Raw genomic sequence first — 57671 nt, 5'->3', positions numbered from 1 at the left:
CCGAGAAGCGCGCGCACCTGAGCGAGCGGGTGACGGCTGCCGAAGACCGACTCAAGCTGCCGCGCGATGTAGTGTCCGCTCGAATGCGGCAAGACGCCCCGGCTGCGATAGAGCGCGAGCCGCACTGTCGCCTCATAGAGGATTCCCGAACCCTGCGGGCAGTCGAAAGGCAAGGGCGCATCAATGCGGACGGTCGCGCGCTCGATATTGGTCAGCAACCGCGTCGGTGTCTCGTGACGGGGCAGCAGCTCAGCCGGCTCATATGGATAGTTCAGGCTGCGCTCCCAGTAGGTGGGCAGCGAGTCGTCCGGATAGCGGTTCAGGCTAGCGTTGAGGTCGTTGATGATGGGCACGTTAGTTCTCCTTCCAGACGGGCGGGTAGCGAGTAGGGCTCCCGCCCGTTGTCCATGTGCGAGTGTCAGATCGGCAGGCTGGGCCGAATCATCTTCCAGTTCGTCATGAGCGCCGAATACGCACCATACGGATCTCGAACCTTGTCGCCGTGCCACTCGGCCTCGGCTTCCGCAGCTTCGAGAGCAGCGATCGCGCGCTCCGCGTCTCGGCGGAGCTCCTGGTAGCGCGCGGCGATCTCTGGACTCGGGCGTGCGCCGTCCATCAGGGGATATCGGATGTCTTCTGCGAGGGCGTCAGCAATCTCCGATGCGGCGTCAGCGTGCACGGCGCTTGAGTCGAGGAAGTGCTGTGCGGCGGCTACGACCAATCCTTCATAGGTGCGCACCTTGTCGAATACGGCCGAGTCCACGGCGGCGATCGCCTCGCGCTCAGTCTCGGTGTTGGGATAGGTCTGGGTGCGGACGTAGACTCGCGCGTCGTCGGGGTGCATTTCCACGGTCTCGGCTCCTATCGGTTTCGCTTTTGGGCAAGTTCGGCCACGCGGTCGCGGGCAGTCTGGCGTTTATCATGCTCTGCGAATGCCTCAGCCCAGACCTCATCGAGCTTCGCGAGGGTGTCGCGGAGCGCGTCAGCCTTGGCTCGGTATTGGCCGCGCTGTCGGTCGAGGCGCTGAGCCATGATGGGCCCGGCGTGAGCCGGGAACTTTGGGAGCGGGGTGGTAGTCATCGGTTCTCCTTCTTGCGGTTGGTTGCGAGGCCTCGGCCTCCTGTTGGTGTCGGGCGCAGCGCCTCCGCGACTTCAGGGCGAATGACGCCCATTGCGCCGAGATGAGTGGCGAGCGCCTGCCTGACGAGCGTGGCCTTCGAGATACCGGACAGAGTGACGACCTGCGCGAGGGCACGGTCGAGTTCTTCCGGGATCGTGGTCCGGAGTTCTACGGCGGTTTCAGTTCGTCCCATAGAGAAACTTTACGCGGTAAACAATTACCGCCGCTGGATGCACGAATGGACCTCTGACCTTGGGCATTATGGACATCTGTGGCGCGCGTCCTGAATGGTGATCACGGTTGACTTGAGCGCAGGAGGAACCACCATGCCAAAGCGCCCCGAAGACTTTCGACCGTTCGACCCGAACCAACCTGGCGAGTACTCGTCCACCGCGTTCGGCCGCGACCCGATGGGTAACCGAAGACCGCTCACCGGCAAAGAGCAGCTACAGGTCATTCGCTCATCCCGCGTCCGCGATCAATCGCGCGCCGCGGTCGTCCGCGACATGACCCGCCGCCGCCACCCGAACGGCTGACCGACTACACGCCTATGTAAGGCGACGGCGACGCCGGAACCTCGCCGGGCTGCCACCCCGCACATCTCGCCACACAGAGCCCAGCACTAGGCCTTACAGGCTGATTGGCGCGGCCGACCTGAGTGGCGCCCCGGTGTTCGCATACGGCTGCACCCCGTGCAACAGTGCAAAGCCTTTGATCAGTCCACTCTCAATCGCAGCGCTCTCCCCTGCCCCCAAGCCCTTCCAACCGACTATGAGTTCGTCCGTGTTTGCGAGCTGCCAAATGAGTTTCCCGCCATAGTGCTGCGCACCGGACCCGAAGCCGTGGGCGTGATATTCAGCCAGACGGTTCGCCAAGCCCTTGGGTCGTTTCCGAAGTGGCGCCTTCCCGAAGTACAGCACCTGCTCTCCGTACACCCAGCGTGCGGCCGCGTCTTCCGGGGTGCGGACGATAGGTCGAGGTCTGTGATGACGCTCTTCAACAAACGTGGGAAGCTCTGCTGACTCGCGCGCGATGACGTAGACGCCTTCTGAATCGCGACCGTCCGCGTCGAGAACGAGCCGTTTCGTCCACGTCCGAAACGGAACGAATCCGACGAAGCCGTAGCCGCTCAGCTCCGCGATCGAATAGCCCACGCCGCCGAGCGTAGCTCAGCCACCGCGCAATTCTCGGAATGCATGTCACTGGCTCCCGAGAGAATCAGATCGCCGATGCTCATGTCGGTCAAACCCGAGGAGAAGAGCATGGCAATCGAGATCACCCACGTCCGATTCAGCGGTTACGAGAAGAACCACGAGTCGATCGTTCGCTACAAGTGGCGCGATCCGGCCGATGGGAACACTGGAGACAACGACAAGCCCACTCTGGTCGACTGGGTCGACAAGAACGGCGAAGCGTACGTGGGCAGCGGAACCCAGCGCGCGCGCGTCGGCGTTGTTCGCCCGAGCAACACGCAGGCCTATCTCAGAACCTACGCGGACAACACCTGGACGAACAACTTGCTCTCACTGCCGACGTTCTAGCGGCAGAAAACCCCGCGAAATCCCCGCGCCCGCGCCCCACCGCGGGGTTCCGGCGTGCCCCAGTCACGCCCGGAACAGCCCGACCTAGAAGGTCCAACTTCCCCGGAATTACGGGCGAGAGCGGGCGAAGTGAGGTGTACTTCGGGCGATGTCGGTTGACGTCAGGAATGGGCTGCGCTCAGTCGGAGAAACTGTGCAACCATTCCATGCCTTCCGCAGCCTTGCGTCCGCCGGCAAGCTCGACGAATCGGTCTTCGAGGGTCTGACCGGCCCGCACCTCGTCGAGGGTGCCTGCGGCGAGAACTCGCCCGGCGACGATGATGGCGGCCGAGTCGCACACGCGCTCGATGAGGTCCATGCCGTGACTCGAGAGCACGACGGTGCCACCGCCGGCCACGTATCGCTCGAGGATCTCGGTGAGGTTCGCCGCCGAGACCGGATCGACCGATTCGAACGGCTCGTCGAGCACGAGCAGCCGCGGCGAGTGGATCATCGCGCAGGCGAGGGCGATCTTCTTCGTCATGCCGGCCGAGTAGTCGGCGACGAGACGATCGACGGCGTCGTCGAGCCCGAACGCGGTGATGAGGTCGGCGCTGCGCTCGCGAACAGTGCGGCCGTCGAGCCCGCGGAGCACGCCCGAGTAGTAGAGGAGTTGGGCGCCGGTCAGCCGGTCGAACAGCCGGAGCCGGTCGGGCAGCACGCCGGTGGCCCGCTTGGCCGCCCGCGGGTTCGCCCACACATCGATGTCGTGGATGCGCACCGTGCCGGCATCGGGCTTCAGTAGGCCCGTCACCATCGACAGCGTCGTGGTCTTGCCTGCGCCGTTCGGACCGACGAGCCCGAAGAACGAACCCGCGCGCACCTCGAGCGTGATGCCGTCGACGGCGGTGTTCTCACCGAACCGCTTCACGAGACCGTCGATCGCGAGCACCTTCGGCGCGGCGGCACCGGGGCCGATTCGCGCCGGACGCAGCATGCGCTTCTTTCGCGCTGAGGACTTCTTGGGCGCCGCGATGACGGCGACCGCCTGCGCCGCCGACCCGGTTGCCACAATGCCGGTCGTTGCGGCGATGGACGCCGCAGTGCTGGAGCCGGCCGCTGCCGTCGACGCGGGCAGATCTGCATCGGCGGGCCGCACCGGTGCAACCTCGGCCGGCGCTTCCTCTGCAGGCGCAGCCGCGGCAGGCGCCGGCACGGGCGGGGCCTCGGTCTCCGTCACGGGGGCCGGGTTCGGCAGTCGCTCGACCGTCTGCTCATCGATCTCGGATCGCGTCTGCGACGGCTCCGACTCGGCCGTCGCTGCGGGCTCGGGCGTCTTGCGCGCCGGCCGCTCGGCAGCAGTGGTCTCGGTCGTCAGTGCCGCAGCGACTCGCTGCGCCTGCCGCACCGAGGCCGCACTCGCGGCGCGACCGGTCGTGGCGCCCTCGCTCTTCGTCGCCGAGGCACGCGGTGCCCGGGCCGACTTCGCCGCCTCGCCACGGGCAGCGGCAGCCTTCGCGGATGCCGTGCGTGACGCAGCCGTGCGCTTCGAAGCGGCAGGCGTCGCCGCGTCGCCGTCGGCCGGGCTGCCGTCGCCGCCGGCGGGCTTCGCCGACGCACTCGTGGCCGCCGCGGGCTTCACGACGGCGGTCTTCATCGCGGCGCTCTTCGCCGCAGCCGTCTTGGTCGTCGCGCTCTTCGCAGCAGTGGTCTTCGCCGCCGCCGTCTTCGCGGCGGCGGTCTTCGCAGCCGCCGCCTTCGATGGGGTCGTGCGAGTGCTGCGCGCGGCTCGAACCGGCGTCGCCGCCGACGGCTCCGACTGGGATTCCCGCGTCTCGGACGCCCCCACGCCGGTGCCTTCGGCAGTTTCGTCGTCGTGTTCGGAGCGCGAAACAGAAGTCACCCAGACAACCTATCAACCACTGGATGCAATACGAGCCCTTGCGGTACGTCGATCTGTCGTAGCAAGCTGAGGATCACCTGAGCGTCACATCACGATCGGGCTACGACCTCGTACCCCCGATGGCAGGTCACAGCTACCGCCCGATATCCTGAGGTTCGGCATAACGGCGTGTCCAAATGTGAACTTCCGGATGAATTTCGGGCGAACCCTCGGCGACGAGGGCGAGCGCCTGCGGCATCCGACCACCGAAGGAGATGCAGTGAACACCCAGATCGTGATTCTCGCGGCCGGCATGGGGAGCCGGCTCGGGCGATCCCTCCCCAAGCCCCTGACCGAACTCAGCGACGGCCGCACCATCATGCGCCAGCAGTTCGACAACATCGAGCACGCGTTCGGTGCCAACGCCAACGTCACGATCGTCGTCGGGTACAAGCTCGAGCACATCATCGAGGCGTTCCCGCAGGCCTCCTTCGTCTACAACGAGGAGTACGACCAGACCAACACGTCGAAGAGCCTCATGCGTGCGCTCTCGGCTTCGCAGCCCGGCGGCGTGCTCTGGATGAACGGTGACGTGGTCTTCGACCCGAGCATCCTCGACCGCGCGCTGCCGTTCATCGCCCGCGACCAGTCGATGGTCACGGTCAACACCTCGAAGGTCTCCGACGAAGAGGTGAAGTACACCACGAGCGCCGAGGGCTACATCAAGGAACTCTCGAAGACCGTCAAGGGCGGGCTCGGCGAAGCCGTCGGCATCAACTACATCTCGAGCCGCGACAAGGCGACGTTCCTCGCGCACCTGCAGCGCGTGGGCGACCAGGACTACTTCGAACGCGGCCTCGAGCTCGCGATCGAGAAGAACGGCCTCCTCGTCGAGCCGATGGACATCTCCGACCTCTACGCGGTCGAGATCGACTTCGCCGAAGACCTCGAGCGGGCGAACCACTTCGTGTGACCTGCACCACAGCACAGCGCTGAATAGAAGAGCGGATGCCTCGCGGCATCCGCTCTTCTGCGTTCGCGCGTGCGTGCAGGGTCGCTCAGCGCCCCTGCACCTCGTCAGCTGCCGGTGCTGAGGGTGCGCGCGACGCCTGCCCGCGCCAGCGACGCGGCGATGACCCGGCCGAGCCAGGTGAAGACGATCGGGCTGAGCGCGAAGAGCGCGAGGTAGATCGCCCAGAACCACGGCGCGTAGTGCTCGGGTCCGAGGGCGATGAAGGTGCTCACGGCGAGCACCAGGCCGGCCGCACCCGCCGCGACGTACGAGAGCCACGGCGACCAGCTCTTGTAGCGCGTCACGAAGAACGGGAGTTCGAGCAGTGCGCCGACGAGCAAGCCGGTGCCGAGGAATCGGAGGATCCAGTGGGGCGCGAACGCCGCGCCGACGAGGCCCGCGATGAACCCGGTGAGGATGCCGACGCCGGGCCGCTTCAAGAGCGCGAGTGCAACGGCGCTCGGCAGGAAATGCGACCCGATGGTGAGGCCGTAGAGCATCGGTGCGATGCCGGCGACGAGCCCGGCGAAATACCCCGCGCCGGCTGCGAAGAGCCCGCCCGCGACGCCGATCGCGGCGCAGCTCAGAATGACGCGGGTGCTGGTGCGGTGCACGAGGCTCCTTCCGACTGGGCTCGGCACTTGCCACCCGTCTCCGTTCAAATCTACCCCGGCATGGCATCTACGATGAGAGCGTGATGAGCACGGTCTCGAAGGCGTACGGCGACGCGCATCCGCTGCAGCGGACGCCGTGGGCGCGGTACCGCCATTCGCTCTGGCTGCTCACGACACGCGACCTGAAGGTGCGGTACTCGACGTCGGCGCTCGGCTACGTCTGGTCGGTGCTCGATCCGCTCGTCATGGCGGGCATCTACTGGTTCGTCTTCACGCAAGTGTTCCAACGGGTTGCCGGCACCGACCCGTACATCGTCTTCCTGCTGTCGGCGCTGCTGCCGTGGATGTGGTTCAACGGCGCGGTCTCCGACTCGACGCGTGCATTCCTGAAAGACGCGAAGCTCGTTCGGTCGACGATGATCCCGCGCACGATCTGGGTGAACCGCATCGTGCTGTCGAAGGGCATCGAGTTCGTGCTGGCCCTGCCGGTGCTCGCGATCTTCGCAGTCGTGTTCGGTGCGACCATCGGCTGGCAGATCGTGTTCTTCCCGCTCGCGGTCCTGCTGCAGGCGATCCTCACCGCGGGGGTCGCGCTCATCGTCGCGCCGCTCGTGGTGTTCTTCCGCGATCTCGAGCGTGCCGTCAAGCTGATCCTGCGGTTCCTCTTCTACGCGTCGCCGATCATCTACGGAGTCTCGAACCTTCCCGAAGAACTGCACATCTGGGCGGCGTTCAACCCGCTCTCGGGCATCTTCGGGCTCTACCGTTCGGCGTTCTTCCCCGGCGAGCTCGACTGGTTCAACGTGGCGATCGCCGCAGTCATGTCGGTCGCACTGCTGATCGTCGGGCTCCTCGTGTTCCGGTCGTCGGTGCGCCAGGTGCTGAAGGAGATCTGAGATGGATGCCACGACCGCCGTCGAGACGCCGCCGTTCGCGATCCGCACCACCGGGCTCGGCATCCGCTTCCGCCGCAACCGGAGGGGCCGTCGATCCTTCAAGGACCTGCTCGCCGGCCGGCGTCGCCGCACCCGGCCCGGGGAGTTCTGGGCCCTGCGCGACGTCTCGATCGAGGTACGACCCGGTGAGGCGATCGGCGTGGTCGGGCGCAACGGGCAAGGAAAGTCGACGCTGCTGAAGCTCGTGGCCGGGGTCATGATCGCCGATGAGGGCACGGTCGAGGTGACCGGCGGCGTCGCGCCGCTGATCGAGATCACCGGCGGCTTCGTCGACGACCTCACCGTGCGCGACAACGTGTACCTGACCGCGGGCCTGCACGGCATGACGAGCGCGCAGATCGATGCGAAGTTCGACGAGATCATCGAGTTCGCCGACATCGGCGACTTCCTCGACACGCCCTACAAGCACCTCTCGAGCGGCATGAAGGTGCGCATCGCCTTCGCCGTGATCTCGCAGCTCGAAGAACCGATCATGCTCGTCGACGAGGTGCTGGCGGTCGGCGACAAGGCCTTCCGCGAGAAATGTTACCGCCGCATCGACGAATTGCTCGCGGGCGGGCGCACGCTCTTCTTCGTCTCGCACAACGAACGCGACCTGCGCCGCTTCTGCACGCGCGGCCTCTACCTCGACAAGGGCTCGCTCGTGCTCGACGGCCCGATCGACGACGTGCTCGACCGCTACAACGCGGAGCACGGCACCGCGTAGCGCTCCGAGCGCAGTACGCGGCGACGCTCGGTCGACGCAACCCCTACGGCCCACCCAGCCGGCTCACGTATCATCGCGAGCATGCCCGATCGCGTGCACAGAATCACCTCGATGGACTCGGATGCAGCCCACGAGCCACTCGTCGACCCGTCCGTCGACCCGTCGACGAACGCGACGAGCGGCGAGCCCTCCCACACCCCGCGTGCCCACGGCATGGAGCGCGGCATCGACCGGGTGCTCTCGATCCAGCGGCCGATCGTGGTGGCGCATCTCCGCGCCATCCGTCGCCGCTCCCCCGGTGCCACGCCCGAGCAGATCGTGCGCATCCTCGAGCGGCGCTACCTCGCCGCCGTCACGACCGGCGGTGCCGCCGTCGGCGCGACAGCCGTCATCCCGGGCATCGGCACTGGAGTGACGCTCGCACTGTCGGGCGTCGAGACCGCCGGATTCCTCGAGGCGACGGCCCTCTTCGCGCAGTCGGTCGCCGAGGTGCACGGCATCGCCGTGGAGAACCCCGATCGTGGGCGTGCGCTCGTGATGACGCTCATGCTCGGCAACGAAGGCGTCGACCTCGTGCGGCAACTCGCCGGGCAGGCCTCGGGCACGGGCGTCGCCCGCAACGCCTACTGGGGCGAACTCATCACCAACAGCCTGCCCAAGGCCGTCATGGGAACCGTGGTCGAACGCCTGCGGAGCGTCTTCATCAAGCAGTTCGCGGTACGCGGCGGTGCCGGCATCATCGGCAAGGCGATCCCGTTCGGCATCGGCGCCGCGATCGGCGGCGCGGGCAACCACATGCTCGGCAAGCGCGTGCTGAAGCAGTCGCGCCTGGCGTTCGGCCAGCCGCCCGCGGTACTGCCGTTCGAGCTCGAACCGCGCGAAGGCGATTCGATGATCCGTGCGGCAGGCGCTCGGATGTCGCGGGTCGGCGACGCGCTCGGCACGGCTGCGCGCGCGACCGGCCGTGGCATCGGTGAGGCCGGACGCGCCGTCGGTCGCGCCAGGAACCGCAGGCGATCGATCGAGTCGGCGGATGTCGCGGCGCCCGACCGCGCCGAAGGCGACTCCGCCTCGAACGGCACGCGCGAACCCGACGAGGAACGCTGAGCCCGCTTCGACTCGCGTCGCATGACGAGGCACGAGCGAAGCCGACGTGCTACGCCTCGAGCTCGTCTTCGTCGCTCTCGACGCCCCGCAGGTCGGACTCGTCGATCTCCTCTTCGCCCGCGTGGAGCGCGGCGAATCGTTCCCACTCGGCCATGAGGTGTTCGATCGCCGCGTGGAATCGTGCCGTGGTCACGCCGGGCGTCGGGTCGCCGAAGTAGCGTTCGACCCACACGCCGAGCCGCTCGAGGGCGTCGGCGTCGTGCGCGACCCCATCGACCCGGGTGACCATCGATGCGGCGTCCGTCGCGTGGAGCCATTCACAGGCCTGGAGGTAGCCCGAGGTGTCGATCTGGGCCTCGGGATTCGCAGGACGGGTGATGAGCAGGGGCTTGCCGGCCGCGAGCCGGTCGTAGACCATCGCGGAGATGTCGACGATCGCGACGTCGGCCGCGGCGAGTTGCCAGCCGAGCTTCGGCCCGTCGTCGTAGATGTGTCGAGCCGCGGGGTCAGCGGCATTCGCAGCCGCGATCGCCGCGATGATCGCGCGGTTCGCCGCACCGTAGTCGGGGTCGACGACACCCGACCGAGGGTGCGGACGGTAGATGACGCGGTGCCGACCCGTGTCGAGCAGACCTCGCACGAGCGAGACGCCGTGCGAGGCGATCGATCCGTAAGCGGCCGCGCCGCGGTCACCCTCCCAGGTCGGCGCGTACAGCACCACCTCGCGGTCATCGGGCGGGTAGGGCAGCGGCGTTCCGTCGAGGTAGTGATCGGCCTGCGGGCGGCCGATGGGGATCGCCCGCTTGTCGAAGTCGTAGTCCCAGAGCACCTTCTCGAGCCGCGCACGAGCTGCGTCGCCGGCGATCAGTGCGTAGTCGTACGCCTTGAACTGGTTGGTGGTCATGTACATCTTGTCGGACTCGCCGTGATTGATGAACACGTGCCAACGACGCCCGTACCGCATCATCTGGAAGTTCTTGGCGTTCTGGTTCACGTAGAGGATCACGTGCAGGTCTTGTTCATGGATCACGCGCTCGAGGTCCGCCACCCGGCGCACGTAGGCGACCGGCAGCGGTGACTCGTCGAGCAGCGCGAGCGCGGCGCCCGAGGCCCGGCTCAGCACGAGCACGGGATGGCGCTCGGCGAGCTCGGCGAGCGGGGCGTACCACTGACGGAGCTGGTAGAGGTTGACCTTTCCGTCGGCGAAGTACACGCCGATCCGGAAGCGGTGCGGCGGCATGGGCACCTGCTCGGCGAGCTTGACGCCGAGCGAGCGCTGCGCACGCCGGGACCACATGATGTCCTTGGCCAGCTTGACGGCGCGTCGCGCGTCTCTCCTCAATCCCACCGTCCAAGGGTAGCGACGTGGGGCTGAGCGGATGCCTCATGGCTGGTGCCACGACGGCACCGAGAGCCGATCGTTACCGGCGTGGGGCGGCGTCGGGTCTCGATACGCTCGCTTCGCCCACTACTCGACCGGCGGGTCGAGCAGGCGGGCGTCAGACGACGGGCGGGCGTCCGGCGCGGGTCATGCGCCAGATGGTGCGCCAACGCATCGGACGCCGCGGGCCGGGGTACTCGCGCCATCCGGCACGCCAGCCGCCGAACCAGGCGCGCAGCGCAGCGGGCCGGCGCGCCCAGCGCAGCACCTGGATCGCGGTCCAGGAACCGACGTACAGCGGCACGAGCACCGCAGGAAGGTTGCGGCGGGCGAGCCAGACCCGGTTGCGTGCGTTCAGCCGGTAATAGTACGCGTGACGTGCCGGGTCGATGACCGGGTGCGCCGCCTCGAGTTCGCCGGCGTACCAGGCGACGTGGCCCGTATCCCAGACCCGCCAGGCGAGCTCGATGCCCTCGTGCGCGTAGAAGAACGGGTCGGCCCATCCCCCGGTCTGGTCGAACACCGCGCGCGGCATCAGCACGGCCCCCTCCCAGCACGAGAACACGTTGCTGGAGTGCGCGGCATCGCCCTTGCGGATGCGCGGGATCCAGCGGCGCGGCGAGACGCGTCCCGTGGGGTCGACGACCCGCGGCTGCAGCAGGCCGACCTCCGGCCGGGCGCCGAGCACGCGGCATCCGTCGGCCAGGAAGGTGTCGCTCGGCAGGAACGCGTCGTCGTCGAGGAAGAAGAGGACCTCACCGCTCACGAGCGGCACGCCCGCGTTGCGGCCGGCGGGGATACCGAGGTTCTCGGGCAGGTGGAGGGTCTTCACAGCGCCGGGCAGTGCCGGCGTCGCGGTCGCCGGATCCCAGCCGTTGCCGACGCAGGCCACGTCGACGATGACGCCTCGTTGGTCGAGGATGCTGCGGATGCCTCGAGCGAGATCGTCGGGCCGGGTGCCCATGGTGAGCACGACCACGCCGACACGTGGCAGCACGGATTCGATCTCGTCAGGAGCGGACACGACGTGACGCCATGATCGCGACGAAGTGTCCGACCACCGAGAGCAGTGCGAGCGGCAGCAGCACCGCCACGACGATGCGGTCGACGAGCGGCTGCCCGGCGATGAGACCGATCACGGCCGCCGCGAACGCGATGAGCGTGAGCTCGACCGAGTGGTACAGACGGTGGAACGGCAGGAATCGCGCCGCCTTGCGGAGCGTGGCGATGAGTCCGCCGCGCGGCGCCGTCTCGCCGTGCGTATCGGCGAGCTTCGTGAGGCCCGCGTTCGCGCGCGCGACGTGCACCATGTCGTTGAGCGCCTTGTTGAGCACGATCACGAGCGCGAGAAGCGCGGCGATCGTCGTCCAGAGGAAGTCTTCGGGGAACTCGAGCGGGTACGCGGCGGCTCGAATGCCGAACGCGAGCGGAATCAGCGCCTCGGTCGTGTAGTGACCGACCTTGTCGAGGAACACGCCGGCCGGCGACGAGGTGCGCCGCCAGCGCGCGACCTCTCCGTCGCAGCAGTCGACGAGCATCTGGAGCTGACCGAGCACGACCGCGAGGAGCGCACCCCAGATGCCGGGGATGAGCAGTGCCGCGGCCGTCGACCAGCCGACGAGGATCATCAGCCCGGTCACGCCGTTGGCCGAGATCGACGTCTTCAGCAGGAACCACGTGAGGTAGGGCGAGAGGTTGCGCAGGTACAGCGACGCCGTCCAGTGCTCGGCATTGCGACGGCCCCGCACCTCGGGGGGCTGCGTCACCTCGCGGAGCTCGGCGATCGACTTGGGTCTCGTGGTGACCGGACCAGTCTGTGACATCCGCGTCACCTTCCCGTGTGCCTGGCGATGTTGCTCGTCAGCGAGAGGTAGCCGAGCACGAAACCCACACCCCACGCGACGTGTATGCAGGGCAACACTACGAGAAACCAGGCCGTAGTGCTGACGCCGCGCCCGCGGGCGTAGGCGAGCGTGGCCACGCCCACGAAGAGCAGGTACACGATCGGCACCGCGAACCCGATCAGCAGCCACGGCGGGGCACCGAGTGCGGCCTGCACGAGTCCGGCGATGCCGGCGATCAGGCCGAGGGCGACGCCGATGACCATGACGGGCGGCACGAAATAGCGGATGCCGTTCGCCGACGGGAACCGGCGTGCGAGTTCGCCGCGCCAGAGTCCGGTCGAGAACATCTGTCGCGCGAGCCGGTCGAGGGAGGAGCGAGGTCGGTAGGTCACCCCGAGCCGCGGCGTGAACCAGACGACGCCGCCCGTGTCGCGCAGCCGCCGGTTCAGTTCCCAGTCTTGACCGCGCTTGATGGTCTCGTCGAAGAGTCCGACCCGCAGCAGCGCGGTGCGCCGGAATACGCCGAGGTACACCGTCTCTGCCGGGCCGGCCGTGCCGCCGACGTGGAACGCCGAGCCGCCGAGCCCGACCTTAGTGGTGTAGGCGAGTGCGACGGCGCGCTCGAACGGGGTCTCGCCCTGCGCGTCCATGATGCCGCCGACGTTGTCGGCGCCGGTGCGCTCGAGTTCTTCGACCGCGATGCGCGCGTAGTCGGTCGGCAGCATCGAGTGCGAGTCGACGCGCACGACGACGGGGAACTGCGCGGCGCGGATGCCGATGTTCAGCCCGGCCGGCGTCGACCCGACCTCGTTCTCGAGCACCCGCACTCGCGCGTCTCGGGCGGCGAGGTCGGCCACGAGCTCGTTGGTGCCGTCGATCGAGGGACCGAGGGCGATGAGCACCTCGACCGGGCCGGCGTAGTCTTGCGCCAGGATCGACTCGACCGCGGCTCGAACGTGCGTCGCGTCGTTCAGCACCGGCATGACGTACGAGACGCCGAGGAGCGGCGCTGGCGTCGCTTCCGGGTGTTGCTCGGGCATGTTCCTCACTCGCGCTCAGGTCGATCGAGCCTAGCAGCCGGTACCTGCGCGAACGGGGCGGGCAGACGGCGACGGCGGGCCCGGATCCTCCCGGACCCGAACCCGCCGTCTGCTCGCTCGGTGATCAGCCCTCGAAGGTGCCGAGTGTCACCGTGACGCTCTGCGACGACCCGTCGCGCGTGAAGGTGAGCTCGGCCTCCGCGCCGCCGGGGAGCGCGCGAACCTGTGCCGTGAGGTCAGTCTGATCGGTGATCGGCACCCCGTTGAACTCGGTGACGACGTCACCCGACTCGAGTCCCGCCTGCGCGGCGGCTCCGTCGGCCGACACCTCCGAGATGAGCGCCCCCACGGTGTCGCTCGACCCCTCGGCCTCGGCCGAGGTGACCGTGGCACCGAGCAGGCCGTGGCTCGCCGAGCCGTCCTCGATGATGTCCTCGGCGATGCGCTTGGCGACGTTCGACGGAACGGCGAAGCCCACACCGATGTTGCCGGCCGTCTCGCCCTGCGCCGCGCCGCCCGTGGAGAGGATCGCGACGTTGACGCCGATCAGCTTGCCCTCGGAATCGACGAGCGCGCCGCCGGAGTTGCCGGGGTTGATCGCGGCATCCGTCTGGATGACCGGCAGCGCCACGCGGCCGGTCGCGGCGGTCGGCTGCTGCGGCTCGCCGCCCTCGGGGTCGGGCAGGTCGAAGAAGAAGTCGAACGGGCTGTCCGAGCCGCCGTCGCCCGGTTCGCCCTGTTCGGTTCCGTCGCCCTCTGAATCGTCGGGAGTCGCCGGCGCCGCCGAGGAGGCCACGTCGATCGAGCGGTTGAGGGCGCTCACGATGCCGTTGGTGACCGTGCCTGCGAGCCCCAGCGGGGCACCGATCGCGATCGCGGTGTCGCCGACGTTAAGCTTGTCGGAGTCGGCGAACTCGAGCGGCGTGAGCCCGGATGCGTCGACGAGCTTGATGACCGCGAGGTCGGAGAGCGGGTCGGTGCCGACGAGTTCCGCCTCGTAGAGGTGGCCGTCGTTCGTCTTGACCTGGATGGTGGGTTCACCGGTGGCGCCGTCGAGCGTCACCACGTGGGTGTTCGTGAGCACGTAGCCGTCGTCCGAGAGGACGATGCCCGAGCCGGTGCCGCCCGACTGTCCGCCTGACACCGAAATCGTGACGACGCTCGGGCTCGCCTTCGCGGTCGCGGCAGTGATCTGGTTCACCGAGTCGGTGTCGTTCACGACGATGTTCTGCGCGGTGCCCGCGCTCTCGCTCGCCGGCGTGCCGTTGTTGTTCGTGATGAGTGCGGTGATGCCGGCGCCCGAGGCGCCGCCGATGAGTGCGGCGGCGACGATCGCGGCGGCGACGCCGAGTCCGACGCGACGCGGCTTCGGCGCTGTCTGTGCGGCCGGGTCGCCCGGAGCGGGTACCCCGGCGAGCGGCACCGTCGGCTGAGTCTCGTACGACTGCGGGGCAGCTGGGCCGCCGAATGCCGGCGGAACCTGGCCCGGCTGCGCGACCGGCGGCTGCGCGGCAGCGGATGTCGCGGGCGCGGGCGGCGCCGGCTGCTTCGCGTACTGCGGCGCCGAGTACGGCTGGGGCTGCTGGCCGGGCTCGTAGACGGTTCCGGTCGCGGCGGGCGCGGGAGCGGCCGGGGCGGATTCGGGAGTCGTGGGAGCGGGTGCTGCCGGAACGGCAGGTTCGGCAGGAACCGCGGACTCGGCCGGGGCGGTCTGTGCCGTCGACGCAGCCGTGTCGGCCGCGGCATCCGACGCAGCAGGGGAAGTGGTGGGAACCGCGGCGGCAGGGCTCGTGGCGTCTGCGTCAGTGCCGGTGACTTCGGCCTCGCGGGGCTCCCCCGCGGCGCCGTCAGTGGTGTCGGTCATGGTGTGCTCCTTCCAAGCGATGCCAGCATCCCGCCGCAAGCTGTGTGCCCGATCGGCGGAGTCTATGACTCTGCTATCCCCGAGCCGGGATTCATCCGAATGCCGCCGGGGAGCGCGTCGCTGCCTGCGCCAGCGTACCCGTCCCACCCGCGCGTACGGTGAGAATGCGCGCGATCCCGCACCCGTCAGCGGGTGCCTCTCGCGTACGGTGAGAGCGTGAGCGACTTCTCTCCCGCATCGGGCCTCGCGCCCTGGCAGCGCACCGCGGCCGGCGCCGGCCTGCTCGCGCCAGACGGCACGATCGCCGCGACGATCTTCGCCGAGATGAGCGCACTCGCCGCGAGCACCGGCTCGATCAACCTCGGGCAGGGCTTCCCCGACGAAGACGGGCCGGCCGAAGTGCTCGAGGCGGCACGCCGGGCGATCGCCGACGGGGTCAACCAGTACCCGCCAGGTATGGGCATGCCCGTGCTGCGGGAGGCGATCGCCGCCCATCAGCTTCGTCGCTACGGCATCGAGCTCGACGCGGCATCCGAGGTGCTCGTGACGGCGGGGGCCACCGAGGCGATCGCCGCGACCATTCTCGCCTTCGTCGATACCGGTGACGAGGTCGTCACCTTCGAGCCGTACTACGACGCCTATGCGGCGATGATCGCTCGCGCGGGCGGCGTGCACCGCACCGTGCCGCTGAGGTTCCCCGAGTGGAAGCCCGACCACGACGAACTGCGGGCCGCCGTCACCGATCGCACTCGCCTCATCCTCGTCAACTCGCCGCACAACCCCACCGGGGCCGTATTCGACGCCGAGACGCTCGCGTTCATCGTCGAGCTCGCCGAGCGGCACGATGCGCTCATCGTCACCGACGAGGTCTACGAGCACCTGACGTTCGGCGCCGCGCACACGCCGATCGCGACACTGCCCGGCGCCCGCGAGCGCACGATCTCGATCTCATCTGGCGGCAAGACCTTCTCGACCACGGGCTGGAAGATCGGCTGGGTCACCGCGCCTGCGCCGCTCGTGACGGCCGTGCTCGCCGTCAAGCAGTACCTCACCTACGTCAACGGTGCGCCGTTCCAGCCGGCGATCGCGACCGGCCTCGGCCTGACCGACTCCTTCTTCACGGATGCCGCGGCCGCCCTCGAGGCCAAGCGCGACCTGCTCGCCGCCGGTCTGACCGCTGCTGGCTTCGCCGTCTCGCTGCCGCGGGCAGGCTATTTCATCGTCGCGGATGCCGCGCCGCTCGGGTACGCCGATGGCGCCGCGCTCTGCCGAGAGCTGCCGGAACGGGCCGGCGTCGTCGGCGTCCCGGTCACCGCGTTCGTGCACCCCGATCGTCAGGGGGCGTATTCGAGTCTCGTGCGCTTCGCGTTCTGCAAGCGGCGCGACGTGCTCGAAGCCGCCAGCAGTCGGCTGGCGGCGCTCAGCGCGGGGCGACGTCGAAGCGGCGCAGGGCGAGCGCGGGGTTGAGGCGGCGCACCGCATCGATGCGTTCCCTCGAGATCCAGGCGACCGCGACATCCGTCGTCTCGCCGATCGTTGCCAGCTCGACGCCCATCGGGTCGACGATCATGCTGTTGCCGGCGCCGATCGGCGGGGCGTGGTCGGCTGCGGCGACGTACACGGTGTTCTCGAGCGCGCGGGCCGTGGTGAGCACTCGCCAGTGCGCCTCCTTGAGCGGACCACGCACCCACTCGGCGGGCATGCACACGACGTCGGCGCCGGCATCGACGATGCGCCGCGTCACCTCGGGGAACCTCGCGTCGTAGCAGGTCTGCAGACCGAAGCGGATGCCGCCGGCCTCGAAGGTCTCGGGCGGCTCGATCGCGCCCGGGGCGACCCACTCCGACTCTCGTTGCCCGAAGGCGTCGTAGAGGTGGAGCTTGCGGTAGCGGGCGACGATGCCGGCCGTGGGGGCGACCGCCACGACCGTGTTGGCGACGCGTGCGTGCTGGGAGCCGGCCTCGCCTTCGCCCTCGTCGAGTCGCTCGATCATGCCCGCGACCACATGCACGTCGAGTCGATCGGCGAGCGCGGCCAGGTGCGTGCTGAACGCGCCGTCGAGCGGTTCGGCGGCCGTGAGCCAGTCTTCGCCCGCTTCAGGCGTGAAGTAGCTCGAGTACTCGGGGAAGACGATGAGCTTCGCGCCGCGTGTCACCGCCAGTTCGGCCAGCCGCTCGATCTCGGCGCGATTGCCGGCGGCCTCGGCGTTCGGCGAGAACTGGACGACGGCGATCGCGAGTTCGGCGGTGGCGCTCTGCATGCCCACAGCCTAGGCGGCGAGCGCGGGACGTGCGTCGACCGCATCAACGCAGCAAAAAGGAGAGCACCACGTGCTCTCCACTTTCAGAATATACGCGAGAGGGGGCCTTGCGGCAAGGCCCCCTCGCTGCCGCATACTGATCGACCGAGTTCGAGACGACTCGAATCCCATGACGTTTCAGCCCTGAGGAGCAGCCCTGACCATCAGCGCATTCGACCTGCCCGCCCGCCTCGCCGAGAAGTCCGAACCGGCCCTGATTCTCGACGACGAACAGCATTTCGCTTCGATCGCCGACAGTCTCGCACGGTCGATCGCGGAACTCGGCGACCGGCTCGATCTCGTGCGCCGCGAACCGGGCGGCATCGGCCAGGAGGCGATGGATCGCGACATGGAGGTGCACCGCCTGACCGCGCGGCTCCGCACCCTGCGTCGCTTCGGCCTCGACCTCTGCCTCGGACGAATGGTGGGCGCCGATGCACCCGAGCCCGTCTACGTCGGGCGTCTCGGTCTGACCGACGGCGCAGGGCGCCGACTGCTCGTCGACTGGCGCTCCCCCGCGGCCGAACCCTTCTTCGGTGCCACCCACGCCAACCCCATGGGGCTGGCGAGCCGACGCCGGTACCGATGGGCGCGCGGCCGGGTGAGCGACTACTGGGACGAGGTGTTCACCGCCGAGGGATTCGTCTCGAACGCCGCCCTCGACGACCAGTCGGCGTTCATCGCGAGCCTCGGCGGCAGCCGGTCGCCGCAGATGCGCGACGTGCTCGGCACGATCCAGGCCGATCAGGACGCGATCATCCGCGAAGGCTCCCGCGGCGCACTCGTCGTCGACGGCGGCCCAGGCACGGGAAAGACCGTCGTCGCACTGCACCGCACGGCCTACCTGCTCTACTCCGACCCGCGTCTCGGGCACCGCCGAGGCGGGGTGCTGTTCGTCGGACCGCATCAGCCGTACCTGGCCTACGTCGCCGACGTGCTGCCGAGTCTCGGCGAGGAGGGAGTTCGAACGTGCACGCTGCGAGACCTCGTCGTCGAGGGTGCCACGGCACCGCTCGAGCAGGACTCGGAGGTGGCACGCCTCAAGTCCTCCGCGGCCATGGTGCGGGCGATCGAGCCCGCCGTACAGCTCTACGAGACACCGCCCTCTGCCGGCATGAACGTCGAGACGCCGTGGGGCGATGCCTGGCTCGGCACTGCCGACTGGGCCGAGGCCTTCGCTGCAGTCGAACCGGGCACTCCGCACAACGAGGCGCGCGACCAGGTCTGGGAGGCACTGCTTGCGATCCTGACCGACAAGGTGCGAGACTCCGGCCGCGATGATGCCGAAACCGACTCCGGGTTCGACGACCTCGACACCGCGTTCGATGACGACGGATTCCGCGAGGACGCCGAAGTCGCCGAAGACCAGTTCGACGCCTACGGGCTGCGCGGCGAGGTGCCGGCCGCACCCCTCCGACGCTCGCTCACGCAGAACCGTGAGCTGCTTCGCGCGTTCGGGCGGGCCTGGCCGTTGCTCGAGGCATCCGACATCGTGGGCGCGCTCTGGGAGGTGCCCGCCTATCTGCGCCGGTGCGCACCGTGGCTCGCACCCGACGAGGTCGAGCGCCTGCAACGCGCCGACCCCCGGGCCTGGACCGCGTCGGACCTGCCCCTGCTCGACGCAGCACGGCACCGACTCGGCGACCCGGAGACATCACGCCGACGCCGTCGGCAGGAGGCCGCCATCGCGGCTGAGCGGACACGCATGGCCGACGTGGTCGATCACCTGATCGCGACCGACGAGTCCGAGATGGGCGTGATGCAGATGCTCCGCGGCCAGGACCTTCGTGACGCGCTGGTCGACGGAGCCGCGCTGCCGACCGCCGAATCCGACGCCCTCGCGGGGCCGTTCGCCCACATCGTCGTCGACGAGGCCCAGGAACTGACCGACGCCGAATGGCAGATGCTGCTGCAGCGATGCCCGTCACGGAGCTTCACCATCGTCGGCGACCGTGCGCAGGCGCGGCACGGATTCACCGAGTCGTGGCACGAGCGACTCGAGCGCGTCGGATTCGACCGCGTCACCCTGGCATCGCTGAGCATCAACTACCGCACACCCGAAGAGGTCATGGCCGAAGCCGAGCCCGTCATCAGGGCCGCGCTGCCCGATGCGAACGTGCCGACGTCGATCCGCAGCAGCGGAGTGCCCGTCGTGCACGGTTCCGTCGCCGACCTGGGTCCCCTGCTCGGCGACTGGCTCGCGGAGCACTCCGACGGCGTCGCCTGCGTCATCACCACTGGTCGCGATACGACGGGCGGAGCCATCGAAGACGAGCGGATGTCGCAGCGCGTGCGCGTGCTCACGCCCGAGCTCTCGAAGGGCCTCGAGTTCGACCTCGTCGTGCTCATCGACCCCGAGACGTTCGGCGACGGCATCGAGGGTGCGGTCGACCGTTACGTCGCGATGACGAGGGCGACGCAGCGCCTCGTCGTGCTCACGAGCTGACCCCGGCTCCCCTCGCCGCCACGCCTGGAGCAGGTTCGTTCGTTCCTAGGTTCGCTGTTAACGCGAAAATCCCGGTCTCAGACGAGACCGGGATTTTCGACTTGGTTGCGGGGGCAGGATTTGAACCTACGACCTCTGGGTTATGAGCCCAGCGAGCTACCGAACTGCTCCACCCCGCGGCACAAGAAATGACTCTAGCACGGCGTTCGAGCCTCGTCCAATCGAGGACGTCCACGTCGCGAGATTCTTTGTTAAGACTCTTTCCAAACAGGGCTTCGCGTTGGTACTGTCTCGGCAACCGTTCCGCCCCGATGGGCGCAGCACGGCCCCGACCACGATCGATGAGGATTCAATGTCACCACGCCATCTGCTTCGTGGCGCAGCGTTCACCGTTGTCGCCACCTCCCTGCTCGCCGCGTCCGCCACCTCCCCCGCCCTCGCCTCACGGGGCGATCGCGGCTCCGCCGGGCCGTCCGAGATCAACGGGTACCGTTCCGTCGGCTATCTCATGTCGGACACCCCGGTCACTCGCGACTTCCAGATCGAGGACCTCCTCACCACCGGAGCGCTCGAGGACGTCACGCACATCAACTACGCGTTCGGCAACGTCACGACCGACCTGAAGTGCGAGATCACGGATGTCCCGGGCGAGGGCGACGCGCAGAACGACTATCTGCGGCTCGTCTCCGCCCGCGACTCCGTCGACGGCAAGAAGGACAAGTCGAACAAGCACCAGCGCCTGGCGGGCAACTTCAATCAACTGCGGAAGCTCAAGGAGGTGAGCCCCGACACCAAGGTGCTCATCTCGCTCGGCGGCTGGACCTGGTCCGACAACTTCTCAGAAGCCGCCTCCACACCCGAAAGCCGGGCGACGCTCGTCTCCTCGTGCATCGACGTGTACCTGAAGGGCGATCTCCCCCGCATCGGCTCCCTCGGCGGCGACGGCGTCGCGGCAGGCATCTTCGACGGCATCGACGTCGACTGGGAGTGGCCCGTCAACGGCGGCGAGACCGCGAACGCGAAGCCTGAAGACCGCGAGAACTTCCTCGCGCTGATGGAGGAATTCCGCGCACAACTCGACGCCTACGGGGCCGAGACCGGCGAGGACTACCTGCTCACGGCGTTCGCCCCGGCCGGTGGTTGGAACACCAACGCCGGCGGCTGGACCGACCCACGCCTCTTCGACGTCATCGACTGGCTGAACGTGCAGGGCTACGACTACGCCGGCGGGTGGACCGGTACCACGGGCCACCAGGGCAACCTCCACCCCGACGGCAACCACAACTGGGGGCTCGCCATCGACAACGCGGTCGGCCTCTACACGGCCGCCGGTGCTCGACCCGAGCAACTGAATGTCGGCCTCGCAGCCTACGGCCAGGGCTGGAGCGGCGTCACGGTCGGCGACTCGGCGTGGCAGGCGGTCACGGGTTCGCTCGGCACCAAGCCGTACTACGAGCTCCGCGACCTCGGCGTGGGCTACTTCGACCCCAGCATCGGCGCATCCTGGCGCTTCGACGCCGAGAGCGGCCAGTGGTGGAGCCTCGACGACCCGAACTCGGTCACGGCCAAGGCGGAGTGGCTCACAAGTCAGGGCTTCGGCGGCGCGATGTGGTGGGACCTGTCAGGCGACTACCGCAACGAACTCGGCACGGCACTCGGCGACGCGCTGCGAGCGGCGCCGACCGGCCCGCTGGACTGACGCGGGCAGGAGAAGAGCCTCGGCCGGCGGCGCTCAGTCACCGGCCGAGGCCACCACGACGCGCGGCGCCGCCACGAGCTCGTACGACAGCGGGAGCCAGCGTTCGGCGGGCCAGCCGTACATGCCCTCACCGAGGTCGACCGTCGCCGGGAAGATGCGCCACGGCACCTGATAGTGCTCGCTGAACGACTCGACGTCGAGGCCGGAGTCGCGGAGCGCGCCGAAGACCTCGGCGAGCGGATGCGTCCACTCCCACGTTCGCGCATTGACGAGCGTCGCCTCCGAATCGGCGTAGTCGCTCGGGTCGTCGAGCACGTCGGGTGCCTCATTGGCATACGGATACGCGAAGGTCGGCATGCCGTCGCGGCCGGCCTCGCCGTCGAAGACAAATGCCGCCGGGTGCCCGTCGGCGAAGTAGAACCGCCCGCCCGGCTTCACGAACCACGCCACGATGCGCGCCCACTCCGCGACATCCGGAAGCCAGCCGATCGTGCCCCACGTCGTGAAGACGAGGTCGAACGATTCGGGCTCGGGCAGCATGTGGCGCGCGTCGTAGACGTTCGCCTCGATGAACCGTGCACGGTGCGCGACACCGATCTCATCGGCCATACGGCGAGCTTCGGCAACCGCGGCCGACGAGAAGTCGATGCCGACCACGGTCGCGCCGAGATTCGCGAGCGACAGCGTGTCCGAGCCGAAGTGGCACTGCAGGTGCAGCACCCGCACCCCCTCGAGCCCGTCGGGGTAGAGGCGCTCGATGGCCGCGCGCACGATCGGGTCGAGCACTCCCCCGCCGGCGCGCAGGGGCGCCTGGTCGTAGAACTCCGAGGCGACGTGCACGGCGACGCGCTCGTCCCAGTTCGCCACGTTGTCGTCGAGCCACTCGCCTCGGCGAAGATCGACGCTCATCTCAGCCCGCTGAACCCGCCGACCCGGCCGGCTCCTCGGCCGAGGTGATCTGGAGCAGCTGGGCGATGATCTCGGCGAGCTTCGCGTCTGCTGCGCCGTATGCCGCCCAGTCGCCCTCGGCGAGCGCAGCCTGCTTGTTCTTCAGCGCGACCGACGCCTCGTTCAGGAGCGCCTGCACCTCATCGCTCGGTGTTGCGGGCGTCGTCGGCTCCTCGCCGTCGGCCGGTGGAGTGGTCGGCTCGGCGCCCGGTTCCACCTCGTTGTCGCCAGCGTCGGCACCGGAATCACCGCCGAACAGCACATCGAGTGCGAGGTCGAGCGTGTCTTGGAACGCGATCTGATCACCGAACGCGACGAGCACCTTCTGCAGGAGCGGGTAGCTCGTATTGCCGGTGGACTCGACGTAGACCGGCTGCACGTAGAGCAGGCCGCCACCGACGGGCACAGTGAGCAGGTTGCCGTTGATGACGTTCGACTGACCCTGCTTCAGCAGGTTGAGCGATTGCGACACCGTCGGGTCGGAGTTGAACTTCGCCTGCACCTGACCCGGGCCCGGCACGTTGTCGTCTTCGGGGAGCGTCAGCAGTCGAAGTCGGCCATAGCCGTCGGCACGCTTGCCGTCGGCACTGCCTGCGTCGGCATCGACGGCGAGGTACCCGCGCAGCACGTTCCGGCTCTGCTCGCCGCGCGCCTCGGGGATGAACGTCGAGTACAGCGAGTACGTCGGGGTGTCTTGGCCGGGCATCTGCATGGTCAGGTAGTACGGCGGCTGCAGGAGCGTGCTGCCGGATTCGGCGGTCGGATCCTTCGGGGTCGTCCAAGCGTCTTCACGCGAGTAGAACGGCACGGCCTCGGTCACGTGGTACCGGCCGAGCACCTCGCGCTGCACCTTGAACAGGTCGGAGGGGTAGCGCACATGGCTGATCAGGTCGCCCGACATCTTCGACATCGGCTCGATCGTCGTCGGGAAGACCTTCTGCCAGGTCTGCAGGATCGGGTCCTCGTCGTCCCACGCGTAGAGCGTGACCGTGCCGTCGTAGGCGTCGACCGTGGCCTTGACCGAGTTGCGGATGTAGTTGACCTCGTCGAAGGCCAGCGTCGGCACCTGTGTCTCGCTGTCGGCGATGGCCTCGCTCATGCTGACCTTGTTGGAGTACGGGTACTGGTCGGAGAGCGTGTACCCGTCGACGATCCAGACGACCTTGCCATCGACGACCGACGGGTACGTGTCGGAGTCGAGGGTCAGGTACGGCGCCACCTTCTGAACGCGCTGGATCGGGTCGCGGTCGTACAGGATCTGCGAGTCGGTCGTGACCTGGTCGGAGAGGAAGATCTGCTCGGACTGGAACTTCAGCGCGTACACGAGCTTCGTGAACGCGTTGTCGAGCTTCGGGCCACCATCGCCCTTGAAGGTCGTCTGCGTCTGGTCGGCGCCCTCGGTGCCCGACGGGTAGTCGAGTTCGATCGGCTTGGCGTCTTTCGGCGCACCGACGATCGAGTACGCCGGCGAACCCTCACCGAAGTACACGCGCGGCTGGAAGTCGCCGAGCACTCCCGACGACGGGATGCCCGACTGGAGGAACACCGGCTGACCATCGACCGAGCGCTGGTTGCCGGCGGCCGCGACGAGCCCGTAGCCGTGGGTGTACACGAGGTGCGAGTTGAACCAGGTCTCGGCGTCGCCGAGGCCCGACAGGTCGACGTCGCGAACGGCGACGACCGTGTCTTGCACATTGCCGTCGATCTCGTAGCGATCGACATCGAGCCGGTTCGGGAACTGGTAGTACTGCCGGAACTGCTCGAGCTGCTGGAACGCCGGGCTGATGACGAGCGGGTCCATGAGCCGGATGCTGGCGGTCGTGGCGGCGTCTTCGCGCAGTGCGCCCGGCTCGGCGTCGGTCTTCGCTTCGAACGGGATCTCCTCGACGTCGGCGACGTCGTAGGCATCACGGGTGAGGTCGATGTTGCGCTGGATGTACGGCTCTTCGAGCGAGCGGGCGCTCGGGTCGACCTGGAAGCGCTGCACGACCCACGGGTACAGCGAACCGATGAGCAGGCTCGAGACGACGAGCAGCGCGGTGCCGACGAGCGGCAGGCGCCAGCGCCCGATGATCGCGGTGACGAAGAAGAGCACGGCGACGACCGCCGCGATCGCCGCGAGGATGCCTCGACCCGGGATCGTGGCATTCACGTCGGTGTACGAGGCACCGGTGATGAGCGAGCCGGTCTCGGTGACGGTCGCGTACTGGTCGAGCCAGATGCTGAGCGCCTGGAGCAGCAGGTAGATGCCCGCGGTGACGGCGATCTGGATGCGCGCCGACTTCGAGATGACGACCTCACGACCGCTGATGCGCAGCGCCCCGTAGAGGTAGTTCGTGGCGATCACGAGCAGCACTGAAAGCAGCACGACCGCGGAGGCGAACCCCACCATGGCACGGAAGAACGGGAGCTCGAACACGAAGAAGCCCACATCGAAGCCGAACTGCGGGTCGGTCGTGCCGAACGGCGTGCGGTTGAGCCAGGCGAGCGTGAGCTCCCATCGGCTCGAGGCGGAGACGCCGGCGAAGATGCCGAGCACGATCGGAATGCCGTTCATGGCGAGCCGGCGCAGCGGCTCGAAGACCTCTTGATAGCGATCGAGCTGCGAGTTCAGCTTCGCGTAGACCGGGCGCGAGCGGTACGCGATCTGGATCGAGCCCCAGACGGGCAGCGCCATGGCGACGAACCCGATCGCGAACAGCACGATACGGGCGATCCACTCCGTCGTCAGCACCGAGAGGAATCCGAGTTGGTCGTACCACAGCACATCTGCGTAGATGCCGGCGAAGGCGAAGAAGGCGACCACGAGCGCCGCGACCACACCGATCGTGATGGCGATCGGGGCGCGCCTACGCTGGATCCTCGGTTCTTGCGGCTGTGCTGCTGACACTCTCGGCCTCATGTTCGGTCGGGATGGGATCGGAATTCCATCCTAGAGTTGCGTTGCTTGGAATCGGCTGTTCAGGAAGCGGTGCACGACGGGTAGCTGCCCGTCACCGTTCCGTCGGCGAGGTCCTCCACGATCGCCCGCGCCTGCTCGAGCGTCGAAACCGAGAAGACCGTGACGCCGTCGGGAACGTGCCCGGTGACCTCGTTGCAGTTCGCCTCGGGCGCGAGGAACCAGTCGGCTCCGGCCTCTTCGGCGCCCCAGAGCTTCTGCCGGATGCCGCCGATGGCGCCGACATCGCCGGCGGAATCGATCGTGCCGGTGCCCGCGACGATCTCACCCCCGGTCATCGCGTCGGGCGTGAGCTTGTCGACGATGCCGAGAGCGAACATCATGCCCGCGCTCGGTCCGCCGACGTCGTCGAGCTGCAACTCGACGTCGATCGGGAACTCGTAGTGCATGCGCACGCCCACGCCGAGCACGGCGACGCCGTCGCGTGCCGTCGGGGTCACCTCGACCGTGAGCGGACTGCCGTCGCGAACGAGTTCGATCTGCGCAGGAGCATCCGACCCGTGCTCGCGCACCGCCGTCTGCAACTCGCGGATCGAATGAACCGGCGTCGAATCGAGGGAGACGACCACGTCGCCTTCTTCGAGGATGCCGTCGGCCGGCGATCCCTCGAGGAGACCGGCGATGGTCACCTCGCGCGGAAAGTCGTAGTCGAGCTCGACGAGGGCCGCGGCGATCGCGTCCTGCTGGGAATCGACCATCGCCGCCTCGTTGCGGGCATCGCGGTCTTCGTTGCTGACGCCGGGCGGGAAGATCGCCTCGACCGGCACGACCGAGCGCGTCTGATCGAACCACGCAGCGATGACTTCGAGCCAATTCGGCGTCTGCCCGGGCCGGCCGACGATCGAGACGGTGAGCAGGTTGAGTTCACCCTCGGTGGGGAAGGTGGCCTCGTCGGGGATCTCGATGAGGGGCACCTCGTCGCCGTCGCCGTTCTCGGCGACCCCGAGCGTGTCGTAGACCGGACCCGGCTGCTCGATGACATAGGGCGACGGCGCCAGTGCGAAGAGGATGCCGACCACGATGGCGACCGTGAGCGCGCCCCAGCCGATGCGTTCGGCGAGCGGCCGACGAGCGCGGCTCGAATCGTTCGGCGACGGCGTCGACGGCATCGACGGCTCGTCGGAGAAGAGGGCCATCCGAGTTCCTTCCGGGGCGACGGGTCGTCGCTGTTGCGAGCTTCCTTCCGAGGCGACCGGCTACTGCCGGTGCGAGCGCCCGGGCCGGCGCTGTTCGCGAAGGGCGGACACCCGGAACGCCCAGCCTAGGCCATTTCCCAGACAGGCGACCGTGCCGCGGCGTTACGGTGGAATCCAACGCAACTGGGAGGTGGCGACAGTGGCCGATCGGCATGACGAGCCCGACGACCGGAGCCCCGAAGACGAGTTCCGCGAGATGCTCAGCGAGCTGCTCTCGGGGGCGGGCGGCATCGACCCGTCGAGTCTCGCCGGCGCCGCAGGTCTGCCCAACGACCCGGCGAGCCTCGCGGCCCTCTTCGGCCAGCTGCAGCAGGCGATGAACCGGGCCGACGACGGCATCGACTGGGGTGTCGCCGTGAAGCAGGGCGAAGAACGGGCGGCGACCGGCCAGCGCCAGATCGCCGACGACGAGCGGGCGCGCCTCGACCAGGCGTTCCAGGTCGCCTCCCTGTGGCTCGACGAGGCGGTCGAGTTCGGAGCGCTGCCCGGCACGCCCGAACTGCTCACCCGGCGCGCCTGGGTCACCGCGACGATGCCGATCTGGTCGCAACTGGCCGAGCCCGTCGCCCTCTCGATCTCCGACGCGCTCACGCGGGTCATGAGCGAGCAGGCGCCTGAAGAGATGCGCCAGATGATCGAAGGGGCGAGCCGCATGATGCGAGGCATCGGCGGCGCGCTCTTCGCGATGCAGCTCGGACAGGTCGTCGGCCAGCTCGCCACCGAAGTGGTCTCCGGCGGCGATGTCGGCATCCCGCTGCTCGACGACGGGCGGGCGGCGATCCTGCCGCAGAACGCCGCGGAGTTCGGCGACGACCTCGACATCCCGACCGACCAGATCGAGCTCTACCTGGCGGTGCGCGAACTCGCACACGCTCGGCTCTTCCGGCACGCACGCTGGCTGCGGCTGCACCTGATCACTGCGATCACGGCGTTCGCACGCGGCATCGACATCGACACCGATCGCCTCGAAGCGCTCGCCGAGGGCTTCGATCCGTCGAACACCGAAGAGCTCCGGAATGCGGTCGTCAACGGCGCGCTCATCCGGGCGAAGAGCGAGCCGCAGCAGGCCGCCCTCGCCCGACTCGAGACGATGCTCGCCCTCGTCGAGGGCTGGGTCGACGCCGCGACCGCCGATGCCACCGCACGGTTGCCCAAATCCGACGCGATCGCGGAGTCCATCCGCCGTCGTCGGGCCTCGGGAGGCCCGGCCGAGTCGGCCTTCGCGACGCTCGTCGGCCTCGAACTGCGTCCCCGCCGGCTCCGCGAAGCCACCGCGATGTGGCGTGCCGTCACCGATGCCGTTGGCATCGAGGCGCGCGACGCGCTCTGGGCGCACCCCGACCTGCTGCCGACGTCGGAAGACCTCGATGATCCCGCCCGCCTCATCGCACGACTCACGGGCACGGATACGGCCGAGGCCGAGGCAGACGACGAATTCGACCAGGCGCTCGAGCAGCTGCTCCGCGGCGAGACACCGGCGGCGCCCGGCGAAGACGGTGAGGAGCCGACCGCCTGAGGCGCTGCGGCACGACTGAACACGTCCGCGGCGGGCCTGTGGAGGAATTCCGCGGCGCCACCGGCAGTTCCGGCATGCTCTGGGCATGGTCCCGCGCATCGATCCGCACCTCCCCCTCGTCTGGCGCACGCCGAACGAGTTGCAGCTCGGCGCGACACCGCGGGTCGTGCTCAGCCATCCGGGCGAGCTCGAGACCGGGCTGATCGCGGCGCTTCGGCACGGCGTCTCGCTCGAGACCGCGCACAAGATCGGACGCGGACTCGGCGGATCGGCCGCGGCGGTGCAGCGGCTCCTCGATGCCCTTTCGCCCGCCTTCGAGGCAGACCTCGAGCCGCAGCCCGCACCAGGCACGATCTCGAACCCGATCGCGGGGGCATCGAGCCGACGGCGAGCTGATGCCGCGGGGTCCGAGCACTCGCGACGGGTGATCGCCCTCGATGCCGCACCGGCGATCGCCGCCCGTCTCGCCGAGCAGCTCGCCGAGCTCGGCTACGAGACCGCGCCCGCCGCCGACGCCGCGATCGAAGACATCGCCCTCGTCGTCATCGTCGCCTCCTGGGTCGTGTCGCCGGCGCGACATCTGCAATGGCTCCGCGCCGATGTGCCGCATCTCGCCGTCGTCTTCGACGATGCCGGACTCCGCATCGGCCCCCTCGTCGAGCCCGGCGACGGGCCATGCCTGCGCTGCCTCGACCTCGCGCGGCGCGACGACGACGTCGCGTGGCCGGTCGTCGCGGCCCAGCTCACGGGCCGGCCCGCGGCGAGCTGCACGCCGCGAGCGATTCACGATGCCGTCGCCGGCGCGGCGTCGGTCATCGACGATCGGCTCTCGCACGGGCAGCAGCGCCTGCGCGACGCGTCGCTCAGGCTGTCGCGCCCCGGCGAGCGCGCGCAGCTGACCCGCCACTCGGCGCATTCCGAGTGCGGGTGCCGAGCTCCTGCAGGAACCGCGACGGCTCCCGCTCGCCTCGGTACCCGCCGCCCTGGCGCGGCCAGCTCAGTTCGAGGCGCCGCCGTGCCCGCGTGATGCCGACGTAGAGCAGCCGCCGCTCCTCGTCGATCGCGTCGAGACCTTTGGCGTATGCGATTGGAAGCATGCCCTCGGTGAGACCGACGATGTAGACCTCGTTCCATTCGAGGCCCTTCGCCGAGTGCAGCGTCGCCAGGGTCACGGCGGCGACGGTCGGCTCGTGCTGCGCCTCGGCGCGGGCACGCAACTCGTCGGCGAATGCGCGGAACGTCGTGCCCGGCGGGGCGTCGTCGACGAGCCTGGCGATCGCGTTCAGCGACTCCCACCGGGCGCGCACGGCGCCCGGCCCGTCGGGAGCCTGCGCACTCCAGCCGAGCGCGCGCAGCACATCGCTGACCGACTTGAACAGCGGCTCGCCCGCGATCGTGAGCGCCGCGGCCCGCAGGGCGTGCACCGCCTCGCGCACTTCGGGCTGGTCGAAGAACCGTGCCGCACCGCGCACCCGAGACCCCACGCCGACCTCTTCAAGCGCCCGCTCGAGGATCGCGGACTGCGAGTTGACCCGCATCAGCACCGCGATCGACTCCGGCGGGGCGCCCGCGTCGATGCGCGCCCTGATGCGAGTGGCGACCCCGCGCGCCTCGGCGAGATCGTCGGGATACTCGGTGATCGCAGGCTCGGCGTGGGAGGTGGATCCCGACGCAGCCGCTCGACGCGGCGCCGCAGGCGGAGACGCTCCCGGCGCCGCGGTCGGCAGCCCTGCCGCGGCGTCCGTCGAGCCATCGGCCGCGACCGCCTCGAGGCGCAACGCGCCGGCGCGACCGCGCATGAGCCGGTTCGCGACCTCGATGATCGGCGGCGTCGACCGGTAGTTGCGCTCGAGGCGCACCACCGTTGCCCCTTCGAACCTGCGCTCGAAGTCGAGCAGGTAGTCGGCACTCGCCCCGGCGAAGGAGTAGATCGTCTGGCTCGCATCCCCGACGACGCAGAGATCGCTGCGCCCGCCGAGCCACAGGTCGAGCAACTGCTGCTGTGCGGGAGAGACGTCCTGGTACTCGTCGACGATGAAGTGGCGATAGCTCTCGCGCACGTGCATCGCGACGGATGCCTCCGACTCGATCATTCCCGCGGTGGCGAGCAGGACATCCTCGAAGTCGAGCATGCGCCGCTCGTCTTTCAGGGACTCGTAGGCATCGACGAGCGCCAGGAACTGTTCGGCGCTGAGATTGCCCGGCGCCCCGCGCGACGCGAGTCGCGTGGCGTAGGCCTCGGGCCCGACGCCGGCGACCTTGCGCCACTCGATCTCGGCCGCGACGTCGCGCAGCGTCGCCGCATCGACCTTTACCCGTGCACGCTCGGCGGCCTGGCCGAGAATTCGGCCTTTGTACTCGAGCACCCGCGGCGCACTGCCACCGACGACGATCGGCCAGAAGTGATTGAGCTGTGCAAGCGCCGCCGCGTGGAAAGTGCGGGCCTGCACGCCACCTGCTCCGAGGGCACGCAGGCGCGCACGCAACTCAGCCGCCGCTCGCGACGTGAAGGTGAGCGCCATCACACGCGCCGGATCGTACGCGCCCGATGCCACGCCGTACGCGATGCGGTGCGTGATCGCCCGGGTCTTGCCGGTGCCGGCGCCGGCGAGCACGCAGACCGGTCCGAGCAGGGCCTCGGCCGCGACGCGCTGCTCGTCGTCGAGCGCATCGAGCAGGGGGTCGGATGGCGCGGTCACGACGTCGACCATGCCAGCCCACGCCCCTCGACGTCGAGAGGCGATCCGTACCAGCGTTCGAGCAGCCAGCGCGCGATGGAGATGCCGCCCGGCAGGCCGATCTCGGAACTCGCGGCAGCGATCTCCTCTCGCGTGAACCAGCGCAGTTCGAGGATCTCCTCACCGTCGGCCACGGCCGAGGCCGGATTCGCCGTCGGAGCGATGCGTGCGGTGAAACCCAGCATGAGGCTCGCGGGGAACGGCCACGGCTGCGAGGCCACGTAGGCGACCCGATCGACGTCGATGCCCGCCTCCTCGCGGATCTCGCGGATCACGGCGGCTTCGAGCGTCTCGCCGGGCTCGACGAAGCCTGCGAGCAATGAGAAGCGATGCTGCTGCCAGAGCGCGTTCGAACCGAGCAGTACCCGGTCGTCGTCGTCGGTGACGAGCACGATCACGGCCGGATCCGTGCGGGGGAAGTGCATGCTCGCGTCGACGGTGCAACGACGTGCCCACCCGGCCTGCGCGCCCTCGGTCTCCGCGCCGCAGCGCGGGCAGCGCTGGTGACGCTCATGCCAGTTCGCGAGGGCGAGCGCTTCGGCGAAGAGGCTCCCGTCGCGCTCGGAGAGCTGCGGCGCGGCGTCGCGGAGGCCGACCCAGCGGCCCGCTTCGGGCTCGATGGCCGACGCGGCATCCGAGTCGATGACGCGCAGCTCGAAGCGAAGCCCGTCGGCGCGACCGAGATAGCAGCGAAGCAGCGGCGGTGCAATCGCCGTCGGGAGTTCGGAGGGTCGTACGAGTTGCAGTGTGGAGGCGGACCCCTCGACGCGTTCCGTGAGGAGCGCGCGCCCCTGGTGCAGGGTGATGATCCGTGTCGAGGGGTCGGCGTCGAGCGCGTCATCGAGGCCGGGATCGGTCCGCGCCGCGGCATCCCGGTCGATCGTCGAACGCGAGAAGACCGGTGATGTCGGATCGGTCACGTGCCACCTCTCGCTGCCCGGGTCGGAGTCGGAGTCGGCCGGAAGGCGTGGCGGTCGCTCGCGGCCGCGAGATGCTGCTTAAGCTGAGTGCCATGGCCAGACCTCCTCTCACTCTAGCCGCGTTGGCCACGGCGGCGGTGCCCGGACTCGAGGTGCGAGCCGTGCGCTCGCACACCCGCAAGAGCCACGGCGCGTTCGACGCGGTGCTCCTCCGAACCACCGACGATCGGTTGCTCATGCTGCGCGTTCCGCGTTCGCAGGCCGCCGAGTCCGAACAGTCGGCCGACCTCGTCGCCCTGCGGGCGCTCACTCCCGGTATCCGTTCACGCCTGCCGTTCGACCTCCCCGACGTGGTCGGCCAGGCGCCGATCGACGGCACCCGCGCGGTCGTCACGACCTTCGTACCCGGTGCTCCGCGCACCGCCGACGAGCTCACCGAGTACGACGGCATCGCGACCTCGGTCGGCCATGCGCTCGCCGCAGTGCACACCCTGCCGACCGGGTTCATCGCCGATGCCGGCTTGCCGCGTCAGTCGGCAGACGAAGCGCACGATGCCGTGGTCGAACTCATCGATCGTGCCGCCGACACCGGGCACCTGCCAGCGGCGCTCCTTCGACGCTGGGAGGAGGCCACCGACGATGCCGCCCTCTGGCGATTCCGCCCCACGGTCGTCAACGGTGCACTCGCCGCCGATTCACTGCTCGTCGACGGCGACACCGTCACCGGGCTCATCGGCTGGTCGGCCCTCGCCCAGGGCGACCCCGCGCGCGACCTGCACTGGCTGCTGACGTCGCGGGGCGCCTCTGCGGAACGCGCCCTCGACTCCTACTTCAGCGCACGCGATGGCGGCGCCGACGCCCACCTTCCGCAGCGTGCACTGCTCTACGGCGAGCTCGAGCTCGCGAAGTGGCTGTTGCACGGCGTCGAGGCGCGCGACGACGCCATCATCGCCGACGCGGTCGGCCTGCTCGACGGTCTCGTCGAGAGCGTGCACGATCGCTCGAGCGAGCCGCTCTCGCCCGAGACCGGCCCGATCCTCACGGTGGGCGACGTCGAGCGGCTGCTCGACGAGACGCCGCGCGAGGCCGCCCCGCGCGAGGGCGGCGCAAGCCTCCTGACCGACAGCTACGACTTCTCCGAGCTCGAACGGCGAGAGGCGGGCGAGCGCGACGCTCCCTCGTTCGATGCGACCGCGCCCATCCCGCTCGATCTCTCCGACTGGGGCGATGCCACACCCGCCGGTGACGAGTCGAACGCGGGTCGGGATGGGGCGGCCACCGACGATTCGAGTGCAGATCAGCGCAATGCCGCCGGCGACGCCTCGGGTGCGGATGCCGCCACCGATGCCCAAGCCCGGCGCAACGCCGCCTCGTCGTAGATCGCATCCGGGCGAATGACCCGGTCGTCTTCGACGAAGTAGAAGACGGCGTCGATCTGTTCCGGCTCGATGCCCGCCCAATTCGCGTAGGCGAGCCGGTACAGCGCGAGCTGCGTCTGCTTCAGTTCGAGATCGTGCGCATCTCGCGGAGCCTTGCCCGTCTTCCAATCGACGACCTGGTATCGGATGCCGCGACGCCCGAGCTCACTCGTCGGGTCGACGTCGTAGACCGCATCGAGCTTGCAGACGAAGACGTTGTCACCGATCGGGAGATGCAGCTCGATCTCGACCGCCGACGGCTTCCGGCCACCCCACTCGGAGGCTTCGAACGTCGCCTGCAGGGCGCGCAGCCGTTCGGGAGTCGCATCGGCGACTGCCTCGTCGCGCCGGGCGTCGAGCTCGGCGAAGGCATCGAGACCGTCGAGGGCATCGATCGCCGCAGCATCGTGCTCGCCGGTCGAACGCTGCTCGACCCACTGGTGGAACAGGGTGCCGATGCGGGTCGCCCGGAACGGGCGCTGCGGCATGGGCCGTCGCAACTGAGCGGCGACCGCGGCAGGGTCGTCGACGTAGTCCTTGAACCGTGAAGCCGGCACGCGCACCGGCACCTCGGGATTCGTCGGGCCCTCGGCGCGACGGCGACGCTCTTCGAGGAGCAGTCGGATGCGGTCGGCGAGCACCGGGCCGATGCCCTCGCCGCTCGGCCCTTCGGCCGCGGCGCGCACGGCGTTCGCCGCCGTGGTGACGGGCTCGCGGCGAGCTCCCAGCGGATCGAGCGGCCAGCGTGCGCGCTCGGTGGATGCAGCGCGGGGATTCTCGTCGGATTCGGGGGCGACCGGCAATACGCTCGCGTCGAGCACGCCGCCCACCACGAGTTCGCGCAGGAACGGGCTCGGGTTGCGGGGCGCCTTCTGGCTCGCCCACCACGAACCCGAGAGGAGCAGGTCGCTGCGCGTGCGGGTGAGTGCGACGTACGCCAGGCGGCGCTCCTCTTCGGCGTGGCGCTCGCTGTTCTCTTCCGCGAACGCGGTGACCGCGCGGTCGAAGTCGGCCTGGCTCGCCACCCCGCGCCACTGCAGCTCGGGCAGCTCGTCGGCGTCACCTTTGAATTCGTTGGGCAACTCACCGAACGACAACCAGCCCTTCGATGAACGTGGCTTCGAGGGCAACTCGTCGCCCACCATGCGCGGAATCGCCACGACGTCCCACTCGAGCCCCTTCGAGCCGTGGATCGAGAGCACCTGCACGGCTCCCGGTTCGGGCTCGTCTTGACGGGGCGCGAGCCGATCGCGCTGTTCGGCCTCGGTGAGCCACCCGAGGAAGGCGCCGAGCGTCGGGTGCTCCGAGACCTCGGCGAACCCGGCCAGGAGCTCGTCGAACGCTTCGAGACTCGGCGCACCGAGCGGTTGCGCAGCGTTCGCGGCGACCTCGATGTCGAGCAGCAGCTCTTGCTGCACGAGACTGACGAAGTCGACGAGCCCGAGGCCCGCGCGTCGTCGCAGCGACTGGAGTTGTGCACCGGCGCGCCGCATGCGAGCGAGGCCGACCGTACCGAACGCGGCGAGCGCCGAGTGCGAATCGGGCGCCACGAGCAGGAAGTCGAGCGCGTCGACGATCGACGGCGACTCGTCTGGAGCGATCGAGGCTCGAAGGCCGGCGCGCACCTCATCACCGAGCCGGCGGGTCGCGAGGTCGCGGTCGGCGAGCCACTTCGCGAGCCCGTGCAGTGCCGCGAGGTCGGCGGAGCCGATGCGCCAGCGCGCGCCGCCGAGCACCCGCACGAGCTCGGAGCCGGCCGTGGGGTCGTTCAGCACCCGGAGTACGCAGACCAGGTCGGCGATCACCGGCTGGTCGAGCAGGCCGGCCATGCCGAGCACGTGCACCGGCACGCCGCGAGCTCGGAGTGCCGCCGTGAAGATGCCCACGTTGGCGAAGGTGCGGCAGAGCAGGGCACCGCTGCGAGGTGCGGTCTCGGGCCGGCCACCGCGCGACAGGCCCCCGAGTCGCTCGGCGAACCACGTCGCCACGAGCGCTGCCTCGTCTTCGATGGTCTCGGCCCAGGCGGCATCCAATCGCCCCGGCTGCGCGAACGGTGACGCGCCGAGCGGAGCCTTGGGGATGCCGGCATCGAGCGGCTCGATGAGCGTGTTGGCCGCTTCGAGCACCACTCGCGGGTTGCGCCAGCTCGTGGAGAGGTCGTAGACCGCGGCGTCGCCATCTGGCGCGAAGTCGCGGCCGAAGCGAGCGAGGTTCGCGGCGCTCGCCCCGCGCCATCCGTAGATCGACTGGTCGGGGTCGCCGACCGCCATCACCGACTGCTCGCCGAAGAGCGCAGCGAGCAGCCGAGTCTGCACGACGCTCGTGTCTTGATACTCGTCGAGGAGCACGGTGCGGTACCGCTCGCGGTGCCCGGCGACGACCTCGGGGTGCCGCTCGCAGATCGCGAGAGCGAGGGCGACCTGATCGGAGAACTCGACGAAGCCCTTCTCCTGCTTTGCGGTCGAGTACGCGTCGGCGAGCTCGAGCAGCGGCGGCAGGGCATCGACGACACCGAGCGCATCGACGAAGGAGGCGAAGTCCGTGCGCTTGCGCGGCGCCTCGATGGGCAAGCCCTCCATCGCGAGGAAATCACGGGTCATCGCGCGCACATCGCGGCTGTCGGCGACGTTCTCGGCGAGCGCGCGACTGAGCGACAGCACCGCGCCGGTGACCTTGTCGAGCGAGGCGTCGAGTTCGACGAGCCGCGGATCGGTCGATGCCGCGACGACCGAGCGGGCGAGCTGCCATGCGGATGCCTCGCCGAGCACGGCGGCGTCGGGTTCGCGCCCGATGAGCATCGCGTGTTCGCGGTAGATCGCGCTCGCGAAGGCGTTGTAGGTGCCGACGGAGGCCGATTCGAGCGGGTCGAGGGATACCTCGGCGATGCCGAGCGAGACCAGCTGCGCGATGCGCTCGCGAATGCGCTCGGCGAGTTCGCCGGCCGCCTTGCGCGTGAAGGTGAGACCGAGCACCTCGGGAACTGCGACGTGCGAGTTCGCGAGCAGCCAGACGACGCGGTTGGCCATGGTCTCGGTCTTCCCGCTGCCGGCCCCGGCGACGACGATGCTCTGCCCGCGGGGGTCGGCTTCGATCACGGCGCGTTGCTCGGCCGTGGGTGCGTGCAGGCCGAGGCGAGCGGCGATGTCTGCGGCGGCGATCATGCGGAGACCGCCGGCACGAGGTGCACGCGGTACTGCCAGCCGCCGAACCGGGAGCGATACCCGAGCTCCGCGGGACCCTCGAACTCACTGCCGGCCATGGTGCGGGCGACACTGCCGAGCCGCTCTCGGAAGGCGGACTCGGCGTCGGCGTCGAACGGCTGCTGGGCCCGTTCGGTGAAGGCGCTGCCTCTCGAGGGCTTCGCGAGGTAGACGAGCTTGGCTCCGCCGAGGATGCCGGCATCGGGCACCTCGCCGGCCCGAGCAGCCAGCTGATACGCCGCGAGTTGCGGGTGAGCAGCGGTCTCTGCAGCGGAGGGCGGTGTGCGGCCGGTCTTCAGGTCGACGATGACGGTGGTGCCGTCGGCGGAGGCCTCGACACGGTCGATCGTGCCCGAGATGCGCACTCGGTCGACGATGAGCGTGAATCGCCCCTCGGCGCCGAGCAGCACCTTGCCGTCGTCGGCGAAGTGCCCGAGGTAGTCGGAGGCGCCTTCCGCCATGCGGCGTGCACCCCGCCGTTCGCGTTCGGCCACCCAGCCGGCCTCGAATCGAAGCTCGCGCCAGCGCTCCTCGACCGCGGTCCACAGCGTCTCGATGCTCGTGTCGCCGTCGTCGCGCGCCCCGGCCTCTTCGACGACGGCGTGCACGATCGTGCCGATCGACGCGGCGAGACCCGACGGCGGCGAGGCGACGTGGTCGATGAACCAGCCGAGCGGCGACTCCTCGGCGCGATCGATCTGCGACGGCGAAACGGCGACGAGCGCCTCGGGGTCGCCGTCGAGGTCGACGAGCGGCGCAGTCGTGGAGGGCTCGGCCAGCCCGTACCAGTCGTCGGGATGTGCGCCGGGTACGCCCTGCTCCGCGAGGAGGGCCAGCGCCGCGGGCGCTTCGCCGCCGCCCGTGGTCGTCGCCTCGTGTCGCAACGCACCGACGAGTCCGCGCAGGTGCAGCGGGCGTCGACGCCCCGGCTTGATGCGCTCGGCCGCGTACCCCATGAGCATCGACGGCTGTTCGTCGTCGTTCGCCGTGCAGCTGAGCACGAGCTGCCGCCCGGCCCGTGAAGCGGCGAGCACGAAGAGCCGGAGCTCGTCGCTGCGCACCGAGACACGGGCCTCGGCGACCGTCTCGGGCGTCGGCAGCGGTGCACCGGCACGAGCAGCCGCGACGACCCTCGGAAGGAGGGCGGAATGCAGCAGGGTGCCGCGCGGCCGCAGGTTCGGCCAGACGCCGTCTTGCAGCCCGGCGATGACGACGATGTCGAACTCGCGGCCGATCACTGCAGGCGGGGTCGTCACGACCACCGTCTCAGCCGAGCGCTGGGGCGCGAGGGAGTCCTCGGGAAGCTCGCTCGCAAGCACCTCATCGACGAAGCGCACCGCCGGAGCGTCTGGCTCGCGCTCGACGAAGCGCTGCGCCGCTGCGAACAGGGCGACAGCGGCATCGAGCGCTCGGTTCGCCTCTTCGGCGAGCACGCCCGTGCCGGTCGCCTGCGCCGCCCACTCGGTGGCGAGGCCGCTGCCCTCCCAGAGCGACCACAGCACCTCTTCGACCGTGCCGCCACGCCGGGCCACGCCGCGCGAGGAGGCGAGCAGCTTGGCCAGCCGGGCAGCCCGGCGCGCTGGCGCCGCATCGATGGTCTCGAAGCCGCCCGGCGCCCCGAGTGCCTCGACGAGCAGCTCGTCTGCGGTGCGCGAGCCTTCGCCGGCGAGCTCTTCATGACGCAGGGCCAGCCGCAGGCGGCGCAGGCCGACGCTGTCGAGACGCCCGATCGGACCGGTGAGCAGCGTCACGGCGAGCTCGGGTGTGAGCGCTTCGCGGTCGAGCACGAGCGAGGCGGCAGCGAGCAACGCAGCGGCGGCCGGTGCGTCGCGCAGCGCTGTGCGCGCGGCGTTGCCGGCGGTGGGCACGTCGGCGAGCGCGAGCCCGCGCTCGAACGCCGGCACGTCGCCGCCCGAACGCAGCATGACGGCCATCGACGACCACGGAACACCGTCGAGCAGGTGCCGCTCGCGCAGCACGGCCGCGATGGCCTGGCACTCGGCAGCGTGCGAGGGCGCCTCGATGCCGAGGACGGGGTGCAACGGATCGGGTTCGGTGTCGTCTGCTGCCTCGTGCTCGGCCGAACGGTGCGTTCCGCCGAGCGCGGTGCCGATGTGCGCGCTCACCGAGCGAACGAGTGTTCGGAGTTCTGGCCGCCCGCGATGCACGACCGGCAGCTCGACGCGACGCACATCGGCACCAGCGGCACCTGCGCCGAGCACGGCACCGAGTGAGCCCAACAGCTCGGCCCGGCCGCCGCGGAACCCGTTGGACGCGACATCCGGATCACCGAGCGCGACCACCGCGACCCCTCGCGCCGCGAACGCACCGAGGAGCGCTGCCGTCGTCTCGGTCGCCTCTTGCGCGTCGTCGACGACGATGAGACGCACGCGGGCGAGCTGGCCGAGAGCCGCCTCGGCGGCGACGTCGGAGACGCTGCGGCGGACGATCGCGGCGGCGAACGCGCCGAGCTCCGAGGAGTCGTACTGGCTCGGCCGCAGTTGCGCCTTCACCTCGTCGTATTCGGCGAGGAAGCCGGCCGCCGCGACCCACTCGGGCCGGCCGGCCCGCTCGCCCAACACGGCGAGCGTCGCGGCGTCGACACCGTGCTCGACCGCACGCATGAGCAGGTCGCGCAGTTCGGAGCGGAAGCCGCGAAGCACCCGCACCTCGGCGGTCAGCGGCGCAGGCCAGTCGGGCCCGAATCCGTCGCGGATGCCGCCCTCGAGCAGCTCACCGATGATCTGATCGTGCTCGGCGCCCGTGAGCAGGGTCACCGGAGCACCGGTGAAGGCGCGCACCAGTTGGAACGCGATGGAGTTCGCCGTTCTGGCGAGCGGGCCCCGCGTCGTGACGCCGAGGCGCACGCCGAGCCGGTCGCGGAGGGAGGTCGCGGCGACCCGCGTGGCCGACAGCACGAGTACCTCGTCGGTCGCATAGCCGAGGCGCTCGACCCGGTCGGCGACGAGCTCGACGGCGAAGGTCGTCTTGCCACTGCCCGGTGCGCCGAAGACCGCCGCGTGCTCGCCCTCGGCGAGCAACGAGACGGGGGCTGCGGATGTCGCGGTTGCCTGCATGTCGGCAACGTTAACCCGTTCCGCCGACAGTGAACGGGCACGGGCTCGGCCAGCCGGTGTCGTAGGGTTTGAGCAACAGTAGAAAGGCGTACCGTGGACGTTCGAATCGGCATCCAGAACTCTCCCCGTGAACTCGGATTCGAGACCTCGCAGTCGGCGGCAGAGGTCGAGCAGGCGGTCGCCGCCGCACTCGCCGGCCAGTCGGCCCTGCTGACGCTCACCGATGACAAGGGCACCCGCTACGTGGTGCCATCCGCCGCACTCGCGTACGTCGAGATCGGCTCCGAGGAGTCGCGCCGCGTCGGGTTCGTCGCCTGACATGGAACTCATCTTCATCGTCGTCGGCGGCGCCATCCTCGGTCTCGCAGCGCAGTTCGTGCTGCCGCTGCGTCACCTCCGTGGTGTCGCCGTCGGCCCGGCGATCGGCGCCGGCGTCGCCGCCGTGGTGTGGGTCGCCCTGACGTGGCTCGGCTGGCCTTGGGACGGCGGCTGGATCTGGGTCGCCTCGCTCGTCGCGTCGGCCCTCGTGCCCGCTGCGGTGCTGTACTTCATCTCCCCGCGCCGCGAGCGCGCGGATGCCGTGCTCTTCGAGCGCCTCGCCCGTCCGGGTGCGGCCCGCGCCTGACGACGGCACGCATCTGACGACGGCACGCGCCTGACGCGCGACCGCTCAGGCCGTGAGGCCGAGCGCATCCATGCGTCGGGTGTGCGCGGCGATGAGCTCGGTGAAGACCGGCTCGACATCGGCTCCCCGATCGGCTGAGTCCGACGCGCGAAGGGCCGAACGGGCGATCAGCAGGGTGTCGCCGACGAGACTCCTGCCCCAGAGCGCCAGCCGATCGGACAGCCCGGCATGGGCGGCGATGGCGGCACGCAGTTCATCGTGCAGCACCACCGCCGAGCTCTCTTCGGCGAGGATCCCGCGTACCCTCGCGGCCAGATCCACCGGCAGGCCGGCGGACAGTCGCGAGAAGTAGTCGTCGAGCATGCCCGACGTCACGTGGATGCCGAGCAGCAGCTCGAACCAGTCGGCGCCGGCCGTCGCCTGCCGGAACCGGTCGGTCGCCGGTGCGAACGGCGCCATCACGTCGTCGGGCTCGACGCCGAGCCGTCGGATCTCGGCGATCAGCGCGTGATGCTTGCGCAACGCGGTGCCCGCAGCCCGGCTCAGCCCCTCTTTCGACGGCAGGCTCGGCGCGTTCGCAACGGACTTCGCAAGGCTCTCGAAGAACTCGAGCTGGATGTACGCGGCCTGGCCGAGGAACGGCACGGCGTCGGGCACGAGTTCGGTGAAATCGACCCGCGCGAGGTCGGTCGGCGCGACCCGCGGGCGCAGCCGCGGCATCTCAGGGCGCTGCATGCGCTGTTTCGACCAGAGAACCACGCAGACAGCCTATCCGAGCCATTCAGGGAGTCTCGGATAGGGTAGAGGGTGCATGCGGGCGATGGATCCGCAGCCGTGCGCCTGGGGTTGAGAACAGAGCGCACCTTCGACCGCCACCTCCAGCAACACGACAGGCAGACCTTTGACTACATTCACCGAGCTCGGCGTCGCGTCCGACATCGTCGACGCACTCGCCGGCAAGGGCATCATCGATGCCTTCCCCATCCAGGAACAGACGATCCCCCTCGCCCTCGCCGGGCAGGACATCATCGGCCAGGCCAAGACCGGCACCGGCAAGACCTTCGGCTTCGGCCTTCCGATCATCCAGCGCCTCGGCGACGACCCCGAGGGCGGCGTCAAGGCGCTCGTCGTCGTGCCCACGCGCGAACTGTGCGTGCAGGTCACCGAAGACCTCGAGATCGCCACCTCGAACCGCCCGACGAAGATCGTCTCGATCTACGGAGGCAAGGCGTACGAAGGCCAGATCGAACAGCTCAAGGCCGGCGCGCAGATCGTCGTCGGAACGCCCGGGCGCCTCCTCGACCTCGCCTCGCAGCGCCTGCTCTCGCTCAAGAACGTGAGCGAGATGGTGCTCGACGAGGCCGACAAGATGCTCGACCTCGGCTTCCTCGCCGACATCGAGAAGCTCATGGCGCAGACGCCCGCGACCCGCCACACGATGCTGTTCTCGGCCACCATGCCCGGACCGATCGTCGCGCTCGCCCGCCGCTTCATGGTGCGCCCCATCCACATCCGGGCGACCGACCCCGACGAGGGCCTCACGCAGGCGAACATCAAGCATCTCGTCTACCGGGCGCACTCGCTCGACAAAGACGAGGTCATCTCCCGCATCCTCCAGGCCGATGGCCGCGGCAAGACCGTCATCTTCACCCGCACCAAGCGCGCGGCCGCCAAGCTCGTCGAAGAGCTCAACGACCGCGGCTTCAACGCCGCCGCCGTGCACGGCGACCTGAACCAAGACCAGCGCGAGCGCGCCATGGCCGCGTTCAAGGCGGGCAAGAAGGACGTGCTCATCGCCACGGATGTCGCGGCGCGCGGCATCGACGTCGACGACGTGACCCACGTCATCAACCACACCATCCCCGACGACGACAAGGCGTACCTGCACCGCGTCGGTCGCACCGGCCGCGCCGGCAAGACCGGCATCGCCGTGACCTTCGTCGACTGGGACGACCTGCACAAGTGGGCGCTCATCAACCGCGCGCTCGAGTTCGGCCAGCCCGAACCCACCGAGACGTACTCGTCGAGCCCGCACCTCTTCCACGACCTCGACATCCCGGCCGGCACCAAGGGCCGCCTGAAGCCGTCCTCCGCGGTCGCGGCGCCGACGCGCTCGGCCACGGCCGGCCGCAGCGAGAGCGGCCGCCCGGCGGGCGGTCGCTCAGAGGGTCGCTCAGAGCGATCGGATGTCGCAGCCGAGCGCGCTCCCCGCAACCGCACTCGCAGCCGCACGCGCGGCGGCAAGCCCGCCGATGAGGCCGCGAGCGCCGGTTCCGAAGCAGTCCAGGCCGACACCTCGGCCGACGTCGCCGTCAAGGAGCCCGGCACCGGTACGCACGATGGCAAGGGCCACGAGCACCACGACGGCAACGCCGCTCCCCCGCGTCGTCGCCGTCGCCGCGGCCCGCGCACCGGCGGCACCACGCCCCAGGCGTAACCGCGGCAGTCACGTTTCAGCGCCCGCTCGGCTTCGGCCGGGCGGGCGCTGTGCGTTGCGGTTCGGAAGGTTCAGGACACCGGTGCCGACGTCGGCGATTCGGTTCTCGCACGGTCGCCGGACGTGCGCTGGTCGATCGTCGCGGCATCGGCCGGCTGATACCGTAACGCCCACGCAGCCAGAGCGGCAGCGAGGAGGATCGTGATCACCGCGAGTGGAACGTGCAGAGCGGTCAGCGAACGGAACCCGGCGAAGGCCAGCAGCGACATGAGCGCGAGCAATCCGGTTGTCGCCCAGATCGGCCACTGCGGAGCCTGCCCGAGTCGGCGTGCGAGGATCGCGGCGACGATGCTGACGATCAACGCGATGCCCGCCACCGTCGCCATCGCACGATGCCAGCCGAATGCCGACGGCTGCCCGCCCATGAACAGGCCGGCGAGCACTGCCTGGCCGAACATGAGGAGCGCCGTCGTCGTCAGCGAGATTCGCAGGAACCGCATCGGCCATCGGCGCGTTTCGCGGGCCGTTTCATCGATCGAGGACATGGTCGGAGCCTACCGAATAGATCCAAATGGATCAATTACAATTGGATCGAATTTGGGAGAATCGAGCCATGAGCGATGACAGCGGGCAGGTCCCGATCGAGGTGGGGCTGCTACTCCACCAGGTCTACACACTGGCGACGCAACGACTGAACGACGCGTTGCGGCCGATGAGCCTGACCAGCCGCCACGTCACCGTGATGTTCCTGATCCGAGATGGCGTTGAGACCCAACGCGACCTCGTCGCGCGGCTGAACACCGACAAGACCGGCATGGTGCGCGTGATCGACGACCTCGATCGGCTCGGCTATGTCACCCGAACGCCCTCGACTCTCGACCGCAGGGTGACGCTCCTCGCCCTCACGAGCGACGGCGACCAAGCCCTCCGGCACGCGCAGCAGCACACCAAGCAGGTTTCGGCGGAGTTGTTCCACGCCGTCAGCCCGATCGAACTCGGCATGCTGAAGTCGATTCTGATGCGGACGCTCGCCCCGAGCCCCGCGACAACTCAGCTGGACTGATTCACGGCAGTACGGGCGCCGAGCCGCGGCCCTCGGCGATGATCCGCTCGACGACGTCGGGCGCGGTGCGGCACTCGCCGAGCCGGTTGGGCTTGCCGGTGCCGTGGTAGTCACTCGAGCCCGTGACGTGCAGCCCGAATCGGGTTGCGAGCGCTCGCAGACGAGGCTTCGCGGCCTCGAGATTCTCGGGATGGTCGACTTCGAGGCCGAAGAGACCGGCGTCGACGAGACGGGCGAGACGCTCGGGCGGGATGACCCGCTCGGCGCCGCGAGTGCCGGGGTGCGCGAGCACGGGCACGCCCCCCGCCGCGCGGATGAGTCGCACGCCGGTGAGCGGATCGGGCGCGTAGTGCGGCTGCGCGTAGCCCGCGCGCGGGTGCAGGATGCCGTCGAACGCAGCCGAGCGCGTCGCGACGTGACCGCGGGCCACGAGCGCGTCGGCGATGTGCGGTCGGCCGATGGTGGTGCCCTCGACGGTCTGGGCGAGCACGTCATCCCAGCTGAGCGGGTAGTCGCGCCCGATGCGCCGCACGATCTCTTCGGCGCGGGTCATGCGCGACTCGCGGATGCGCGCCGTCTCTTCGAGGAGCGCCTCGTCGAGCGGGTCGATGAGATACGCGAGCACGTGCACGCTCGTATAGCCCTCGCGCGTCGAGAGCTCCATGCCCGGAATGAGCGCCACCCCTGTCTCAGGGACGGCAGCGGCGGCCTCGGCCCACCCGCTCGTCGAGTCGTGATCGGTGAGCGCGACGCCCCAGAGCCCTGCACGTGCCGCCTGCCGCATGAGTTCGGCGGGAGCCTCGGTGCCATCCGAGACCGTCGAATGCGTGTGCAGGTCGGCTTCGCCTGCGACGGCGGGGGCTTCTGGCATCCTGCCATGCTAGTCGCGGCATGTTCACCGAGGACTCCCAGTCGATCGGCAGCGCATTGCCCGAACTCCGGCGACGCGCTCGCCTAGGGTTGGTGGAATGCTCCCCCGCATCCTCGGCTGGGCCATCGTGCTCGGCACCGCCGTCGTGGCACTCATCCTCGTCTGGCCGCAGGCCTTCGGCCTCCAGAACCAGTGGGTGGCCACGCACGTCGTGGCATTGCGCGGCGCAGCGGCCGCGGGCGGCGTCGTCGCGCTGATCGCGTTCCTGCTGCTCGCCCTCGCCCGGCCCGTGCGCGTCTTCGCGCTTGCGATGGCCACCGTGTTCGCGCTCTTCGCGGCCGGCAACGTCGCAGTGCTGACGGCCCGTGGCTTCGGTGGCTCAGTCGTCGAGCCGGGCCCAGATTCGGTGACGGTGCTCTCCTGGAACACGCTCGGCGAGGTGCCCGAGGCATCGACGATCGCCGACCTCGCGATCGAGCGCGGCGCCGATGTCGTGGTGCTGCCCGAGACGACGGAGCCGCTCGGCGAAGAGGTCGCGGTCGCGATGCGAGAGGGCGGCAGCCCGATGTGGGTGCACACGGCCGCATTCGACGATGTCGCGAAGGCGCGATCGACGACGATTCTGATCAGCCCCGACCTCGGCGACTACGAGGTCGTCTCGGCCGAAGTGCCGGGCCCGCCCGGCAACACCAACACGCTGCCGAGTGTCGTCGCCGACCCCGTGAACGGCGAGGGCCCCCGCATCATCGCCGTGCACGCCGTCGCCCCCATCCGCTGGGAGCTGCGCAACTGGCGCAGCGACCTCGATTGGCTCGCCGAGCAGTGCGCCGGCGACGACGTCATCATGGCGGGCGACTTCAACTCGACGATCGACCACTTCGCCGATCATGGCACCGACGGCGGCGACCTCGGTCGGTGCCAGGATGCCGCGGCGCAGGCCGGCGCCGCCGGCCTCGGCACGTGGCCGACCGACGTGCCACCGTTCTTCGGCAGTCCGATCGACCACGTCATGGCGACCTCGAACTGGCGGGTCGAGGCCTTCAAGGTGCTCGAGGGGTACGACGATGCCGGCAGCGACCACCGGCCGATCGTGTCCACGCTCGTCGCCCAGTGACAGGTGGGAGAATGGTCGGCATGGCGAACACCAGCGACACCTCCACGACTGAGACGGCGGCCACCGCCACGACCTCGCACGACGAGAAGGGCCGCGACGCGAACCGTTCGACGACGCCCGGTTCCGACGGCTTCAAGAACTTCATCGGCAGCGGCTGGGCCGAACGCGAAGAGACCATGCCCCCGGCACGGGAACAGGCCTCGTTCGCCGCCGCGCGACGCGCCAAGGTTTCGGCAGCGTTCGCGGGCACGCGGCTCATCGTTCCCGCCGGCGACATGAAGCAGCGCGCGAACGACACCGACTACCCGTTCCGCGCGCACTCCGCCTTCGCCCACCTCACCGGCTGGGGCTCCGATTCCGAGCCCGGTGCCGTGCTCGTCCTCGAGCCGACGATCAACGGTCATGACGCGACCGTCTACTTCCGCGAGCGCGCCGACCGCGACTCGGAAGAGTTCTATGCGAACCCCGCGATCGGCGAGTTCTGGATCGGCGCTCGTCCGTCGCTCGCGCACGTCGCCGCCGACCTGGCCGTCGCGACCCGCGGGCTCGAGGAATTCGACCGGGTCATCGACGCCGTCGACACGGCCACCCTCGTGCTGCGCGAGGCAGATGCATCCGTCACCGAGCGGGTCGACCACGCGCGCATCCGCTTCGCCGCCGAGCAGGCACTGTCGACGAACGCGTCCGACGCCCCGTTCTCGCTCGAGGTGGGCGGCGAGCACGAGCCCGACGCCGAGCTCGCTCGGGTGCTCTCAGAGCTGCGACTCGTGAAAGACGAGTTCGAGATCGCCGAGATGCGCGCCGCGATCGATGCGACGCAGCGCGGCTTCAGCGAGGTGCTCGAAGAACTGCCGCGTATCACCGCTGAGGTGCGCGGCGAGCGCGTCATCGAGGGCGTGTTCGCCACCCGCGCCCGCCTCGACGGGAATGACGTCGGCTACGCGTCGATCGCCGCGGCCGGCCCGCACGCGACGATCCTTCACTGGACCCGCAACGACGGGCCCGTGGTGCCCGGCGACCTCGTGCTGCTCGACGCGGGCGTCGAGCTCGACACCTACTACACCGCGGACATCACGCGCACGTTCCCGGTGAACGGCACCTTCTCGGCCGTGCAGCGCCAAGTCTATGAAGCGGTGCGCGAGGCGGCCGATGCCGCATTCGCCGTCGTGAAGCCGGGCGCGATCTTCCGCGAGGTGCACGCCGCCGCGATGCAGGTCATCGCACGCAAGACGGCCGAGTGGGGCTTCCTGCCAGTATCGGCAGAGGAGTCGCTCGAGCCCGACAACCAGTTCCACCGCCGCTACATGGTGCACGGCACGAGCCACCACCTCGGCCTCGACGTACACGACTGCGCGCAAGCGCGCCGCGACATGTACATGGACGGCGTGCTCGAACCGGGCATGGTGTTCACGATCGAACCCGGCCTCTACTTCCAGCCCGATGACCTCACCGTTCCCGCTGAATTCCGCGGCATCGGAGTGCGCATCGAAGACGACATCCTCGTCACGGCAGACGGAGCCGAGAACCTCTCGGCCGCTATCCCCCGCACGGCCGACGAGGTCGAGGCGTGGGTACGGGCCGGTAGCAGCCGGTAGCGGCGGTCAGGCCGCCGGGCGAGCTGCCCGGCGCGCCTGCCACCACGCCCAGAAGCGGGCGAGTTGGCGCTTCGTGAACGCGGCCAGGCGCTTGGCCCAGGCGAACTCGGTGCCGAGGATCGCCAGGCCGAGGAACACGACGAGCCAGCCCGGTCCGGGCAACGGCACGAGCAGCAGGCCGAGCAGGGCGATGGCGCCGCCGAGCACCGCGACGACGATTCGATAGGCGCGGCGAAGTCCTGGCCGCTGTTCGATGCGTCGACGGATGCCTCGGAGCATGCGCCGGATCGGCCGATCGGCGCGTTCACCGTCGGCGATCTCGCGTTCGAGTTCTCGCTGCGTGACCATGCAGTCACGATATATCGCGAGTCTGAGAATGTGCTGCCCCGCGGCCGCGGCGTCGAGCTCGGACCCATCCCGCAGACGACGTCACCGCCGCGAGATCTCAGCGATCCGAGGCGGGCGGCTCCGACTCGTCACCGTCGGCAGGGGTTTCGCTGCCGTCAGCCTGAGGCGTGGCCGGCGACTCGGCAGCAGGTTCAACGGTCGGTGCCATCTCGCCGTAGCGCGGCCGAACCGGCGGCTGTGAAGCCCGTGCCGCCTCGGCCTCGGCCCGCCGCGCGGCATCCGTCGCCTCGCCGTAGCTCATCGGCCGCGAACCGGAGGTCGACGACTGCGACGCGGTCGGCCGCGCGGGTGCCGGCGCGTCGACGCCGAGCACGGTCCGGGCGCGTTCGACGTGGGCGGTCTCGGCGATGATCGCGTACCGGTTCGCGAGCACCTGCATGACCGAGGTGAAATCGCGGCGCCGACGGTTCAGCGAGTACGAGACGACGCTGAAGATCATGCCGAATCCGGCGCCGATGAGCACCGCCGAGATCAGGATGCCGATCGAGGCACCGGTCGGCGCGAAGATGAAGAAGAGCAGGCCGAGGAACGTACCGAACCACGCACCCGACAATGCGCCGGCGCCGGCCGCGCGGCTCCACGTGAGCTTGCCGGTGATGCGTTCGACCGTCGCCAGGTCGGTGCCGACGATCGCGAGTTCCCGCACCGGGAACTCGGCTTTCGCCAGTCGGTCGACGGCGGCCTGCGCCTCCGCGTACGTCTCGAAGCTCGCGACCGTCTCTCCCTTTGGCATGGTCGGAAAGGTTCGGCCCATGCGGCCGCCGAACGGCGATTGGTTGCTCACCCCGTCATTCTCCCATGGCGGCCTGTGCCACTCACCGGTGGTGGGGACGGGAAGCGCCTCGTCTGCAGCATCCGGGACTAAGTTGGTACACGTGAGCGCCACGAGAGTCTTCGTCGCCCGACTCGCCGGGTGCGCCGTCTTCGACCCCAACGGCGATCGGGTCGGCAAGGTGCGCGACGTCCTCGTCGTGTACCGCAAGAACGACCCGCCGCGCGTCGTCGGGCTCATCGTCGAGATCCCCGGCAAACGCCGGGTCTTCGTCTCGATCGGCCGGGTCACCTCCATCGGCGGCGGCCAGATCATCACGACCGGCCTCATCAACCTGCGCCGCTTCGAGCAGCGCGGCGGCGAGGTGCGCGTGATCGCCGAGATGCTCGGCCGCAAGGTCGCCTTCACCGACGGCTCGGGCGGCGCCACCATCGAAGACGTCGCCATCGAGGAGCAGGAGCCGGGCGAGTGGCAGGTCGACCAGCTCTTCGTGCGTCGCCCCAAGGGCGCATCGCCCTTCTCGAAGGGCCAATCGGCCTACGTGACCTGGCGCGAGGTTCGTGAGACCAACCCGAGCGGCGAGGCCCAATCCGCCGAGCACCTCATCGCCACCTACTCCGAACTGAAGCCTGCCGACCTCGCGAGCACCCTCCTCGATCTGCCCCCGCAGCGCCGTCAGGAGGTCGCAGAGGAGCTCTCCGACGATCGCCTCGCCGACGTGCTCGAAGAGATGCCCGAGTCCGACCAGGTCGTGATCCTCGCGGGCCTCGGCGACGACCGGGCCGCCGACGTGCTCGATCACATGCAGCCCGACGACGCGGCCGACCTCATCGCGCAACTGCCTGAAGAGCGCGGCGAGCACCTCCTCGAGCTGATGGAGCCCGAAGAGGCCGAAGACGTGCGCTTCCTGCTCTCGTACGGGCCCGACACGGCGGGCGGCTTGATGACGACCGAGCCGATCATCGTCTCGGCCGACGCGACCGTCGCCGAGGGGCTCGCGCTCATCCGCCGGCACGACCTGCCGCCTGCACTGGGTGCTGCAGTCTGCGTGACCCTGCCGCCCTACGAGCCGCCCACGGGGCGTTTCCTCGGCATCGTGCACTTCCAGCGAATGCTCCGCTATCCCCCGCACGAGCGTCTCGGCACCCTCATCGACCAGGGTCTCGAGCCGGTGCGCGCCGACACCTCGGCCGCCGAGGTCAGCCGCATCCTCGCGAGCTACGACCTGGTCTCGGTGCCGGTCGTCGACGAGAAGCATCGACTCGTCGGGGTGGTGACGATTGATGACGTGCTCGACTACCTCCTGCCCGATGACTGGCGAAGTCATCCCGAAGAAACCGAGGTGGGCCGCCGCGCAGCCGCGCGAGCCCAGCTGACGACGGGGAGTATCCCCATCCCACACGGAAGGAGGGCAGGAGATGGCACGCGCTGACGCTGACGACCGGCGATTCGACACCCCGAAGGGCATTCGCCGCTCCCCATCCTTCCGCGGTTCGGGTGACAGCGACCGGTTCGGTCGCTTCACCGAGTGGGTCGCGCGAGGCATGGGCACGCCGGGCTTCCTGCTCGCGTTGTCGGTGTTCGCGATCGGCTGGATGGTGTGGAACACGGTCGCGCCCATCGACCTGCGGTTCGACTCCATCGCGATCGGCTTCACGGCCCTGACCCTCGTGCTCTCGCTGCAGGCCTCCTACGCGGCACCCCTCATCCTGCTCGCGCAGAACCGTCAAGACGACCGCGACCGGGTGCAGATCGAGCAAGACAGACAGCGCGCTGAGCGAAACCTCGCCGACACCGAGTACCTGGCGCGCGAGGTCGTCGCGCTCCGTCTCGCGATGCGCGAACTCGCGTCGAAGGAGTTCATCCGGGCCGAACTCCGCGCGATCCTCGACGAGCTCGACCGCCGCGACGATGAGGACGCGGAGCATGCAGCACGCTGACCCCGCCGCGTTCGAGGCCGCGGTCCGCGTCGCACTGACCGGCGTCATCGATCCCGAGATCCGCAAGCCCGTCACCGATCTCGACATGGTCGATCACGTGACCGTGGGCGACGACGGGCGTGTGCAGGTGGGCATCCGCTTGACGATCGTCGGATGCCCCGCCTCCGACCGCATCGAACGAGACGTGCGCCAGGCGGCCGAATCGGTCGCCGGTGCCGGCAACGCCGACGTCGTGCTCTCGGTGATGACGCCCGAGCAGCGCGCGGCCCTCACCGAGCGACTCCGCGGCGGCCGAGCGGCCCGCGGCAACCCGTTCGGCCCCGGCAGCCTCACCCGCGTGATCGCAGTGACGAGCGGCAAGGGCGGCGTCGGCAAGTCCACGATCACCGCGAACCTCGCGGTGGCACTCGCCGCACGCGGCCTCGCGGTCGGCCTCGTCGACGCCGACGTGCACGGCTTCTCGATTCCCGGCCTGCTCGGCCTCGTCGACGAGTCGGGGCTCGCCGCGCGACCCACCCGCGTCGACGAGATGATCCTCCCGCCCGTCGCGCACGGCGTGAAGGTCATCTCGATCGGCATGTTCGTCGAACCGTCCGAAGAGGGAGGGCGGGCGTCATCCGTCGCCGTCGCCTGGCGCGGACCGATGCTGCACCGCACGCTCTCGCAGTTCCTCACCGATGTCTACTTCGGCGATCTCGACGTGCTGCTCGTCGACCTGCCGCCCGGCACCGGCGACGTCGCGATCTCGCTCGGCCAGTTGCTGCCGAACGCCGAGGTCGTCGTCGTGACGACGCCCCAGCCCGCGGCGGCCGACGTCGCCGAGCGTTCGGGCGTCGTCGCCCGCCAGACCGGGCAGAAGATCGTCGGCGTCGTCGAGAACATGGCCGGCTTCACGCAGCCTGGTGGCGAGCTGTTCGATCTCTTCGGGGCCGGCGGCGGGGCGATCGTCGCCGAACGCCTCTCGGCGGGTCAACCCGAGCCGGTGCCGCTGCTCGCGAGCGTGCCGCTCAGTGTGGCCCTCCGTCGCGGGGGTGACGACGGGGTACCGGTGGTGCTCGCCGAACCCGACGACCCCGCAGCGCGCGCCATCGAGCAGGTCGCGGCACGGCTCGCGGCCATCCCCCGCTCGCTGACCGGACGCCGGCTCGACGTCACGGTCCGGTGACCGGATGTCGCGCGCCCGCCTCACCCGCCGGCTCGCGACCTGCCTCGCGCTCGTCGTTGCGGGGCCGGTGCTCGGACTCGCAGCCTGCGCCCCGTCGCCTCCTCCTGGCCTGCCCGACGGACTGTCGGCGAGCATCCAGCAGGGCCGGCTCGACATCGAGGCACGCCGTCTCGTGATCCGGGTCGAGAACGCGGGTGACGCAGCGGTGACGGTACAACGGCTCGCTTTCGACTCTCCGTCGCTCGCGCCGGGCATGTCACGCGACAAGCCGTTCGAGGTGGCACCGGGCGCCGCCGTGCAGATCCGCATGGAGCTCACTGCGAGCGACTGCACCGCCGACCCGCCGCACCTCGACGCGACCGTGCTGCTCGATGTCTCGATCCCCGCCGGTCGAGGCTCGGGCCGGCTCGCCGCCGACGACCCGTTCGACACGCTCGCCAGGGTGAGCGGTGAAGCGTGCCTCGCCGAGTCCGTCGAGCAGGTCGCCGCGCTCGAGATGCCGGAACAGCTGCGCTCGGCGGGCGTCGGCGTCGATCGGCGGGCGTTCATCGACATCGAGGTCGTCCCCGCGGCATCCGGCACGGGCTCGTTCACGATCGACCGGGTCTACGGTACGACGCTGCTCAACGCCGAGGGCGGTGTCGATTGGCCGCTCGGCGTCGAGGTCGCGGCCGGCGACGAACCGTTCACGATCTCACTGCCCGTGCGACCGGCTCGCTGCGACGCGCACGCCATCGCCGATGACAAGCGCGGCACCATCCTGCCGTTCGAGATCCGCACGAGCGACGGGCGCGAGGGTCGGCTCGATCGTTCGTCGGGTGACACGCTGAAGGCCGAGCTCTACGCCTACTACGGCGAGCGTTGCGCGCTGTCGCACTAGCGTTCGCGACCGCCGAGCGGTCAGCCGGCGTCGGTGCTTCGCGGCGGTTCCACGACGCGCGCGAGCAACTCGACGAGCAGCCGCTCGGTGAGTTGCGGCGGCAGCGCTCCGACGAGGGCGAGCACCGGCGCGAGCCGCTCGGGCAGCGCGACGGGGCCGGCGACACCGGCGCCGTCGGCATCGCCGAGCAGCCCGAATGCGCGGAGCAGCGCCGCGGCGCCGTCGGAATCGAGACCCTCGGATGCCGCGGCGAGCGCGTCGGCCCCGCCGGGCAGCGACTCGGCGAGCCCGGCCACGAGCACCGTCCCGTCGACCGGCGGCGTCGCACGCACGGCGTCGGCCGCGGCGACGAGCGCAGCGCTCAACTCGGGCAGGACCGCCTCGGTGACCGGAGTCACCGTCAGGTGCGTGGTGTGCGGGAGCCGACTGCCGTCGACCTGGTCGAGCCCGGGCTGCAGTTGCAGCTGCCAGCCCGAGGCTCGCGCGGCATCCGCCCAGTGGTGCGGGTCGACCCGGCGCTCGACCGGCACGTCGTCGTCGACCGCGACGGCGAAGAGTGGACCCGTCGGCGAGCCGACCACCCGCAACCCCTCGATGCCCTCGACCACGTCACGGAGTGCCGCGGTGGCCCGCGCCGCGCGTGCCGTGAGTGAGATGAAACCTCCCTCGCCAAGCGCTTCGATGATCGCCCAGGCGGCGGCGAGCGGCCCAGCTGGCTTCGAGCCGGTCAGGGTGGGGTTCACGACCGGGTAGCCGGGCCACGCCGTGGTCGCGAAGTACTGGTGGCGCTGGCGATCGCGACCACGTGTGAGCAGTACCGAGACGCCCTTGGGCGCGTACCCGTACTTGTGCAGGTCGGCCGACAGGCTCGTCACGCCGGGCACGGCCAGGTCCCACACCGGCAGCGACCCCGGCCAGAAGGCGAGGGCGAAGCCCCCGATGCAGGCGTCGACGTGCAGCGCGATGCCGCGCGGGCCGGTGATCGCCGCGACGTCGGCGACGGGGTCGAGTGTCGCGAAGGGGTAGGAGGGCGCGCTCACCACGACGAGCGCGACATCGTCGCCGAGGCGATCCTCGATGGCGGCCGCCGAAACGGCACCCGTCGCGGCATCGACCGGCACGAGGTCGAGCTCGAGTCCGAAGTACTCCGCGGCCTTGTGGAAGGCGGCGTGCACCGTCACCGGCGCCACGATCCGCGGCGTCCGCGGCGTGCCCGCCCTCGCGGCCCGCCACACGTCGCGCGCCGACTTGACCGCGAGCAGGCAGCTCTCGGTGCCGCCCGAGGTGACCGACCCGACGACGTCATCGTCACCGGCACCGCCGAGCGCACGGCGCGCGAAGCCGACGACCCCGGCTTCCATCGCGGCGACCGACGTGAACGTGGTCGGGTCGAGGCCGTTGACCGGCTGCACGAGGCGTGCCGCACGTGCGGCGAGCTCGTCGAGTTCGGGCAGACCCGAGTCGTAGACGTACGAGAGCACCCGGCCGCCGTGCGTCGGCGCGTCGGCCGCTCGCAGCGCCTCGAGTTCGGCGAGAACGTCGGATGCCTCGCGGCGGAAGTCGACCATCATGCCACCGTCTCTGCGGTCGTCGCCGCGGCATCCGCTCGGATGTCGTCGCGGCGAAGCGGGTACCGGCGCAACGCCACGAGACTCGCTGCGACGAGCAGGGCGGGAATCACGCTGAAGCTGACGGCGATGCCGGCGACCGCGGTCGGCGATTGCACGACAGCCTGCGAGCCCGTCGACTCGACGTAGCCCGTGATCGCGAGCACGATCGTGAGCACCGTGGCGCCGAGCGCCATGCCCGCCGTCTCCCCCGCCGTCCAGACGCCGCCGAAGCTGCCGGCACGACCGATGCCGTGCGTTCTGGCATCGTGCGAGATGACGTCGGGCAGCATCGCCATCGGCAGCGATTGCATGCCGGCGTAGCCCGCCCCGGCGAGGGCGACCGGCACGTAGACCCACGCTCCGGGCACCCAGATCATGCCGACGAGGCTGAGAGCGGCGATGGCGAAGAGCGTGCTCGCCATGGCGAAACCGCGCTCTTTGCCGACCCGGGCGGAGACCGCCTGCCACACCGGGGCGCAGAGCACTGCTGGGGCGATGAGCGCCACGAAGAGGAAGGTCACCGCGCGCTCGTCGCGGAGCACCCAGGTGGCCACGAACTGCGCGCCGGCGAGCATCAGGCCCGTCGCCAGGCCCTGCAGGACGAACGCGCCGAGCAGGGCGCGGAAGGCGGCGCTTCGCCGCAGGGCGGCAATTCCTTCGGTGTAGCCGGCACGGATGTCCCGGCGCGGCACAGCATCCGTCGAACGCTCGCCCTTCGCCGCCGTCGACGTCGCGACGAACATGCCCGCTCCGATCACGAGGCCCGCGACGACGGCCATCACGAGGTAGCCCGTGTGCTCGTCGGCGAAGGCCGCTCGCAGCTCGGGCCCGCCTGCACCGAAGAGCAGGATCGCGATCGTCAGCACCACGACGCGCCACGTGAGCAGACGCGTGCGCGCGTCGTAGTCGGCGGTGAGCTCCGCCGGCAGCGCGATATAGGGCACCTGGAAGAGGCTGAATGCCGTGGCCGTCGTGAGGAACGCGACGAACACCCAGGCCCCGGATGCCGCGGGGGCGAGCCCGGCCGGCACCGCGAACGTCAGCACGAACCCGACGGGCAGCGCGAGTGCACCGACGATCATCCACGTGCGGCGCGTGCCGGTGCGGGCGAGCGCCCGGTCGCTGCGTTCGCCGATCCACGGGTCGATCACGACGTCCCAGACCTTGGCGGCGGTGACCACGAGGCCGGCGAGGAGTGCGGTGACGCCGAGGGTGTCGGTGAGGTAGTACACGAGCACGAGCCCGGGTAGGGTGGCGAAGCCGCCGGTGCCGATGGAACCGATGGCGTAGCGGGTCACGACACCGCGGGAAAGGCTTCGCTCCGTTGCGGTCATGGAGGCAGTGTACTCACCCGGCCGCGAAGTGGGTCAACTGACCTAGACTGTGGCCATGCGCGCCCCCACCGCCTCCTCCGAACTGTTCGAGAGCCTCACCGACGATGTCGTCGCGTCGGGCTCGGAGACCGTCTCCGTGCCGACTCCGTCGACCGGCGAAACCCTGCACGAACTGCCCCGTTCGAGCGCTGCCGATGTGCTCGACGCGGTCGGCCGCGCACGCCTCGCCCAACTCGCCTGGGCGCGTGCCGGCTTCGCCGAGCGACGCAGGGTGCTGTTGCGCGCGCACGACCTCATCCTCGAGCGGCGCGAACTGCTGCTCGACCTCATCCAGCTCGAGAGCGGAAAGACCCGCGGACAGGCCTTCGAAGAGATCTTCGAGGCGGCGTCGGTGACTCGGTACAACGCACTCTCCGCCCAGCGGGTGCTGCGCGGTCGGCCCGTGCGCTCCGGCCTGCCGACGGTTGCGACGAGCCGCGTGCGCTTCCGTCCGAAGGGCGTGGCCGGGGTCATCACGCCGTGGAACTTCGCGCTGAGCCTCGCCGCGATGGACGTGGTGCCGGCCCTCGCCGCCGGTTGCGGCGTCGTGCAGAAGGCCGACGACCAGGGGGCCCTCTCGATCCTGGCGCTACGCCGGGCGTTCGTCGACGCCGGAGTGCCCGAGGCGTTGTGGGCGGTCGTCGCGGGTCCCGCCGCCGAGGTCGGCGAAGCGCTCACCGATGTCGTCGACTACATCTGCTTCACGGGCTCGACGGCGACCGGCCGAATGATCGCCGAGAAGGCCGGTCGTCGACTCGTCGGCGCCTCGCTCGAACTCGGCGGCAAGAATGCGCTCATCGTGCTCGACGACGTCGACCCCGAAACGGCCGCGGCGAACGCGAGTCATGCGGCATTCTCGGCGATGGGCCAGCTGTGCGTCTCCATCGAACGCATCTACGTGCACCAGAAGGTCGCCGGCGCGTTCCAGCGTGCCCTCGTCGAACGGTTGCGCGCGCCGAAGCTCGGCTCGGAGCTCGAATTCGACGCCGACTACGGATCGCTCGCGAGTGCCGCACAGCTCGCACGTGTGCAGGCGCATCTCGACGACGCGGTCGCCAAGGGCGCGACCGTGCTCGTCGGAGGGAAGCACCGGCCCGACATCGGCCCGTGGTTCTTCGAGCCGACCGTGCTCACCGGGGTCACCCCCGAGATGCAGGTCTTCGCCGAGGAGACCTTCGGGGCGATCGCCTCCCTTTACCTCGTCGGCAGCGACGAGGAGGCCGTACTCGCCGCGAATGCGAGCGACTACGGCTTGAACGCGGCCGTCTTCACCGGTTCGACGAGCCGGGCACGACGGGTCGCCGATGCCCTCGAGGCCGGCAGCGTCAACATCAACGAGGGCTATCGCGGCTCCTTCGCCTCGGTCGCCGCACCGATGGGCGGCGTCAAGCAGTCGGGCCTCGGCCGGCGCAACGGCGAGCTCGGCCTGCTGCGCTTCGTCGAGCCGGTCACGATCTCGTCGGCGACCGGGCTGCTGCAGTTGCCGCGCACGGCGGCCGAGTACGAGCGGCAGGCTCCGCTCCTCGTGCTACTGGCCCACGCGATGAAGGCCGTGCGCCTGCGCTGAAACCGACCGCACGTGGCCGACGCGATGCAGCGCCGAACGAGGTCAGGTCGCTTCGGAGTCGAACGGCGCCGGCTCGTCGGCGCCGAGCGCCTCACGCTTGCGCTTGCGTTGGAGGTAGGCCGAGTTCTCGTTGACCGACGCCCGCGCAACCACGGGCGCCGCTGCTGGTTCGTCGGCGAAGGGGTCGACATCGACGAGCGCCTCGCGAATGATGCGCCGCGGATCGTACTGACGCGGATCGAGCTTCTTCCAGTCGACGTCGTCGAAGTCAGGGCCCATCTCGTTGCGCATTCGGTCTTTCGCACCGTTGGCCATGTCGCGCATCGATCGCACGAAGCGACCCAGTTGCGCGGCGTAGTGCGGCAGGCGCTCGGGTCCGAGCAGGAAGACAGCGATCACCCCGATGAGGAGGAGCTTCTCGAACGTCAGACCGAACACCCCTACAGGATAGTGGGCGGCGAGGCGTTCGAACGCCACGTCGCCCGCGCTCTAGGCTGAGCGTTGAGAGAGATCCATCTGGGAGCCGCCACGTGTCCGATCACGACCTGAACTGGAAGTACGTCGACGACTCGGTCGCGATGACCGAGCCGATCGCCAAAGCCCGACAGCAATCGCTCGAGCTCGGTGTCGAACCGGTCTCGCCTGCCGTCGGCGCACAACTCGGCGTGCTCGCTGCGGCATCGCGCGCCGAGTCGATCATCGAGGTGGGCACCGGTGTCGGGGTGTCCGGCCTCTGGATGCTGCAAGCGGCCCGCCGTGCACTGCTCACCTCGATCGACACCGAGACCG

50 protein-coding genes and 1 tRNA gene (2 of these 51 cut by a window edge) are annotated in these 57671 nt (G+C 69.8%); 23 read left to right on the top strand and 28 right to left on the bottom strand.

Annotated elements, in window-relative coordinates:
* From AC6CH0_RS16150 to AC6CH0_RS16140, 3 genes are all read right to left on the bottom strand, one after another.
* Positions 1-353, bottom strand: partial view of a hypothetical protein gene (locus tag AC6CH0_RS16150; protein ID WP_498102694.1) — the 5' portion only. 166 nt of this gene lie to the left of the window's left edge; 353 of the gene's 519 nt are visible here — the first part of the coding sequence; it begins with the start codon at positions 351-353; its stop codon lies off the left edge, out of view.
* Between the two features lie 65 nt (positions 354-418).
* A complete protein-coding gene (locus tag AC6CH0_RS16145; RefSeq protein WP_498102692.1) occupies positions 419-850 on the bottom strand; it encodes a hypothetical protein in 432 nt (143 codons plus the stop codon).
* 226 nt (positions 851-1076) lie between these two features.
* Positions 1077-1313, bottom strand: coding sequence for a hypothetical protein (locus AC6CH0_RS16140; RefSeq protein WP_498102690.1), 237 nt, complete (start codon positions 1311-1313; stop codon positions 1077-1079).
* Positions 1314-1446: 133 nt separating this feature from the next.
* On the opposite strand from AC6CH0_RS16140, the gene AC6CH0_RS16135 reads away from it, so the two are divergent.
* Positions 1447-1656, top strand: coding sequence for a hypothetical protein (locus tag AC6CH0_RS16135; protein WP_498102688.1), 210 nt, complete (start codon positions 1447-1449; stop codon positions 1654-1656).
* Positions 1657-1749: 93 nt separating this feature from the next.
* On the opposite strand, the gene AC6CH0_RS16130 is transcribed toward AC6CH0_RS16135, so the two are convergent.
* Entirely contained in the window at positions 1750-2274 is a 525-nt protein-coding gene (locus AC6CH0_RS16130) for a hypothetical protein (protein WP_498102686.1), read from the bottom strand.
* 108 nt (positions 2275-2382) lie between these two features.
* Here AC6CH0_RS16130 and AC6CH0_RS16125 point away from each other — a divergent pair, with 108 nt between their 5' ends.
* A complete protein-coding gene (locus AC6CH0_RS16125) occupies positions 2383-2661 on the top strand; it encodes a DUF3892 domain-containing protein (protein ID WP_498102684.1) in 279 nt (92 codons plus the stop codon).
* A 178-nt stretch (positions 2662-2839) separates the two neighbouring features.
* On the opposite strand, the gene AC6CH0_RS16120 is transcribed toward AC6CH0_RS16125, so the two are convergent.
* Positions 2840-3637, bottom strand: a complete 798-nt coding sequence (locus AC6CH0_RS16120; protein ID WP_498103296.1) for an ABC transporter ATP-binding protein — start codon at positions 3635-3637, stop codon at positions 2840-2842.
* Positions 3638-4802: 1165 nt separating this feature from the next.
* Here AC6CH0_RS16120 and AC6CH0_RS16115 point away from each other — a divergent pair.
* Positions 4803-5495: a phosphocholine cytidylyltransferase family protein gene (locus AC6CH0_RS16115; RefSeq protein WP_498102682.1), complete on the top strand. Its 693-nt coding sequence runs from the start codon at positions 4803-4805 to the stop codon at positions 5493-5495.
* Between the two features lie 104 nt (positions 5496-5599).
* Here the strand turns inward: AC6CH0_RS16115 and AC6CH0_RS16110 are convergent, their stop codons facing one another.
* A complete protein-coding gene (locus AC6CH0_RS16110) occupies positions 5600-6148 on the bottom strand; it encodes an ECF transporter S component (protein ID WP_498102680.1) in 549 nt (182 codons plus the stop codon).
* A gap of 83 nt (positions 6149-6231) precedes the next feature.
* Between AC6CH0_RS16110 and AC6CH0_RS16105 the strand changes: the two genes are divergently transcribed.
* The 3 genes from AC6CH0_RS16105 to AC6CH0_RS16095 all read left to right on the top strand — a co-directional run bounded on the left by AC6CH0_RS16105 (position 6232) and on the right by AC6CH0_RS16095 (position 8917).
* Complete coding sequence (locus AC6CH0_RS16105; RefSeq protein ID WP_498103294.1) at positions 6232-7044, top strand: ABC transporter permease; 813 nt, start codon at positions 6232-6234, stop codon at positions 7042-7044.
* A 1-nt stretch (position 7045) separates the two neighbouring features.
* Positions 7046-7810: an ABC transporter ATP-binding protein gene (locus tag AC6CH0_RS16100; RefSeq protein WP_498102678.1), complete on the top strand. Its 765-nt coding sequence runs from the start codon at positions 7046-7048 to the stop codon at positions 7808-7810.
* An 81-nt stretch (positions 7811-7891) separates the two neighbouring features.
* A complete protein-coding gene (locus tag AC6CH0_RS16095; protein ID WP_498102676.1) occupies positions 7892-8917 on the top strand; it encodes a hypothetical protein in 1026 nt (341 codons plus the stop codon).
* Positions 8918-8966: 49 nt separating this feature from the next.
* On the opposite strand, the gene AC6CH0_RS16090 is transcribed toward AC6CH0_RS16095, so the two are convergent.
* The 5 genes from AC6CH0_RS16090 to AC6CH0_RS16070 form a co-directional block, all read right to left on the bottom strand.
* On the bottom strand, positions 8967-10265 hold the full coding sequence (locus tag AC6CH0_RS16090) for a CDP-glycerol glycerophosphotransferase family protein (protein WP_498102674.1): 1299 nt from the start codon (positions 10263-10265) through the stop codon (positions 8967-8969).
* Between the two features lie 151 nt (positions 10266-10416).
* A complete protein-coding gene (locus AC6CH0_RS16085) occupies positions 10417-11262 on the bottom strand; it encodes a glycosyltransferase family 2 protein (RefSeq protein WP_498103292.1) in 846 nt (281 codons plus the stop codon).
* A gap of 46 nt (positions 11263-11308) precedes the next feature.
* Complete coding sequence (locus tag AC6CH0_RS16080) at positions 11309-12121, bottom strand: CDP-alcohol phosphatidyltransferase family protein (protein ID WP_498102672.1); 813 nt, start codon at positions 12119-12121, stop codon at positions 11309-11311.
* Positions 12122-12126: 5 nt separating this feature from the next.
* Positions 12127-13182: a glycosyltransferase family 2 protein gene (locus AC6CH0_RS16075; protein WP_498102670.1), complete on the bottom strand. Its 1056-nt coding sequence runs from the start codon at positions 13180-13182 to the stop codon at positions 12127-12129.
* 124 nt (positions 13183-13306) lie between these two features.
* A complete protein-coding gene (locus AC6CH0_RS16070) occupies positions 13307-15046 on the bottom strand; it encodes a S1C family serine protease (protein WP_498102668.1) in 1740 nt (579 codons plus the stop codon).
* Between the two features lie 216 nt (positions 15047-15262).
* On the opposite strand from AC6CH0_RS16070, the gene AC6CH0_RS16065 reads away from it, so the two are divergent.
* Positions 15263-16513 (top strand): pyridoxal phosphate-dependent aminotransferase, encoded by a 1251-nt coding sequence (locus AC6CH0_RS16065; protein ID WP_498102666.1) that lies wholly within the window; start codon positions 15263-15265, stop codon positions 16511-16513.
* Here AC6CH0_RS16065 and AC6CH0_RS16060 read toward each other — a convergent pair.
* Positions 16467-17306, bottom strand: coding sequence for a carbon-nitrogen hydrolase family protein (locus tag AC6CH0_RS16060; protein WP_498102664.1), 840 nt, complete (start codon positions 17304-17306; stop codon positions 16467-16469). The genes AC6CH0_RS16065 and AC6CH0_RS16060 overlap by 47 nt on opposite strands.
* Before the next feature lie 196 nt (positions 17307-17502).
* Here AC6CH0_RS16060 and helR point away from each other — a divergent pair, with 196 nt between their 5' ends.
* Positions 17503-19791: an RNA polymerase recycling motor ATPase HelR gene (gene helR / locus AC6CH0_RS16055; RefSeq protein ID WP_498103290.1), complete on the top strand. Its 2289-nt coding sequence runs from the start codon at positions 17503-17505 to the stop codon at positions 19789-19791.
* 102 nt (positions 19792-19893) lie between these two features.
* On the opposite strand, the gene AC6CH0_RS16050 is transcribed toward helR, so the two are convergent.
* A tRNA-Met gene (locus tag AC6CH0_RS16050) sits at positions 19894-19970 on the bottom strand.
* Between the two features lie 173 nt (positions 19971-20143).
* Here AC6CH0_RS16050 and AC6CH0_RS16045 point away from each other — a divergent pair.
* On the top strand, positions 20144-21490 hold the full coding sequence (locus tag AC6CH0_RS16045; protein ID WP_498102663.1) for a glycoside hydrolase family 18 protein: 1347 nt from the start codon (positions 20144-20146) through the stop codon (positions 21488-21490).
* A gap of 33 nt (positions 21491-21523) precedes the next feature.
* Here AC6CH0_RS16045 and AC6CH0_RS16040 read toward each other — a convergent pair whose 3' ends face one another.
* From AC6CH0_RS16040 to AC6CH0_RS16030, 3 genes are read right to left on the bottom strand one after another with little or no spacing between them, the layout of a single operon-like run.
* Positions 21524-22399 (bottom strand): class I SAM-dependent methyltransferase, encoded by an 876-nt coding sequence (locus tag AC6CH0_RS16040; protein ID WP_498102661.1) that lies wholly within the window; start codon positions 22397-22399, stop codon positions 21524-21526.
* Position 22400: 1 nt separating this feature from the next.
* Positions 22401-25340, bottom strand: coding sequence for a UPF0182 family membrane protein (locus AC6CH0_RS16035; protein ID WP_498102659.1), 2940 nt, complete (start codon positions 25338-25340; stop codon positions 22401-22403).
* A 59-nt stretch (positions 25341-25399) separates the two neighbouring features.
* Entirely contained in the window at positions 25400-26533 is a 1134-nt protein-coding gene (locus AC6CH0_RS16030) for a YlbL family protein (RefSeq protein ID WP_498102657.1), read from the bottom strand.
* 256 nt (positions 26534-26789) lie between these two features.
* Here AC6CH0_RS16030 and AC6CH0_RS16025 point away from each other — a divergent pair, with 256 nt between their 5' ends.
* On the top strand, positions 26790-28109 hold the full coding sequence (locus AC6CH0_RS16025; protein WP_498103288.1) for a zinc-dependent metalloprotease: 1320 nt from the start codon (positions 26790-26792) through the stop codon (positions 28107-28109).
* Positions 28110-28972: 863 nt separating this feature from the next.
* Here the strand turns inward: AC6CH0_RS16025 and AC6CH0_RS16020 are convergent.
* Positions 28973-30820, bottom strand: coding sequence for an ATP-dependent helicase (locus AC6CH0_RS16020; protein ID WP_498102655.1), 1848 nt, complete (start codon positions 30818-30820; stop codon positions 28973-28975).
* Entirely contained in the window at positions 30805-31767 is a 963-nt protein-coding gene (nudC, locus tag AC6CH0_RS16015; RefSeq protein ID WP_498102653.1) for an NAD(+) diphosphatase, read from the bottom strand. Before nudC ends, AC6CH0_RS16020 begins: the two co-directional genes overlap by 16 nt.
* Positions 31768-31859: 92 nt before the next feature.
* Between nudC and AC6CH0_RS16010 the strand changes: the two genes are divergently transcribed.
* Positions 31860-33146 carry a phosphotransferase gene (locus AC6CH0_RS16010; RefSeq protein WP_498102651.1) on the top strand — a complete coding sequence of 429 codons (1287 nt, stop codon included), beginning with the start codon at positions 31860-31862 and terminating at the stop codon, positions 33144-33146.
* Here the strand turns inward: AC6CH0_RS16010 and AC6CH0_RS16005 are convergent.
* Both AC6CH0_RS16005 and AC6CH0_RS16000 read right to left on the bottom strand, forming a co-directional pair.
* Positions 33065-36346 carry an ATP-dependent helicase gene (locus tag AC6CH0_RS16005; protein WP_498102649.1) on the bottom strand — a complete coding sequence of 1094 codons (3282 nt, stop codon included), beginning with the start codon at positions 36344-36346 and terminating at the stop codon, positions 33065-33067. The genes AC6CH0_RS16010 and AC6CH0_RS16005 overlap by 82 nt on opposite strands.
* Positions 36343-39462, bottom strand: coding sequence for a PD-(D/E)XK nuclease family protein (locus AC6CH0_RS16000; protein WP_498102647.1), 3120 nt, complete (start codon positions 39460-39462; stop codon positions 36343-36345). Before AC6CH0_RS16000 ends, AC6CH0_RS16005 begins: the two co-directional genes overlap by 4 nt.
* A 93-nt stretch (positions 39463-39555) precedes the next feature.
* Here AC6CH0_RS16000 and AC6CH0_RS15995 point away from each other — a divergent pair, with 93 nt between their 5' ends.
* Together AC6CH0_RS15995 and AC6CH0_RS15990 are read left to right on the top strand one after the other, a co-directional pair.
* A complete protein-coding gene (locus AC6CH0_RS15995) occupies positions 39556-39780 on the top strand; it encodes a DUF3107 domain-containing protein (protein WP_022894511.1) in 225 nt (74 codons plus the stop codon).
* Between the two features lies 1 nt (position 39781).
* A complete protein-coding gene (locus AC6CH0_RS15990; protein WP_498102645.1) occupies positions 39782-40087 on the top strand; it encodes a hypothetical protein in 306 nt (101 codons plus the stop codon).
* A 45-nt stretch (positions 40088-40132) separates the two neighbouring features.
* Here AC6CH0_RS15990 and AC6CH0_RS15985 read toward each other — a convergent pair whose 3' ends face one another.
* Entirely contained in the window at positions 40133-40846 is a 714-nt protein-coding gene (locus tag AC6CH0_RS15985) for a ferritin-like fold-containing protein (RefSeq protein ID WP_498102643.1), read from the bottom strand.
* 142 nt (positions 40847-40988) lie between these two features.
* Here AC6CH0_RS15985 and AC6CH0_RS15980 point away from each other — a divergent pair, with 142 nt between their 5' ends.
* The gene (locus AC6CH0_RS15980) at positions 40989-42524 is read left to right on the top strand and encodes a DEAD/DEAH box helicase (RefSeq protein ID WP_498102641.1); all 1536 of its coding nucleotides are present in this window, start codon (positions 40989-40991) and stop codon (positions 42522-42524) included.
* A 71-nt stretch (positions 42525-42595) separates the two neighbouring features.
* Here the strand turns inward: AC6CH0_RS15980 and AC6CH0_RS15975 are convergent, their stop codons facing one another.
* Entirely contained in the window at positions 42596-43069 is a 474-nt protein-coding gene (locus AC6CH0_RS15975; protein WP_498102639.1) for a hypothetical protein, read from the bottom strand.
* A 68-nt stretch (positions 43070-43137) separates the two neighbouring features.
* Here AC6CH0_RS15975 and AC6CH0_RS15970 point away from each other — a divergent pair, with 68 nt between their 5' ends.
* Positions 43138-43587, top strand: coding sequence for a MarR family winged helix-turn-helix transcriptional regulator (locus AC6CH0_RS15970; protein ID WP_498102637.1), 450 nt, complete (start codon positions 43138-43140; stop codon positions 43585-43587).
* Between the two features lies 1 nt (position 43588).
* Here AC6CH0_RS15970 and AC6CH0_RS15965 read toward each other — a convergent pair whose 3' ends face one another.
* Entirely contained in the window at positions 43589-44458 is an 870-nt protein-coding gene (locus AC6CH0_RS15965) for a PHP domain-containing protein (protein ID WP_498102635.1), read from the bottom strand.
* A gap of 97 nt (positions 44459-44555) precedes the next feature.
* On the opposite strand from AC6CH0_RS15965, the gene AC6CH0_RS15960 reads away from it, so the two are divergent.
* Complete coding sequence (locus AC6CH0_RS15960; RefSeq protein WP_498102633.1) at positions 44556-45572, top strand: endonuclease/exonuclease/phosphatase family protein; 1017 nt, start codon at positions 44556-44558, stop codon at positions 45570-45572.
* A gap of 20 nt (positions 45573-45592) precedes the next feature.
* Positions 45593-47167, top strand: a complete 1575-nt coding sequence (locus AC6CH0_RS15955) for an aminopeptidase P family protein (RefSeq protein ID WP_498102631.1) — start codon at positions 45593-45595, stop codon at positions 47165-47167.
* A 6-nt stretch (positions 47168-47173) separates the two neighbouring features.
* On the opposite strand, the gene AC6CH0_RS15950 is transcribed toward AC6CH0_RS15955, so the two are convergent.
* Complete coding sequence (locus tag AC6CH0_RS15950; RefSeq protein WP_498102629.1) at positions 47174-47515, bottom strand: TIGR02611 family protein; 342 nt, start codon at positions 47513-47515, stop codon at positions 47174-47176.
* A gap of 97 nt (positions 47516-47612) precedes the next feature.
* Positions 47613-48359, bottom strand: a complete 747-nt coding sequence (locus AC6CH0_RS15945) for a YflT domain-containing protein (protein ID WP_498102627.1) — start codon at positions 48357-48359, stop codon at positions 47613-47615.
* A 91-nt stretch (positions 48360-48450) separates the two neighbouring features.
* On the opposite strand from AC6CH0_RS15945, the gene AC6CH0_RS15940 reads away from it, so the two are divergent.
* The 4 genes from AC6CH0_RS15940 to AC6CH0_RS15925 are packed head-to-tail and all read left to right on the top strand — an operon-like array spanning position 48451 to position 52332.
* Positions 48451-49779 carry a magnesium transporter MgtE N-terminal domain-containing protein gene (locus AC6CH0_RS15940; protein ID WP_498102625.1) on the top strand — a complete coding sequence of 443 codons (1329 nt, stop codon included), beginning with the start codon at positions 48451-48453 and terminating at the stop codon, positions 49777-49779.
* Positions 49766-50287, top strand: coding sequence for a DUF1003 domain-containing protein (locus tag AC6CH0_RS15935; RefSeq protein WP_498102623.1), 522 nt, complete (start codon positions 49766-49768; stop codon positions 50285-50287). The genes AC6CH0_RS15940 and AC6CH0_RS15935 overlap by 14 nt, the downstream gene beginning before the upstream one ends.
* Positions 50274-51452: an Mrp/NBP35 family ATP-binding protein gene (locus AC6CH0_RS15930; protein ID WP_498102621.1), complete on the top strand. Its 1179-nt coding sequence runs from the start codon at positions 50274-50276 to the stop codon at positions 51450-51452. Before AC6CH0_RS15935 ends, AC6CH0_RS15930 begins: the two co-directional genes overlap by 14 nt.
* Positions 51453-51456: 4 nt before the next feature.
* Entirely contained in the window at positions 51457-52332 is an 876-nt protein-coding gene (locus AC6CH0_RS15925) for a hypothetical protein (protein ID WP_498102619.1), read from the top strand.
* Between the two features lie 20 nt (positions 52333-52352).
* Here AC6CH0_RS15925 and AC6CH0_RS15920 read toward each other — a convergent pair whose 3' ends face one another.
* Positions 52353-53903: a pyridoxal phosphate-dependent decarboxylase family protein gene (locus AC6CH0_RS15920; RefSeq protein WP_498102617.1), complete on the bottom strand. Its 1551-nt coding sequence runs from the start codon at positions 53901-53903 to the stop codon at positions 52353-52355.
* Entirely contained in the window at positions 53900-55276 is a 1377-nt protein-coding gene (locus AC6CH0_RS15915) for an MFS transporter (RefSeq protein ID WP_498102615.1), read from the bottom strand. Before AC6CH0_RS15915 ends, AC6CH0_RS15920 begins: the two co-directional genes overlap by 4 nt.
* 55 nt (positions 55277-55331) lie before the next feature.
* On the opposite strand from AC6CH0_RS15915, the gene AC6CH0_RS15910 reads away from it, so the two are divergent.
* Positions 55332-56882, top strand: a complete 1551-nt coding sequence (locus AC6CH0_RS15910) for a succinic semialdehyde dehydrogenase (RefSeq protein WP_498102613.1) — start codon at positions 55332-55334, stop codon at positions 56880-56882.
* 42 nt (positions 56883-56924) lie between these two features.
* Here AC6CH0_RS15910 and AC6CH0_RS15905 read toward each other — a convergent pair whose 3' ends face one another.
* Complete coding sequence (locus tag AC6CH0_RS15905; RefSeq protein ID WP_498103286.1) at positions 56925-57320, bottom strand: twin-arginine translocase TatA/TatE family subunit; 396 nt, start codon at positions 57318-57320, stop codon at positions 56925-56927.
* A 92-nt stretch (positions 57321-57412) separates the two neighbouring features.
* Between AC6CH0_RS15905 and AC6CH0_RS15900 the strand changes: the two genes are divergently transcribed.
* Positions 57413-57671: the start of an O-methyltransferase gene (locus AC6CH0_RS15900; protein WP_498102611.1), read on the top strand. 374 nt of this gene lie beyond the right edge of the window; the window shows 259 of its 633 coding nt (coding positions 1-259); its start codon is at positions 57413-57415; its stop codon lies off the right edge, out of view.

The organism is Agromyces sp. GQ35, assembly GCF_059758475.1.
Note: the sequence above shows the minus strand (reverse complement) of the source record. Positions and strands in the feature narration are given on the sequence as shown.

Bases quoted from the DNA above. Each gene is read 5' to 3' on its own strand.
- AC6CH0_RS16060 (WP_498102664.1), bottom strand. From the start codon at position 17,306: ATGCAGAGCGCCACCGCCGAACTCGCGATCGCCGTCGTCCAGTTCTCG.
- AC6CH0_RS15910 (WP_498102613.1), top strand. From the start codon at position 55,332: ATGCGCGCCCCCACCGCCTCCTCCGAACTGTTCGAGAGCCTCACCGAC.
- AC6CH0_RS16120 (WP_498103296.1), bottom strand. From the start codon at position 3,637: ATGCTGCGTCCGGCGCGAATCGGCCCCGGTGCCGCCGCGCCGAAGGTG.
- AC6CH0_RS16105 (WP_498103294.1), top strand. From the start codon at position 6,232: ATGAGCACGGTCTCGAAGGCGTACGGCGACGCGCATCCGCTGCAGCGG.
- AC6CH0_RS16000 (WP_498102647.1), bottom strand. From the start codon at position 39,462: ATGCAGGCAACCGCGACATCCGCAGCCCCCGTCTCGTTGCTCGCCGAG.
- AC6CH0_RS16135 (WP_498102688.1), top strand. From the start codon at position 1,447: ATGCCAAAGCGCCCCGAAGACTTTCGACCGTTCGACCCGAACCAACCT.
- AC6CH0_RS16125 (WP_498102684.1), top strand. From the start codon at position 2,383: ATGGCAATCGAGATCACCCACGTCCGATTCAGCGGTTACGAGAAGAAC.
- AC6CH0_RS15925 (WP_498102619.1), top strand. From the start codon at position 51,457: ATGTCGCGCGCCCGCCTCACCCGCCGGCTCGCGACCTGCCTCGCGCTC.
- AC6CH0_RS16025 (WP_498103288.1), top strand. From the start codon at position 26,790: ATGCTCAGCGAGCTGCTCTCGGGGGCGGGCGGCATCGACCCGTCGAGT.
- AC6CH0_RS16010 (WP_498102651.1), top strand. From the start codon at position 31,860: ATGGCCAGACCTCCTCTCACTCTAGCCGCGTTGGCCACGGCGGCGGTG.
- AC6CH0_RS16070 (WP_498102668.1), bottom strand. From the start codon at position 15,046: ATGACCGACACCACTGACGGCGCCGCGGGGGAGCCCCGCGAGGCCGAA.
- AC6CH0_RS15935 (WP_498102623.1), top strand. From the start codon at position 49,766: ATGGCACGCGCTGACGCTGACGACCGGCGATTCGACACCCCGAAGGGC.
- AC6CH0_RS16030 (WP_498102657.1), bottom strand. From the start codon at position 26,533: ATGGCCCTCTTCTCCGACGAGCCGTCGATGCCGTCGACGCCGTCGCCG.
- AC6CH0_RS16075 (WP_498102670.1), bottom strand. From the start codon at position 13,182: ATGCCCGAGCAACACCCGGAAGCGACGCCAGCGCCGCTCCTCGGCGTC.
- AC6CH0_RS15975 (WP_498102639.1), bottom strand. From the start codon at position 43,069: ATGTCCTCGATCGATGAAACGGCCCGCGAAACGCGCCGATGGCCGATG.
- AC6CH0_RS15970 (WP_498102637.1), top strand. From the start codon at position 43,138: ATGAGCGATGACAGCGGGCAGGTCCCGATCGAGGTGGGGCTGCTACTC.
- AC6CH0_RS16080 (WP_498102672.1), bottom strand. From the start codon at position 12,121: ATGTCACAGACTGGTCCGGTCACCACGAGACCCAAGTCGATCGCCGAG.
- AC6CH0_RS16035 (WP_498102659.1), bottom strand. From the start codon at position 25,340: ATGAGGCCGAGAGTGTCAGCAGCACAGCCGCAAGAACCGAGGATCCAG.
- AC6CH0_RS15930 (WP_498102621.1), top strand. From the start codon at position 50,274: ATGCAGCACGCTGACCCCGCCGCGTTCGAGGCCGCGGTCCGCGTCGCA.
- AC6CH0_RS16020 (WP_498102655.1), bottom strand. From the start codon at position 30,820: ATGGTCGACGTCGTGACCGCGCCATCCGACCCCCTGCTCGATGCGCTC.
- AC6CH0_RS15920 (WP_498102617.1), bottom strand. From the start codon at position 53,903: ATGATGGTCGACTTCCGCCGCGAGGCATCCGACGTTCTCGCCGAACTC.
- AC6CH0_RS15990 (WP_498102645.1), top strand. From the start codon at position 39,782: ATGGAACTCATCTTCATCGTCGTCGGCGGCGCCATCCTCGGTCTCGCA.
- AC6CH0_RS15915 (WP_498102615.1), bottom strand. From the start codon at position 55,276: ATGACCGCAACGGAGCGAAGCCTTTCCCGCGGTGTCGTGACCCGCTAC.
- AC6CH0_RS15950 (WP_498102629.1), bottom strand. From the start codon at position 47,515: ATGGTCACGCAGCGAGAACTCGAACGCGAGATCGCCGACGGTGAACGC.
- AC6CH0_RS16085 (WP_498103292.1), bottom strand. From the start codon at position 11,262: ATGGGCACCCGGCCCGACGATCTCGCTCGAGGCATCCGCAGCATCCTC.
- AC6CH0_RS16100 (WP_498102678.1), top strand. From the start codon at position 7,046: ATGGATGCCACGACCGCCGTCGAGACGCCGCCGTTCGCGATCCGCACC.
- AC6CH0_RS16040 (WP_498102661.1), bottom strand. From the start codon at position 22,399: ATGAGCGTCGATCTTCGCCGAGGCGAGTGGCTCGACGACAACGTGGCG.
- AC6CH0_RS16045 (WP_498102663.1), top strand. From the start codon at position 20,144: ATGTCACCACGCCATCTGCTTCGTGGCGCAGCGTTCACCGTTGTCGCC.
- AC6CH0_RS16140 (WP_498102690.1), bottom strand. From the start codon at position 1,313: ATGGGACGAACTGAAACCGCCGTAGAACTCCGGACCACGATCCCGGAA.
- AC6CH0_RS15955 (WP_498102631.1), top strand. From the start codon at position 45,593: ATGGCGAACACCAGCGACACCTCCACGACTGAGACGGCGGCCACCGCC.
- AC6CH0_RS16095 (WP_498102676.1), top strand. From the start codon at position 7,892: ATGCCCGATCGCGTGCACAGAATCACCTCGATGGACTCGGATGCAGCC.
- AC6CH0_RS15965 (WP_498102635.1), bottom strand. From the start codon at position 44,458: ATGCCAGAAGCCCCCGCCGTCGCAGGCGAAGCCGACCTGCACACGCAT.
- AC6CH0_RS15960 (WP_498102633.1), top strand. From the start codon at position 44,556: ATGCTCCCCCGCATCCTCGGCTGGGCCATCGTGCTCGGCACCGCCGTC.
- AC6CH0_RS16005 (WP_498102649.1), bottom strand. From the start codon at position 36,346: ATGATCGCCGCCGCAGACATCGCCGCTCGCCTCGGCCTGCACGCACCC.